Raw genomic sequence first — 55,920 nt, 5'->3', positions numbered from 1 at the left:
CATGGACGGCGACGTCGACGGCCAGCCAGTTCCCTCATTTCTTTGGGAAAAGCGCGGCGTCGTGCCTCTCCTGAAGGTCGACAAGGGATTGCTTGCTGAAGAAAATGGCGTCCAGTTGATGAAGCCGATGCCGGAGTTGGACGCCCTCCTGAAGCGCGGCCGCGAAAAGGGAATTTTCGGCACCAAGATGCGCTCGGTGATCGGCAATGCCGACAAGGCCGGGATTGCCGCCGTCGTCAAGCAGCAGTTCGAGGTTGCCCGCCAGATCATCAGTCACGGCCTGATGCCGATCATCGAGCCTGAAGTCTCCATCAAAAGCGCAACGAAGACAGAGGCCGAAGCCATTCTTCGCGACGAAATCGCAAAGCAGCTCGATCTGCTGCCTGCATCCGAAACCGTGATGCTGAAGCTGACGATCCCCACGGTCGCCGATTTCTACGCTCCGCTCATCTCTCACAAGTCGGTCGTCCGGGTCGTAGCCCTTTCCGGTGGCTACAGCCGCACGGACGCCTGCGAGAAGCTCAGCCATAACCATGGCATGATCGCCAGTTTCTCGCGCGCGCTGACGGAAAACCTGCGCGTCACGATGAGCGACGCTGAATTCGACGCCAACCTGGCCGAAACGATCGATGAGATCTACTCAGCCAGCGTCAACAAGGCCTGATACTGTCCAGACGCGGCAAGCACTTGAAGGTTGTCTGACCGAATGCTCGTAGCCTCCATGGCCCGGCTAGCCACAGCCGGGCCATTTCTATTGCTACATCAGCATCAGAGCGCTTCGCGAAACACCAGCGCGAACGTCCAGATAGCGAAGGCTAAAATCGCGATTTTCCAGAAGTCCGCGCGCCGCCGCAGCCCGGGCAAGCCGAGCGGCCGGATCAGATGCACCACCATCGCCAGAAGCAGCAGCAAGCCTATGAGTTTGGACATAAAATTCTCTGTTGTCTGGTCACGGCCACAGACAGGACATTTTTCTCCTCGAAAAACTGCCCTGAACTGGCCGACCGATGCCTGTCCCCGCCGTCTTATCTGATTTTTAAGCCTGATCAGCGGACAATAGGATATGAAAAGAAATATTCTGCCCGTCCTCGCGCTCCTGTTCGGAACCCTGTTCCTGTTCATGGGCAACGGCCTTCACAGCCTGCTGTTACCCGTTCGCGGCACCGCCGAGGGCTATGCAACGACGACGCTCGGCCTGCTCGGAACGACATGGGCAACAGGCTTCGTGCTGGGTTGCCTGACGGCGCCCAAGCTCGTCCGCCGGGTCGGCCATGTCCGCGCCTTTTCCGGCTTTATCGCCGTCATCGCCATCATCGCCCTGCTGACCGGCCTGATCGTCGATTCCGCCTGGTGGGTGGCGCTGCGGGCCGTCACCGGCTTCTGCACCGCCGGCACTTCGATGATCATCGAGAGCTGGCTGAACGAGCGCGCCACCAACGAAAGCCGGGGGGCGATCTTTTCGCTGTACATCGGCATCACCCTGATAGGCGCCGTCGGCGGCCAGATGATGATCCCCTTTGGCGACATCCATACGCCGATGCTCTTCATGGTCTGCGGCATCTGCTACTGCGTTGCCATGCTTCCCACGACGCTGTCCAACGCCGCCTCGCCGCAGCCCCTGAAGGCCATCAAGCTCGACCTCCCGGCCATCTACAGAAACTCACCCGTCTCGTGCATCGGCATCCTGCTCGTCGGCATCGCCAACGGTGCCTATGGGACGCTTGGTGCTGTCTTCGGCGCCCGTGCCGGCCTTGACGAAGGCAACATTGCCATCATGATGAGTTCGACCATTTTTGCCGGCGCGATGATGCAACTGCCGGCGGGCCGGCTCTCCGACCGCATCGACCGCCGCTACGTGCTGGCCATCATGGCCGCGATTGCTGCCGTCGATGGGCTGCTGTTGTTTATCTTCCAGCCCAGCACGCCCTATCTGCTGATCAGCCTTGTCATCGTCTACGGCGCTGCGGCCAACACGCTCTATCCGATCACCGTCGCCCATGCGAACGACTTCGCCTCGCCGGAGGAATATGTGAAGGTATCGGGCGGCCTGCTGCTGCTCTATGGGATAGGCACCATCATCGGACCGACCATGAGCGGCCCGATCATGTCTGCCATTGGCCCCTACTCACTGTTCCTCATCACCGCGATAGCCCATCTGGCGATCAGCGGTTATTCCATCTTCCGCAGCCGCCAGCGCGCCGCCATTCCAGCCGGGGAGCGCGATGCCTATACGAACATGCCGTCTGCGAATACGCAGATGATCACACCGGAAAGCATGTCGATGGCCAACCCCATGGACACGCCGACCGAAACGGACGATCCTGCCGTCAAATACGGATGAAGGAGAAACCGCGATGAGCCTGTTTGACGACGACCGGCCGAAAAAGCCGGGTATCCACGAGATCGGTAGCGATATCACTCTGCTGTCGGTCGATGAACTGAAGAAACGTATCTCTCTTCTTCAGGAGGAAATCGCCCGTCTCGAACTTGCCTGCAACGAAAAGGCCTCCGGTCGGAAGGCAGCCGAGAGCCTTTTCCGTTCCTGAAATTTACCCGCCGCCTCGGCAATCTGCATAGCAGCAAGTACAATTTCGGGGCGTCTTTAACTAAAAATTAAGCTTTATCATTCATTACTGTGAACATCCGGATTTTGTCTGGACTCAGACAGTTTTTCACCATTTGGCGAATTGGTCTGATTTTTCTCCCTGTTTCACCTTCAGAGCCGCTTTTTGCGGCTCTTTTTTTGTCTTTGCCTGCCGGCGCAGGCCAAGGAAACTGTGGAGATTAACCTTCTATTAAGAATCGACTTGCAGATCTGGGGTAAAACTACCATCTTGAAGTCAATCAGCGCCGCCTAATCGAAACCTTTTGCGACCTGCCGGCGTTACATAAGCAAAACTGACTGTCTGCAACAGGGACTACTCTGATGTCTGAACTTGGATTAAACACCGTTAGCTTTGCAGGTCGTGCCGCCTCGTCGTCGCAATTCAAGGCGCTGTATGCTGAGGGTATGTCCCTCGTGGAAGAAACAGCGGCTTACCTCGATGGTAACGGTCGTGCTGCCTCCAAGGTCCTGCCGCGCATGGCATCGGTGCTTTACGCAGCGGAATCCATGCGCCTTACCACACGTCTCATGCAGATGGCTTCTTGGCTCCTGCTGCAGCGTGCCGTCAACAACGGCGAGATGTCGCGCGACCAGGTCCTCACCGAAAAGAATAAGGTCCGCCTGGACGGTTTCAACGTCGACAAGACGGCGCCTGGCTGGGGTGATCTTCCGGAATCTTTCCGCGACCTCGTCGAGCGCTCTCTTCGTTTGCAGAACCGCGTAGCAATTCTCGATCGCGAGATCTATCGCCCTTCAGAGACTATCGTTCCGGACAACCAGAATAGCGTCAAGGCGCAGCTGAGCCTGCTCCAGACCGCTTTCGGCATGAACTGATCTGATCAGACCTCTCTTTCTTGGAAAGCCGGCCCGCTCATCGCGCGGCCGGTTTTTTGTTGTCAACCGCCTGGCGGCAGGACAAAGAAAAGCCCGGCAAAACCGGGCTCCTCAGAAACATAACGATAAAGCGGCGTATTAAACGCCGAGACCGCCGAAACGCTTGTTGAACTTCGAGATACGGCCACCGCGGTCCATCATCTGCTGATTGCCGCCGGTCCATGCCGGGTGCGACTTCGAGTCGATTTCGAGGTTCATCGTGGCGCCTTCAGAACCCCAGGTGGAGCGGGTTTCATATTCGGTGCCATCGGTCATGACGACCTTGATGGTGTGGTATTCGGGATGGATGTTTGCCTTCATAACAATATTCCTGCCATGCCAGGGTCCATTTGTCGCAAGCCATTGCAGCGACCGACCCGATTGAATAAATGAAGCCGCAGCAGATGGCGGCCACGGCTTCCAATTACGATGCGGTGCCTATACAGCAAGGCCACGCAGATAACAAGGGCCGATCAAGGCCCAAAGCCTGGCTTTACAGGGATAGGAGACGACGTGTCAGAAACGGGAGAGGCAGGCGCCAAGCCACGCAAATCCATTCGACCGCTCGGACGCCTGCTGCCCTATCTGCAGCGCTACCGTCGCATGGTTACGGGCGCCGTCATCGCTCTCGCGCTCGCAGCCATCACCTCGCTGGCCCTGCCGCTTGCAGTCCGCCGGCTGATCGACCACGGGTTTGCACAGAGCGACGGAACCTTCATCAACAGCTACTTCGTCATGCTGATGGTGATGGCCGTCGTTCTCGCCATGTCGAGTGCGCTGCGCTACTATTTCGTCATCACGCTGGGCGAACGCATCGTCTCCGACCTGCGCCGCGAGGTCTTCGACCATGTGACGCGCCTGTCCCCATCCTTCTTCGATATCAACCAGTCCGGCGAGATCATGTCGCGGCTGACCGCCGACACCACGCAGATCAAGTCGGCCGTCGGCGCTACCGCGTCTGTCGCCCTGCGCAACGTCATCCTCTGTTTCGGCGCCATGGGCATGATGATCTTCACCAGCCCGAAACTGTCAAGCATCGTGCTGATCGCCATTCCGCTGGTGGTGTTCCCACTGGTCGCGTTCGGCCGCAACGTCCGCAAGCGCTCGCGCGCCGCCCAGGACATGCTGGCGGACGCCTCTGCCTATGCCAACGAGACGATCGGCGCTACCCGCACCATCCAGGCCTTTAATGGCGAGAGCGCCGCTGCTGCCCGCTATGGCGGCGCCGTCGAGAACGCCTACGAGGCCGCTCGCTCGGCCGTCAAATCCCGCGCCCTGCTGACGGGCTTTGCCATCACCATGATTTTCGGCAGCGTGGTTGCCGTCCTCTGGGTCGGTGCCCAGAATGTTCTGTCAGGAACCATGTCGCCGGGAACGCTGAGCCAGTTCCTGCTTTACTCCGTCATATCGGCCGGATCGCTAGGCGCACTTTCGGAAGTCTGGGGCGAGCTTTCCCAGGCCGCCGGCGCCGCAGACAGAATCGGCGAACTGCTGACAGAACGCTCGGCCATCGCAGAGCCGGAATATCCCCTCCCCCTGCCGACGCCCCGCGTTGGCCGTGTCGAGTTCTCGGATGTGCATTTCGCCTATCCGTCGCGCCCCGGCAAGGCAGCCCTTCATGGCCTGTCCCTCGGCGTCCGGCCCGGCGAGACAGTCGCCATCGTCGGACCGTCCGGTGCCGGCAAGAGCACCATATTCTCGCTGATTCTGCGTTTCTACGACCCGCAGAGCGGCACCGTCTCTGTCGACGGTATCGATACCCGCCAGTTATCTCTCGATGCCCTGCGCTCGCAGATCGCCATCGTGCCCCAGGATGTAACGATCTTTGCGGCCTCTATCCATGACAACATCGCCTTCAGCCGCCCTGGAGCGACGCGCGAGGAGGTCCGTGCGGCCGCCATTGCGGCACAGGCGGATGAATTCATCAGCCGCCTCGACGAAGGCTATGACACGCCCACCGGCGAACGCGGCATTACGCTCTCTGGCGGCCAGCGCCAGCGCATTGCGATTGCCCGCGCCGTGCTCAAAAACGCCCCGATCCTGCTGCTCGACGAAGCAACGTCGGCGCTCGATGCCGAGAGCGAGATGCTCGTGCAGAAAGCACTCGACGACCTCATGGAAACCCGCACTACCATCGTCATCGCCCACCGGCTGGCGACTGTGCTGAAAGCAGACCGCATCCTCGTGCTCGATCATGGCCGCATCGTCGAGGAAGGCACCCATCAGAGCCTCGTCCAACACGGCGGGATCTACGCCAAGCTGGCCCGGCTGCAATTCGACACCGGCATCGAGCAGCGCCTGACCATGGTGAACTGACACCCCGGGCGACTGCGCGGAGGCTGAACCCTCTTCGCAAGGCTGCTCTCGCTTCGTGGCTTGCATTTTGCCGCCCGCTCCATCTTGACAGACCTGCATCTTTCAGGCGGCATTGCTAGGCGCTGCAAGCAGCCGAAAGACGAACGTCCAGACAGGGAGACGAGCATCATGTACAAATTTGAAGTCTACAAGGACAAAGCCGGCGAATTTCGTTTCCGGTTCAAGGCATCGAACGGCGAAACGATGTTCTCGTCGGAAGGCTACAAGGCAAAGGCCTCGGCCATGCATGCTATCGAATCGATCAAGAAGAACACACCCGGCGCCGACATCGACGACCAGACGAGCGCCACTGTCTGAGGCTGACGGTAGCCTTCCCGGAACAGCAAAGCCGGCGCCCGCGCGCCGGCTTTGCTTGATCATGTGTGTCGGTCAGGGAACCAGATCGCGCCGATTACTTCTCGGTCAACTTGAGCTCGATGCGCCGGTTGGTGGCGCGAGCCTCCGGCGTATCCCCCGGCGCAATCGGCTGGAATTCGCCAAAACCTGCCGCTACCAGCCGGTCCGCAGGAACACCTTGCGAGATCAGATATTTGACGACCGCGATGGCGCGCGCTGACGACAGGGCCCAGTTGTCGGCATACTTGCCGGTCCCGGACAGCGGCACATTGTCGGTATGACCGTCGACACGCAGCACCCAGTTGATCTCCGGCGGGATTTCCTTGGCAACGTCGATCAGTGCCTTTGCGAGCTTGGTCATTTCGGTCAAGCCCTGCGGGTTGAGATCTGCCCCGCCTGACGGAAACAGGACTTCCGACTGGAAGACGAAGCGGTCGCCGACAATGCGGATATTGTCGCGGTCGGACAGGATTTCGCGCAGGCGCCCGAAAAAGTCCGAACGGTAGCGGTTGAGCTCCTGAACCTTCTGGGCGAGAGCGACATTCAGCCGCCGACCGAGATCGGCAATCTTCACCTGCGAGGAATCGTCCTTGGCTTCCGATGCCTGCAGGGCAGCCTCGACCGCCGCGATCTGGTTGCGCAGCGCGGCAATCTGCTGGTTCAGCAGGTCGACCTGGCTGAGCGCTCGGCTGCTCGCCTGCTTCTGGTCGTCGAGCTGCTGCGTCAGGCTGCCAATCCTCGCCTGCGAGGCCTCAGTGCTGCCGGATCCGGCAGCCAGCAACGTCTGCAGCCGGGACTTCTCGCTTTGCGCCGAGGCCAGCGACGCCTGCAGGTTCGCAACGGAATCCTCGAGATCCTGCTTGCCGCTCTTTTCCAGCGCCAGCAGTTGCGTCAGCTCGTTGATCTGGCCGTTCAGCCGGGCAAGTACCTCGTCGCGACCGCTGAGCTGGCGGCTGAGGATGAACTGGCCGATGACGAATACCGTCAGCAGGAACATGATCGCCATCAGCAGCGTCGACAGCGCGTCGACGAAGCCGGGCCAATAGTCGATGGTTCGCTGGGTCCGGCGGTTGCGCGAGAGCGCCATGGCTACTTGCTCCCGGTCTTCTCAATGCTACCGATACGATCCGACAGCCGGTCCAGCGTCCGGCGCATCGACTTCGCCTCTTCCTGCTGCGCTTCGATCCAGTCCCGCAGCATCTGCTGCTCGTTGCGCATGTTCTTGACCAATCCCTGGATGCCATCGGCAAGGTTAGCCATGGCCGCGACCGATCGCTGGCCGCTGCCGCCTTCTTCAGCGATCTGGCGCATCTGTTCAGACAAGGCGCGGACATCATCCGCAGAGGCTCCATTGGTAGCGTCGGTCACGGACGACATGTCGGAACCTACATCGGTGACCGATGACAGCCAGTTTTCCAGTTCCGTGTAGAAACGGCTCTGCGCCCGCCCGGCCTGCAGGTCGAGGAAACCGAGGATCAGCGACCCGGAAAGACCGAGCAGCGAAGACGAAAACGCCGTACCCATGCCGACCAGCGGCGCGGCGAGACTTTCCTTCAGCGTGCCCAGGATGTCGCCACCCTCGGCCACATCGAGCGACTGGATGACCTTATTGATCGATCCGATTGTGCCGATCAGGCCCCAGAAGGTACCGAGAAGGCCGAGGAACACCAGCAGGCCGATCAGATAGCGCGAAATATCCCGGGATTCATCGAGCCGCGAGGCAATCGAATCGAGGATGGAGCGCAACGTTGCAGTCGAAAGCGACATCGACTTGCGGCTGCCGAGAAGCGCCCGCATCGGTGCCAGCAGTTTCGGGTTGAGGTCGACCTTGTCGGCATCGCCGACGACGCGGAACGAATTGAACCAGCGGACTTCCGGTCTGAGGGAAAGCACATGGTTGAAAACAAGGATGATGCCGACGACGAGAACGCCGAGGATCAGGCCGTTCAGGCCCGGATTGTGCATGAAGGCTTCCTGCCCCTGGCGGAACAGGATGGCGGCAATGAAGCCGACGATGATGAGAAAAAGGATCATCGTCCAGAAGAAGGCCATCGGGCTCGATAGCCTGTACGCGCGGCTCTGCATCGGATCGTCAGTCGACCCAAGATCCGATAATTTCACATTTTTCATGAATACCTCAGCCACCGCAGATTTTCCGCCTGCGAAGACTAGAGCATCATTGCGCCGAATTGAAGAGTATCGCCCCACAAAACATGTGCGTTGCGGTAGGCTATCCGACCGTCCTAAGCTGCGTGTTTTCTTGGCTTAACGGGTCGGGATCGGCCGTTTGACGACTTCCGACAGCGCCTTCTGGATGTACTCGTTGCCGCAGATGATCGAGCCTTTGGCAAGCATCTCGGTGCCGCCGTCGAAATCGGAAAGGAAGCCGCCGGCTTCGCGGATCAGGAGCACGCCGGCAGCGATATCCCAGGCGTTCAGCCCGGTTTCCCACATGCCGTCGAAGCGACCGGCTGCCACATAGGCCAGATCGAGCGCCGCAGAGCCCAGACGGCGAACACCGGAGACTTCACCCATGACATGGCGCAACTCGACGAGGAACTTGCCGTGACTGCCGCGACCCAGATGCGGTACGCCGCAGGTGATGACGCAATCCGACAGCACACGGCGGCCGGCAACACGCAGGCGACGATCGTTGAGGAAGGCACCGCCGCCACGCTCGGAGGTGTAGAGTTCATCCGTCGCCGGATTGAAGATGACGCCGGCGACGATCTCGCCGTTGCGTTCCAGGCCGATCGAAACCGCAAACAGCGGAATGCCGTGCAGGAAGTTCGTCGTGCCATCGAGCGGATCGACGATCCAGCGATGGGCACCGTCGGTGCCGATGATTTCCTGGCTTTCCTCACCGAGGAAGCCGTAGGTAGGCCGCGCCTTCATCAGCTCTTCGCGGATGATTTTTTCAGCCTTGAAATCCGCCTGCGAGACGAAATCGCCGGGGCCCTTGACAGAGACCTGCAGGTTCTGCACCTCGCCGAAATCGCGGCTCAGGGACTTGCCAGCCTTGAGGGCGGCCTGGACCATGACATTGAGAAGAGCAGAGCGAGCCATATGGCAATTCCTTGAAACACGAAAGACGCCATCCGGACCCGGATCAGGGTCCCGGCGGAGCGGGATCGGCGGCGCGATAAAGATTGGCGGCCTCAAGACCACAAAATCGTGCGCATTTCAAGGGCACAGCCGCATAGCTGCGTTGCGCCGCTCAAGGATCGTTAATTTAACGAGCCCGGATCCCGCCGCTAGAGGCGATTGCCAAATGCGGATGTCGCCGACGCGGGAAGCAGCGCGAGGCGCCAACCACGGTCTCTGCCCCTAGAACTTCTGCTGCGCAATCAGGATTTCGCGGGCCAGCTGGTCAAGCGGCAGGATACGGTCAACGCCACCATGGGCGATGGCTTCCTTCGGCATGCCGAAAACCACGCAACTCGCCTCGTCCTGGGCAACCGTATAGGCGCCGGCCTGCTTCATCTCAAGCATGCCGCGCGCACCGTCGTCGCCCATGCCGGTCATGATGATCCCCATGGCATTCGAGCCGGCAGCCCGTGCGGCCGACCGAAACAGCACGTCGACCGAAGGCCGGTGGCGGGAGACAAGCGGCCCCGGCTTTACAGACACCGAGTATCGGGCACCATGGCGTTCCAGAAGCATGTGCCGGTCGCCGGGCGCAATCAGCACGTGGCCCCGCAGGACAGGATCGCCGTCGACAGCTTCCTTGACCTCGACCTCGCAGAGGCCATTCAGCCGCTTTGCGAAGGCTGCAGTGAATTTCTCCGGCATGTGCTGGACGATGACCATGCCCGGCGCGTTCGCAGGCAGTGCCTCGAGCAGCGCACGCAGCGCCTCCGTCCCGCCCGTCGAAGCTCCAACGCAAACCACCATTTCCGTGGTCTTTGCCATCGCCCTGCCGGTTGGCGGTGGCAGCATGACGTCGGCCGTCAGCTTTGCTGCGGGAGCGCCAGCCCGTGCAGCAATTCCCTCGGCCGCCCGCTTGCTGCCCGGAATTCGAGCATGCGACGCGGCCTTGACGACCTCGCGGATCCGCATCGCTTCGTCGGCCAGATAGTCTGCAGCGCCGATCCGGGGCTTGAGGATGATATCGACGGCGCCCGCTTCAAGCGCCTGCAGCAAGGTCTCCGAGCCCGCCTCCGTCAGCGACGAGCACATGACGACCGGGATCGGCCGCTGCAGCATCAGCTTGCGCAAAAAGGTAATGCCGTCCATCCGCGGCATCTCGACATCGAGGGTGATGACATCCGGGATTTCCTCCTGGATCTTGCGTGCCGCCGCAAACGGGTCGGCAGCCACTCCCATGACTTCGATTTCAGGATCGTCGGACAGGATCGCGGTCAAGGTCTGCCGGACACTGGCGGAGTCATCGATAATCAGAACTCGAATTTTCTTTGGCATACCTTTTCCATGCATTTAGAGGCGCTGAAAGACCGTGTTTGACACCTGCTTCAAGGGCAGGTCGATGCCGGCAAGCGATTCCGAGTGGCCGATAAACAGATAGCCGCCCGGAAGCAGGCAGTCGCAGAGGCGGCCGATGACATCTGCCTGGGTGGGTTTGTCGAAATAGATGAGAACGTTGCGGCAGAAGATAATGTGCATGGGACCACCGACACCGTAGGACTTGTCCATCAGGTTCATCCGGCCAAAACCGACATGCGACCGCAAACGCGGCGCGATGCGCACCTCCCGCCGTTGCTGCTGCTTCGAGCTCATCACATATTTCCGGCGAAGATCGGCCGGCACCGGCTCGACGAGGCTGTCGGCGTAAATCCCGATACGGGCCGCCTCCAGCACGTCGGTGCTCAAATCTGTCGCAAGCACCGAATAGTCGACCCCGGGGACGCGTTCGGCAAACTCTGACAGCACCATCGCCATCGTGTATGGCTCGGCGCCTGTCGAGCAGGCAGAACTCCACGCCCGCAGCCGCCGTTCCCCGCGTTTGACGAGATCGGGCAAGGCCACGGCTTCCATGTATTCGAAGTGCTTCGGCTCGCGAAAGAAGTCGGTCTTGTTGGTGGTGACGGCATCGATCAGGTGCACCGTCTCGGTTTCCAGCCCCTCGCCGTTGAACAGGAAATCGCAATAGTCGTCGAAGGAAGTGATCCCCGTTGCCCGAAGGCGCCGGCGCAGGCGGCCCTCGAGCATCGTCAGTTTCGTTGTCGGCATCTTGATGCCGCTATACTCGTAGATGAACTGGGCAAGCTTTTCGAAATTACGCTTGCTGATATGATCGCCGAAAGCCTGGCTTTCCTGTTGGGCCACTCTCATCCGCTGCCCGCTCACGCTGCTTGGCCGGTGCGCGGGGAAAGCATCGCGGTGTCCTCGCGCGACAGCAATTGCGCCAGGTCGACGATGACGACGAAACCGTTCTCGCGGCGGACGACGCCGGCGATGTAGTCGGAACGCCAGCGAATGCCGATATCCGGAGCCGCTTCGATCTGGTCACGCAAGAACGGCGTTACCTCGAAAACCCTGTCTGCAACGAGGCCAAGCGTCAGGGTTTTCGGACCGATTGGAATGTCGAGAACCAGCACGCGGGTATGCGGTGTCGGGATGGTCTTCGACAGACCGAGCTTCAGCCTGAGATCGATGGTGGGTACCCCCTGCCCGCGCACATCGCGCAGGCCGAGAAGGTAATCCGGACCGTTGGGGATCTTGAAAGCCTCGGCATAATCGAGAATTTCGCGAACCACTTCGACCGGCACGGCGAAGACTTCCTCGCCGAGGCTGAAGGTGACGAATTGCGATTCGAGAGGTGCTGTGGCCATGATTATGCGCTTTCCTTGAAGTCCATGTCGCCATCGTCCGGGCCGCCCATGGAGAGATCGAGTGCGTAGCCCTTCAGCCGTGCCTGCTGGCCTGCGACCGTATTGCTTGCCTTCGAGCCCGGAGACTTGCGGGCGGAAGTGACCGGTGTCCGGGCGGTGGTCCGCACGGCAGGGGCACGGGTAGTTTTCTTCGAACCCTGGTCGACCTTGAAGAAGGCGATCGACGTCTGCAGTTCTTCGGCCTGGGCCGCGAGTTCTTCCGACGTTGCCGACATCTGCTCGGAGGCACCGGCATTCTGCTGGGTCACCTTGTCGAGCTGCTGGATCGCTTCGTTGATCTGCGAGGCACCGATATCCTGCTCGCGGCAGGCGGCACTGATTTCCGAGATCAGCTCGGCGGTCTTGCGGATATCCGGAACCAGGCGGCTCAGCATGTCGCCGGCTTCAGCGGCTGCCTTCACCGTATCGCTGGACATCGAGCCGATTTCGGCGGCAGCCGACTGGCTGCGTTCGGCAAGCTTGCGGACTTCCGAGGCGACGACTGCAAAGCCCTTGCCATGTTCGCCGGCACGGGCCGCTTCGACGGCTGCGTTCAGGGCCAGCAAATCGGTCTGGCGAGCGATTTCCTGGACGATGCCGATCTTCTCGGCGATGGTCCGCATGGCGCTGACGGCGCGGGTGACGGCTTCGCCGGACGCTTCCGCATCCTTGGCCGACTGGCGGGCGATCTTTTCCGTCTGCGCGGCATTGTCGGCGTTCTGCTTGATGTTCGAGGCCATCTCTTCCATCGCAGCCGAGGCTTCTTCGGCAGAGGCTGCCTGTTCGGTTGCGCCCTGGGAAACCTGCTCGGAGCTGGCCGAGAGTTCCTGGCTACCGGAGGAAACGTTATCGGAAGCGGACAGGGCATCGGCAACGACCCCACGAAGGCGGTCGACCATCTGCTCCAGTGCCATGCCGAGCGTATCCTTGTCCGACAGCGGCTTCGGCGCAACCGTAAGGTCGCCGTCCGAGATCTGCGATGCGATCGTCGCTGTGTTGCGAAGGTTCGCCGTCATCCGGCTCATAGAGGTCACCAGATCGCGGATTTCGTCGTTGCTTTTGTGTTCGATCTCCTGATCGAGATCGCCAATGCTGACTGCATCGGCAAGGCTTACCGCGCGCTTCAGGCCGCGCGAGATATTGAGCAATATCCAGAGCGCGGAAATGGACGCCACGATGATCAGTCCAATGGTCATCGAGACCAGAAGATTGCGCGAGGTGGCATACTGGTCGTTGGTGGCCGAATCCGTTTCGGCGACGTTGCCGGTGACGGTGCTGCTCAGCTTCGACAGGACCTGCAGAAGCTGGACGGTGATCTGCTGGCCTTCGCCCATCGAGATGGTGCCAGCCTGGCTGTTGGATTCGGTGGTATTTTCCTTTGCGAGGACGATGACGCGATCCTGCAACGGTAGCCATTTGCCATAGAGATCAGCAAACTGGGTTATGCCGTTGCGGACATCAGGGTCAGGCGATGTGGAAAGACGTTGCACCAGAGTTTTGACCAGTTCGCGCTGCTGCGTGACCTCGTCGACATAACCATTGATCTTGGATGGATCGGTGTTGATGATGGCGTCCTTTTCCGAGCGGATAGAGCGCAGGACGGCATCCGAAAGCTCTCCGGAATCGCGCAGGTTGGCAACGGGGCCTGCAACCATTTCAGAAATGTCGTTGTTGAGCGAGGACAGGTTGTAGATCGACAACCCGGCCATGGCGCAGGTGAGGAGGACGATGAAACCGAACACTAGGCTCAGCTTTAATTTGATCGTGAAACGCATGAGAAGGCTCCAAGCGGGTGGTGTTGTTCGGGACAAGCCTATGACCGGCGGCCACCAAGGCACGCCGGAAGTTGTTGATTAAGTGAAGAGCTTGACATCTACTCCCGCGTCGAACGGCTCGAAGCCTTTCACGCATCCAACGGCCACATCCGTTGGCTCAGGCACTTTCGGGGCCGCGTGGACCCCGTATCGGGTTAGCCTCTCGGCTCAGGCGCTTTCGCGGAAGTCGTCGTCTTCTGCGTCAGGTCCGCCCATGGACATATCCAGTGCAAAACCCTTGGCACGAGCCTGCTGCGCGGCAATGCTCTGCGAGGACTTGCCGTAGGACGGTGCGATGGACTTTCGTGCCTGGGTGGGGGCGGAGACGACCTTCGTCGAAGCCCTCACCGGTGTCTTCTTCGAGGCCGAAGCCCTCGAGTTAGACGTCTCGACCTTGAAGAAGGCGATCGACGTCTGCAGCTCTTCGGCCTGGGCAGCCAGTTCTTCCGACGTTGCCGACATCTGCTCCGAGGCACCGGCGTTCTGCTGGGTCACCTTGTCGAGCTGCTGGATCGCTTCGTTGATCTGCGAGGCACCGATATCCTGCTCGCGGCAGGCGGCACTGATTTCCGAGATCAGCTCGGCGGTCTTGCGGATATCCGGCACCAGGCGACCGAGCATCTCACCGGCTTCGGCAGCTGCCTTCACCGTATCGCTCGACATCGAGCCGATTTCGGCGGCAGCCGACTGGCTGCGTTCGGCAAGCTTGCGGACTTCGGAGGCAACGACTGCAAAGCCCTTGCCATGTTCGCCGGCACGGGCGGCTTCGACGGCTGCATTCAGGGCCAGCAAATCGGTCTGGCGGGCGATTTCCTGGACGATGCCGATCTTCTCGGCAATGGTCCGCATGGCGCTGACAGCGCGTGTTACCGCTTCGCCGGAGGCTTCCGCATCCTTGGCCGACTGGCGGGCGATCTTTTCCGTTTGGGCGGCGTTGTCGGCGTTCTGCTTGATGTTGGAGGCCATCTCTTCCATTGCAGCCGAGGCTTCCTCGGCAGAGGCTGCCTGTTCGGTTGCGCCCTGGGAGACCTGCTCGGAGCTGGCGGACAGTTCCTGGCTACCGGCAGACACGTTGTCTGCTGCAGAGATCGCGTCGGCAACGACGCCGCGCAGGCGTTCCACCATCTGCTGCAGCGCGATACCGAGCGTATCTCTCTCCGACAGCGGCTTTGGCGAAACAGTCAGGTCGCCTTCCGCAATCTGGCCGGCGACATCAGACGTCGTCCGCAGGTTGGTGATCATGCTCTGCATGGCAAAGCCCAGCACGTCCTTGTCGGACAACGGCTGCGCCATGACCGACAGGTCACCCTCGGCGATCTTGCTGGCCATAGCCGCCGTGCCGCGCAGGTTGACAGCCATCCGGCTCATCGAATCGACGAGATCGCGGATTTCGTCATTGCTCTTGTGCTGGATCTCCTGGTTGAGATCGCCAAGGCTGACGGCATCGGCAAGGTTCACCGCGCGCTTCAGGCCACGGGAGATGTTGAGCAGTATCCAGAGCGCCGAAGCCAACGCGATGACGATCAATCCGGCGGTCATCGCCACGAGCAGATTGCGCGAGCTGGCATACTGTTCGTTCGTCGCTGTATCTGTTTCAGTCACGTTGCCCGTGACCGTGTCGCTGAGCTTCGCCAGCACCTGCAGAAGCTGCACCGTGATCTGCTGGCCCTCGCCCATGGAGATGGACCCGGCCTGGCTGTTGGATTCCGTAGTATTCTGCTTGGCAAGCCCGGTGACACGATCCTGCAACTGCACCCATTTGCCATAAAGATCGGTGAACTGGGTCATGCCGTTGCGGATATCCGGATCCGGCGAGGCGGAAAGACGTTGCACCAGCGACTTGATCTGATCGCGTTGCTGCGCGATTTCGTCGATGTAGCCGCCAATCTTCGTCGGATCTGTGTTGATGATGGCATCTTTTTCCGACCGGATAGAACGCATGACCGCATCCGAGAGTTCACCCGATTCCCGCAGGTTGACGACGGGGCCGGCCACCATTTCGGAGATATCGCCGTTGAGCGAAGACAGATTGTAAATCGATAGGCCGGCCATCGCGCAGGTGAGCAGGACGATGAAACCGAATACGAGGCTCAGCTTTAACTTGATCGTGAAACGCATGAGGAGACTCCAAGCGGGTGGCATTGATCGGGACAAGTCCTGTGACCAAAAGCCACTCAGGATCGCCAATTTTAGATCGGAGGTAAGAGCTTGACATCTACTCTCGCGTCGAACGGCTCTCGGCCCTTCGCGCATCCAACGGCCACATCCGTTGGCTAAGACATTTCAGGACAAGGTAATTTCCTGAATAAAAACGAGCGCATAAATACGTTGGGTCAGTGCGCCGGCGGCCTTAGTGGCCGCCGGTAACATTCGGTCCGATCAAGCGCTTTCGCGAAAATCGTCGTCGTGTGCATCCGGTCCGCCCATCGACAGGTCGAGTGCGAAACCCTTGGCACGGGCCTGCTGGGCGGCAACGCTGTTCGGCTTGTTGGCGACAGCAGGCCGGCGGGCATTTGCTGCAGCCATTGGCGCCTTGGCGAACGCCCGTACGGCGATCTTCTTGGCGGCAGGCTTGTGAGCGATGCTGTCGACCTTGAAGAAGGCGATGGATGCCTGCAGCTCTTCGGCCTGGGCCGCAAGTTCTTCTGACGTCGCAGACATCTGTTCCGAGGCGCCGGCATTCTGCTGGGTCACCTTGTCGAGCTGCTGGATCGCTTCGTTGATCTGCGAAGCGCCGATATCCTGCTCGCGGCAGGCCGCGCTGATTTCCGAGACCAGCTCGGCAGTCTTGCGGATATCCGGCACCAGGCGACCGAGCATTTCACCGGCTTCGGCCGCTGCCTTGACGGTATCGCTCGACATCGCGCCGATTTCAGCGGCAGCCGACTGGCTGCGTTCGGCAAGCTTGCGGACTTCCGAGGCGACGACTGCAAAGCCCTTGCCATGTTCACCGGCACGGGCCGCTTCGACGGCTGCATTCAGAGCCAGAAGGTCGGTCTGGCGGGCGATTTCCTGGACGATGCCAATCTTCTCGGCAATAGTCCGCATGGCGCTGACGGCGCGGGTAACGGCTTCGCCAGAGGCTTCCGCATCCTTGGCCGACTGACGGGCGATCTTTTCCGTCTGGGCGGCGTTGTCGGCGTTCTGCTTGATATTGGAAGCCATTTCTTCCATCGAAGCCGAAGCCTCTTCGGCGGAGGCAGCCTGTTCGGTGGCACCCTGCGATACCTGCTCGGAGCTGGCCGAGAGTTCCTGGCTACCGGACGAGACGTTGTCGGAAGCGGACAGCGCATCGCCGACCACGCCGCGCAGGCGTTCGATCATGACGTTGACGTTTCCGAGCATCTCGCCGATTTCGTCGCGGTTGGTGATTTCAGCGGTCTTTGTGAGGTCGCCTTCTGCAACATCGCGGACCACGGCGTTGGCACGGGCAAGACCCTTGCCGATCGTGCTGGCGATCCAGTAGGCGGTGATGGCAGCAATCAGCAGCGCCGCGCCGGCGACTGCCAGCATCATCATACGGATATGGGCATACTGAACGTCCGCATCGTCGTCCGCAAACTTCATCTTGACCTTTTCGTCCTCGAGCTTGTCGTTGAGGCTGGCTCCGATGGAGTTGGCGGTCTTGCGAGCTTCGCCGACAGAAACGGCATAGGCGCCTTCCTTGTCGCCGGCATTCAGCAGGTCGCGGATCTGGTCGTCGGCGCGGACGAACATTTGCGCCATCTTCTCGGTTTCGCCCCACGCTGCGCGGCTATCCGGCGACAGGATCTTGTTGAGCGACGCAAAATCGTCTGTCAGGGCCTTGCGGGCTACATCACCGGCAGCAATCGCCGCCTTGCTGTCTTCTGCTGTACGCGCTGCCAGCAGGTTCTTCTGCTGACGGATGATCTGCAGCTGATCGATATTGATCTGCTGTGTCAGCTCAAGCCGTGCGGCCGGTCCCTCGAGGACGTCGCTGATGGTGTCGTTGAAATTGCTTAGGCTCATGATGGCGTAACCGGAGGTGCCGATCAGCATGAGTATGATAAAGGCGAAGGCCCCCACCAGTTTGGCCTTGATCGTGAATCGCATAATATTGTCCCCTATATTTCGTCTCATGGCTGCCTTGGTCAGGCAGCCAGCGCGTGATCCCGTCGCGTCGCGAAAATGGCCTGCAGGTTTGGAAGGATGATGAATTCGCCGCCTCGCTTGACGAGGCAGCTGATGTAGTCCGGCCGCCAGCGCATGCCGACGCTCGGAGGCGCTTCGCTGGAGGCTTTCGCCAGCGTGGTGACTTCATTCACCTTGTCCGTTCGCAAACCGACCAGTGTCGGTTCGTCCTGGATCGTCAGGGAGATGACGACGATGCGGCTGTCGATGGTCGCTGCTGCCGCTTCCATGCCGAAGGCAAGGCGCAGATCGGCGAGCGGAATGACTTTGCCGCGAAAGTTGATGACGCTGGCAACGAAAGGCTGGCTTCCCGGCACCGCAGTTTCCGGCAAGAGATCGAGGATTTCCTGAACCATTGCCGCCTCGAGCGCAAATGTCTCGCCGTTCAGATCAAACGTCAGCACCTCGAGTTCGTCAGTGTCGTTCCAGTGATTATCGTTCTGAAGGGACTGGTTCATCCTGCTGCACGCAACTGCGCCTCCTGTTGCTGACCGGCGGCGACCAGGTGGACGACGTCGAGAATAAGCGCGACATTGCCGTCGCCGAGAATGGTGGCACCGGAGAATGTCGAGACATCCTGATGCAGCTTGGACATCGACTTGATGACCGTCTGGTGGTCGCCGATGATCTGGTCGACGACGAGACCAACCCGTTCCGTGCCGGTCGAGATGACCACCACCTTCTGATGCACATCCGGCTTGGTGCCGGTGCGGAACAGCTCGCGCAACCTGAGGAAAGGCACGAGGCTGTCTCGCAGCGAGATGAAGCTGCGACCGCGCGAGCGCAGATCCTCCTCCAGCGACAGTTCGAGGCATTCCTCGACCGCCGAAAGCGGAATGACATAGCGACCGGTGCCGACCCGCACGAGCAGGCCGTCGATGATCGCCAGCGTCAGCGGGATGCGCAAGGACACTTCCGAGCCCTGCCCGTCATGGCTGGTAACGTCGATGGCGCCGCGCAATGCCTCGACTGTCTTCTTGACTACATCCATCCCGACGCCACGGCCGGAAAGATTGGTGATCTGCGCCGCAGTGGAAAATCCCGGCGCGAAAATAAGCTGCAGCAGGTCGCTGTCGGACAGCACCTGGCCCGGCTGGATAAGCCCCGAGCTTTCAGCCTTGGCACGGACTCGCTGGCGATTGATGCCACGGCCGTCATCCTTGATCGAGATGATAACCTCGCCACCCGATTGCCGCGCCGACAGCGTGACTGTGCCGCCCTCGGATTTGCCGGCGGACAGGCGCTCGGCCGGCGGCTCGAGGCCGTGGTCGATCGAATTGCGCACCAGATGCACCAGCGGATCGGCGAGGCGTTCGATGACCGTCTTGTCGACTTCCGTGGTTTCGCCTTCCGTGATCAGCTCGATGACCTTGCCGGTCTCGCGGGCGAGATCATGCGTCAGGCGGCGGAAGCGGCTGAACAACGTTGCGACCGGCACCATGCGCAGTACCATCATCGTGTCGCGCAACTCGCCGGACAACCGTTCGATTTCTTCCGATACGGAGCGCAGTGCGAGATCGGAACTGGAATTGGCCAGTTGGCGCAGGCGTGACTGGGCGATGACGAGTTCGCCGACCCGATCCATCAGCTCGTCGAGCCGTTCGGCCGGAACGCGCACACTTTCGGATGCCTTGGCCTGCCGGGCATCGGTCGGAGCCGGCGATAGCGTCTCAGGCTTGGCGGGAACGAGCTCGGCAGCGGCCGGTGCTGGTGTAGCGACAGGCAACGACACCACCACGGCAGGCTGTTCGACAACCGCGACGACCGGAGCCGGGGCCGGCGCTGGCGTCTCGCTCAGCGTCTCGACCTCGAGCTGCATGTCGTCCATGACGAAAATGAACACGTCGTCGATGGCGGAGCGCGGCTGGTCGGAGGTCAGAAGCACCTCCCAGGAGAGGTGCAGTTCCGTCGGCACCAGCACGTCGAGCGGCGGAATTCCGGCGGTATCGGCAACGATCCGGCATTCGCCGAGATCGCGCAATTCATCGAGCAGACCGAGCGGGTTGGTGCCGTTGATCATCGCATTGTGCGGCAGGCTGAAGCGGATTCGCCAACGGTTCAATGGTTCCTTTGCAGCAGCCGCGACCGGCTCTGCGGATTTGCCATCGACGGCAGCGCGCAGCAGTTCCAGCAGGCGATCGCCGGCGGCCTGGTGATCGCCGTTCGGCGTCTCGACCAGGGCCCGCATGTGATCCTGCGCCGCCAGCACGGCGGCAACCAGTTCGGCAGTTGCCGGCACTTCGCCCTTGCGGACACGGTCGAAGGCGGTTTCGCAATGATGGGTAAACGCGGCCAGCGCGTCGAAGCCGAACATCGACCCGGAGCCCTTCAGCGTATGCAGTCCGCGGAACACCGCGTCGATCTGCGCCTTGTCGTCGAGCCTGTGGGTAAGGTCGAGGAGGCCGCTTTCGATCTGTTCGAAAACCTCGGCAGCTTCAATGCGGAAGACGGCAACCGGATCGAGCGTGTTCATCGGCCGAGTACCTTACGGGTTATCTTGATCAGGTTTTCAGGATCGAAAGGCTTCGTCAGCCAGCCGGTGGCACCGGCAGCCTTGGCGCGGGCCTTCAGGTCGGCATCCGATTCCGTCGTCAGGAAGATGATCGGCACGCCCATGTGCTCGGGCAGCTTGCGCAACTCCTCGATCATCGTCAGGCCGTCCATGACAGGCATGTTGAGATCGGTAATGATGAGATCGAATGCGCCGCCCTTGGCCTTGGCCAGTCCGTCCGAACCATCCACCGCCTCGGTCACGGTATAGCCGGCATTGGAAAGGGAGATCTTTGTCGTCATTCGAATGCTGGCGGAATCGTCGACCGTTAAAATGTTCGCAGTCATACTCGTACCTCTTGATGTAACCAGAATTGCGCGTCTTCCGCCGACTGGGCGCCGGTGAAACCACCGCGCTTCAATACCTTCAGCACCGACCCTGTCGCAGGAGCCGCCAGCCGCATCGTCTTGCCAGCGGCGCGGGCATCCATGCGGGCGGATTCAACCAGTTGGACAAAGCTAAGATCAGCCTCGGCATCCCCAGGGATCTCAAGCGTAATTTCCGGACTTTCCGTCAGGCGCATATGAATAATTCCATGCACTTCCGCGATATTCTTTATAACCAAAGAATTCGGAAGCTGCACAACGTCCTTATACTTACGATCCGCTGTCAAAATTGCCTCCTGAGTGGACAGATGCATAACCTCTGATAGAGGAATCTCATGACAGCCTTAACAGGCAGTAAACCCGGGTTGCACCGAAGCACAATTACAGCGAGTCCCCATGGTGCGATTTATTACCTGAAATAAATTGGGATTTAGTTTAAGCATTTCAGTAAAATTGAACAATTTCCGTTACTTATGGGATATTGCAATAAAGCTTAGTATAACTGATGAGTGATTGTTAACGATGCTTCGAGATCGATGCCGATACAACGTCTGCGAGTCACCGCAATTTACCGGAACTTTCCATCCTTGAGTCTAGTATTGAGCCACAGAAGACGAGATTCAAGTAAAGGAAGAACAATGACAAGTGGAACAGCTCTGGCGCATCGCCCTTTACAGATGCCGGTCGCCGACGTCCGCGACACATTGGAGTCGGCCCGCAATCAGGTCGAGAAGCGCTTCCTGGACGGCGGCGCAGTGCTGGTTTCGGTGATGGAGGTCATCAACGAGCTGCTTGCATCCCTCGATCGTCTGACGAAATCACTGGACAGCGATGGCACGAGCGACACGGCGGCGGATCTGCTGCAGACCGTGACGACGCTGGTCGACCTGCCCGACCTCGAAGCCAGGCGCCAGGAGAATTTTGCGGTCCTGTCAGCGGCCGGCGCCGTGCTGAGCACCCATGTCATGGATATGCAGGAAACCATGCGCTACCTGCGCACTTTTGCGATTACCGTGAAGATTACCGGCGCCGGCATTGCCGAATTCGGCGGCTTCGCGCAGGAGATACTCGAGCGGATCCAGTCCGGCACCAACGAGGTCAACAGTTTCGCCGACCAGCTGACCACGCTGGAGCGAGACCTCAAGGTTGCGATGAATGTTGGGGCAACAACGACCAAGGACTATGGCCACACCATTCCGAAAGTCGTCGATGCTCTTGAGAAGGACGTAAAAACCATCGCCAGCCACCGCAAGGATCTTGCAGCGATTGCCGGCCAGGTCGGCGCTATCGCCCGCGGGGTCCAGGGCAAGGTCGCCTCCACCCTGTCTGCGCTACAGATCGGCGACATCACCCGCCAGCGTATCGAACACGTACAGAGCGCCTTCACCTTTCTCGAGGAATTCCTTGAAACCGAGGAAGGCCGCGCACTCGACAACGATGCACGCTACCGCCTCGAAAACCTCATTCACCACCTGACGGCGGCGCAAATGCGCGACATGGTCGAAGACTTCCAGCGAGAATCCCGCAATGTCGTCCAGACGATCACCAGCTTCAGCCACGATACCCAGGAAATCCTGAAACTGCGCGATGACATGAAGGGCAGCGGCGAGGAAACCGGCGGCAATTTCATGCGCACGCTGGAAGACAGCGTCTCCACCGCCCTTGGCATCGTCAAGCAGGTGGAAACGGCGCGCACGCAGACAAACCGGATCAGCCAGTCCACCCTCGACACCACATCCAACCTTTTGAAAAGCATCGCCAACATCCGCGCGGTCAAGACCGACATCCACTATATGGCGCTGAATACCAACCTGCGCTGCAGCCGCATGGGCGAAGAAGGCCGTTCGATCAACGTCATCACCGCCGAACTGCGCATCTTCGCAGCCAAGCTCGACGATTCAGCAGACTCCCTCGTGACAGGCCTTTGCGATCTGGAGACTGCCGGCAATGGCGTCGCCTCGACCCATGAGGCCAACGCCCGCCGCCTCGACGAACGGCTTGGCGGCGCTGTCGGCAATATCCGCGCCGGCGCCGACGTCATGGAGAAGGAACTGGCTATCCTGTCCGAGCACGGGCGCGAAGTCGCTACCAAGATCAGCCTGTCGCTCAGCAAGCTCGACTTCCAGAACGACCTCGGAGAGATCCTCGCCACCTGCGCCGATACACTGAGCGATCTGGCAGGCCCGCAGCAGCCCGACGTCAGCGACCTTGCCGACAGCCTGGGGCCGGTCGCAGCCCGGATCCTGAAGGTCTACACCATGGCGCAGGAACGCAATGTCCACCACGACATCGTCCCGGCCCAGAGCGGCGCCATCCTGCATGTCGTTGAAACAGCGTCCGCCACGAACGACGAGGACCTGTTCGAAGACGCGCTTTTCTAGGGCAAGGCCGGCTATAAAATGACGACGTGGGGTATCGAACGCGCGTCTCACCCAGTGTGAACGCTTTGGGCGAACTCAGCGCGCGCTGCGGAATTTGTTGGCCGCGTTGATCGCGGCCTTCTGCTGGTCGTCCTCGATCCCGAGATAGAAATCCTCGAGTTCGGGATCCTTCAGTCCGGCGCGGCGCGAAATGACGTACCATTTGGCAGCCTCGACCGCATCCTGGGGCGTTCCGAGCCCGTTGATATAGAGGTGAGCCAGCTTGTTCTGCGCCACCACGTTGCCGCGATAGGCCGCGACCTTCATCCACTTGAAACCTTCTTCGAGCTCGGTCTTGCCACCGACGCCGTTGATCAGCCAGACCCCCATGTCCAGCTGCGCCGTGTCGAAGCCGGCATTCGCCGCCCGCGCCAGCCACATGCGCGCCTGTGCCTTCTTCTCCGGCGGTACGCTTTCAAGCGACATATAGAGTTGCGAAACGGCGTATTGTGCATCCGCGATGCCCTGGGCGGCAGACTTTTCGTAATAGGGCAATGCCAGCTCGAGGCCCTTGATACCAGCGTTGTCGGCAGTCAGACTCTGTGCCCAGTTAAACTGCGCCGTCGGCTCGCCGGCATCGGCTGCTTTTTTCATCCACTGATCGGCCGACTTGCGGTCACGCGGGACATCGCGGCCTTCCATCTGCGCCAGGGCAAATTTGAACATCGCCGTAGGATTTCCGCCTTCCGCTGCCTTGCCATACCAGAAGGCGGCGTTCTTGCTGTCGCGCCGGACGCCCAGTCCCTGCGACAGCAATTCGGCGATCAGCGTCTGTGCCGCCGGATCGCCGAGTTGGGCGCGCGGCAGGGCTTTCTGGAATGCCGTGAGATAGTAGCCACGCTGAAAGGCACCATAGGCCTCGTCGACCACGCCCGTATAAGGCTTTTCCGGCGGAAGCGCCGGCAGGCCTACGCCCATGCGATCGAGGACGCCGATGCCACCCGAAGGCTTGGTTGCCTTGGGATCGGCAGGCACAGGTGCTGCCTCGCCGCCTTTCTTGAAAGGCTGTGGCTTCGGCTCGTTCGAGGGTAAAATGTGCTCGGTCGGAAAAGCCCCGACATTAGGGGAATTCGAGACCCCGTCCGCAGCAGACTGCGCTCTTGCCATAGGGGGAAGAACAGCAAACCCGGTGAGGAGCGCCAGAAACAGCAAGGGCGGATGATAGCGGTGCGAGATCGACATGAACTGCTATCAATCTTCAAACCGTGGCGCTTTTTCGTCCAGCAAGGCATTCACGGCAGAAACAACAGACGATGCCTGTGCTGCATCGGCAAACACAGCGGATCTCAACGCCACGAACTCCACGCCGGCGAGCGCCACATCGAGCGCGGAGTTCGGGTCGGTGCCGCCCATGACGATGCAGGGGATCTCGATCATCGATGCCCACCATTCGCCGAGATCGACGTTTTTCGGATGTGCCTCGGGCTTGAAGTCGCCGTCGAACTTGCCGAAGAAGATATAGTCCGGCCTCAGTTCACCGATTTCCAGCGCGGTATGCCGATCCTTGGCCGTTCCGCCGCCGACCATGAAGCTTGCCGTCTGCTTTTCCATCGCCTCGGTGAACTCGGCAATATCGGCAGCGATATGCAGCCCATCCGCCTTGGCGCGCGCCGCGACGCGGCTGTCGCCGGCAATGAGGGCTGCGGCACCGGCGGCCTGAACGATCGGAACCAGCTTTTCCGCCGATTTCTGGAAATCGAATTCGTTAAGCCCGTATTGCGGAATGATGACAGAGGCGACGTCGCCGCCCTCCAGCGCCTTTGCCACGAGTGCATGCTGTTCTGCGATGTCGGTCATCTCGGGCACGATGAGAACCAGACGGCAGCGGCTTGGGGGCAAGATCATGCAGGCTTCCTATTCGGCGCATCCGGCCGGAACACGAAGTCCGGCATTCCGGTCTGTGAGTAAATCCGTTGGGACCTGCTGACAAGGGGAGCGTCGCGGAAAACCGCAAGGCCCCTATTGCCCGGGAACGCGAGCGGAGCTGCAATAAGCGCCGTGCCCGCCGCTCTGTCCGTACCGCTGGCCGCAAGGCACGGAAGCTTTCAGCTACCTCACACAAACAGTTGCGCCAACCCCTGCGTTAAAGGAAGTTGGCGCAAAATTTCGTCAATTCAGTGCAAAGTCCGCATTTCAGACGCGACGGAGCAGACTGCCCGATCCGGCCGCAACGCGGCTACGGCATCAGTGTACCGATGTGGCAATACGCTGGATCTGGTCCTTGATTTTCAGCTTCATTCGCTTGATGTCCGCGATTTCACGGTCATCCACTGAGGGGGAGGTCATCGCGGAGTGCAATTTCTCTTCGAGGGCGACATGCTTTTTCTGGAGCGATTCAAGATGAGCCTGAACTGTCATTTGACCTTCCTTCTGCTTGCCTTCCCCAGCCATCCATCGCTGGAGTTCTAGGCTTTAACGACAATAGTGTGACATACTAATTCTTCAATGTCGAAGGCCAAAAAGTGACTTGAACAGGGCAAATTCATGATCACGGATAACTTCCCGTTACCGTTATTTGGTGATAGGAGCTTGCGAAATTAAACCGCTGGATCCAAAGGGTTCCGCGTGACGACGACTGGGGACGAACACCATGCCCGATCAGGATCAAGCCGACGTGAGACTCATCATGGCGCGCCTGCGCCAGGAACATGAGGATTTCGACGTCGCTATCAATGCGATGATCGAAACCGGCTGCGATCAACTCCGTGTTCAGCGCATGAAAAAGAAGAAGCTGGTCATCAAGGACAAGCTGACCAAGCTCGAAGACCAGATCATTCCGGACATTACCGCTTGAGGGGACGCGTCGCCATGACCGAAAGACCGCCTGTCGCCATTATCATGGGCAGTCAGTCCGACTGGGAAACCATGAAGAATGCGGCCGATACCTTGGAAGCCCTTGATATCACATATGACGCCCGCATTATCTCGGCACACCGCACGCCCGATCGGCTGGTACGCTTTGCAAAGGGCGCGCGCGACGAAGGCTTCAAGATTATCATCGCCGGCGCCGGCGGCGCAGCCCACCTCCCCGGCATGGCTGCATCGATGACATCGCTGCCGGTGTTCGGCGTGCCAGTCCAGTCGAAAGCCATGTCAGGCCAGGACAGCCTTCTCTCCATCGTCCAGATGCCGGCCGGCATTCCAGTCGGCACGCTTGCCATCGGCCGGGCCGGCGCCATAAATGCAGCTCTGCTCGCCGCCGCCGTGCTGGCGCTCAATGACGAGGATATCGCCGACCGGCTGGATGCATGGCGGGCGGCCCAGAGTGCTGCAGTCGCTGAATACCCGATGGATGACCTATGACGACACAGACGATCGGCATCATCGGCGGCGGCCAGCTTGGCCGCATGCTCGCCATGGCCGCAGCCCGACTGAACTTCCGCACCATCATCCTCGAGCCGCAGGCCGATTGTCCGGCAGCCCAGGTCGCCAGCCGCCAGATCGTCGCCGCCTATGACGATCCCGCAGCGCTGGCGGAACTTGCAGCAGCATCGGATGTCGTGACCTACGAATTTGAAAACGTGCCCGTCTTTGCCGCACAATCTCTATCCCTGAGCGTGCCCGTCTATCCGCCGCCGAAGGCACTGGCCATGGCGCAGGACCGCCTGACGGAAAAGCAGTTCCTCAACGGGTGCGGCGTCGCCACAGCGCGCTTCCATGCCGTCGACAGCCAGGCCGACCTCGAGGCGGCACTTGCCGATTTCGGCGGACAGGGCGTGCTGAAGACGCGCCGGCTCGGCTACGACGGCAAGGGGCAGCGTGTCTATCGCTCGCTCAATGACAGTCCGGAAGGCGGCTATGCCGCGCTCGGAAACGTCCCCCTGATTCTCGAAAGCTTCGTAGCGTTCGAGCGAGAGATCTCCGTGATCGCGGCCCGCAACCCGGAAGGCACGATCGAAAGCTACGATCCGGCCGAAAATGTTCACCGCGACGGCATTCTGCACACCTCGACGCTGCCAGCCCGGCTCTCGCCGGAAACCGCGTCGACCGCCGCTGCTGCTGCCAAAACGATTCTCACGGCGCTCGATTACGTCGGCGTCATCGGCATCGAGTTCTTCGTGTTGGCCGATGGGCAATTGATTGCCAATGAAATGGCGCCACGCGTGCACAATTCCGGTCACTGGACGGAAGCTGCCTGTGTCGTCTCGCAGTTCGAGCAGCACATCCGCGCTGTTGCCGGCCTGCCGCTCGGCAATCCGGTCCGCCACGCCGATTGCGTCATGCAGAACCTGATCGGCGACGACATCCTCGCTGTTCCGGACTGGCTGGCGCGCGACAACACGCTCGTGCATCTCTACGGCAAGACCGAAGCCCGGCCCGGCCGCAAGATGGGGCATGTCACGACACTTCTTTAGTCTGTGCATGACCTGCAGCATCGGGAAAAAGCCCGGATAGTCGGTTGACAGGGCGAAAGCGACACGGTATCTGCTCCCCACCCTAAAAGAGCGCGCCAAGAGCGCGCTTTTGATTGTTTAAAGATACGGGCGAATGTGACATTCCCCCTAAAACCTCGCGGATCGAAAAAATGAAGATCAAGAATTCGCTCAAGTCGCTCAAGGCTCGTCACCGCGACAACCGCCTCGTTCGTCGCAAGGGCCGCGTTTACATCATCAACAAGCTGAACCCGCGCTTCAAGGCTCGTCAGGGCTGATTTGCGGATGCCGTTTGGTTGTCGGTCGTCCCGCGCCGCGTGTGCGGGCACATCGACGACCAGGTTTCTGACGGCATGACGTTCAATCGAATTTGTTTTGATCTTCTGCGGTGGCGGGCTAACATGCCCGCCATGTTTGTTCGTGCCCTGTTGCTCCCCACCCTGCTGCTGCCGGTCTTGCTTGCTGCTTCTGCCCCGCAGATGGCAGTCGCCGATGACGCGCGGATCGTAGAGCAGCAAACCGAGAGCGTCTCTCCGAAACAGCGCCTCGACGATCTCTTCACGGCACTTAGACGCCAGCACGATCCGGATCAGGCCGCAGGCATTGCCAACCAGATCAAAGTGGAATGGTTGCAATCCGGCAGTGCCACCGTCGATTTGCTGATGCAGTGGGCGGCCAAGGCCATTGCCGAAAAGCGCAACGCCGCCGCTTTCGATTTTCTCGATCAGGTCATCGCCCTGAAGCCACGCTATGTCGAAGGCTGGAACCAGCGCGCGACGCTGAACTACGCGCTTGGCGACTACAACAAATCCATGGCTGATATCGAACAGGTCCTGCGGCTGGAGCCACGCCATTTCGGCGCGCTCGCCGGCATGGCAGCGATTCTCACCGAAAATGGCAAGGACCAGCAGACGCTGGAAATCTGGCAGCGGTTCCTTGCTATCTATCCCGCAAACCGCGCGGCCCAGCAACAGGCCGACCAACTCAGCGAAAAACTTGCGGGCAGCCGTACCTGACTGTGCAACCGGATGCCGCGCTCGACCGTATAGAATCACGAGGCTCGGCGACCGCGTTCCGGGCATTTTTGCGAGTTGCCTGTCGATGCTGAGTTTTCTGGTTCTGGTTGCCCTGCTGCTCGCAGCGGCGTTTGCCTACACCACCTTCAAGAGCCGGGCCATCACCGAGGCCAATCCGAACATCAGCAACCTCATTGACATCGGCGGCTACAGTATCAATGCTCTCCACCTGAAGCGCCCTGACGGCGCGGACCTGCCGCCTCTCGTCTTCATTCATGGCGCCAGCGGCAATCTGCGCGACCAGATGCAGGCCTTCGCCAGCCCTCTCGAAGGCCGCGCCGAAATGCTCTTCGTTGACCGCCCGGGCCACGGCTATTCCGAACGCGGCGGGCCAGACAATGCCTTTCCGTCCGGACAGGCCGATGCCATCGCAAAGTTGATGGATAAACTGCAAATCGGCCCCGCCATAATAGTAGGCCACTCCTTCGGCGGCGCAATTGCCGCAGCCTTTGCGGTTCGCCATCCCCAAATGACCGCTGGCCTGCTGTTTCTGGCACCGGCCACCCATCCCTGGCCCGGCGGTGTCGACTGGTACTACCGGCTGGCGTCTGCGCCCGTCCTCGGCTGGATCTTCGCGCACACGCTGGTCATTCCCGCCGGCCTCCGCAAGCTCGACCAGGGCACCATCGGCGTCTTCAGCCCCAACCCGCGGCCGCACGACTATATCGAAAAGACGGCGCCAGCTCTGGTCTTGCGGCCAGATGTCTTCCGCAACAACGCCCGGGACGTCGTCAACCTGCTTGGCTATGTGACGCGCGAATCGCAGAGATACCGGGAGATCAAGGCGCCCACCGTCATCATCACCGGCGATTCGGACGACGTGGTGCTGGCCGAACTCCATTCCATCGGCCTCGAGCGCGACATCGTCGGCTCCGAACTGATCACCATCCGCAACCTCGGCCACAAGCCCGATTACATCGCCAACGACGTCGCCATTGCCGCCATCGAATATCTCGCCGGTGCGCCACGTGACCTGCAGCAGGTGGCCCGCCTCGCGGAAATACGAATTGCCGCCGAGATCAGTTCGGACCCATCTCCAGCGACCCGTGCCTGAATGCTGCAAGTGACGGACGCAACGCTTCCAGAATAATGGCAGCGAGGCGCTGGGTGGCGGGACTTTGCTCCGCCGAAGCACGGTGCAGCACGAGGTCTAGCTTCGGCAACGACGGCAGCCCAAGCTCTCCGTCAAACAGCGGCCGCAGCATGCCGGGCAAACCGAGCGGCGTGCGCACCGTTATCCCGAGACCGGCCGCTGTCGCTGCCCACAGGCCGCCGAGACTGGGGCTGACGAAAGCGACCCGCCAGCCGAGGCCAACACTATCCATCGCCTTTGTCGCGGCGGTCCTGAGCAGGCAAGGCGCATCGAGCGTGGCGAGCGGCATCGGTTCGCCGCTATCGGCCATCCAGTCGATCCGGCCGTCCATCGGCCCCACCCAGCACATCGGCACCTCGCCGACAAGCTCGCAATGCGCGGTCCGCTCGCCATTGCTCCACGCCAGTGCCAGATCGAGCCGGCCGGACCGGACCCGCTCCATCAGCTCGACGTTGCGTACCACCCGAGCCTCGATGCGCACTTTCGGATGAGCGCGGGCAAAGCGACCGAGAACTTCGGGAAGCAGCGCCTCGCCAAAATCCTCCTGCAGGCCGAGCCGGACCCAGCCTTCGAGTTCCATCCCCTGCACCGCCGTAACCGCTTCATCGTTGAGGTCGAGCAGCCGGTGCGCATAGCCGAGCAGCGTTTCGCCGGCTTCGGTCAGCGCCAGCCCACGGCCGGCCTTGCGAAAGATCGGCCTCCCCGCCTGCTCCTCGAGCTTCTTGATCTGCGCACTGACGGCTGATGTTGAGCGCCCGACGCGCTCCGCCGCCTTCGCAAAGGTACCGAGCTCGATGCCCGCGACGAAGCTTCTTAGAATATCGAGATCGAAGATAGGCTTGCTCACATCATTGTCCAGTTTATCGGGATCATAAATCCATATATATCTGATTATCCGGACGGATAAAGGGTGCAATAGAAGTTGCGTCAACTTGTTTCAGCCGAGAGAACCCTCATGCCAATTACCCGAATTTCCCTGATGCGCGGCAAATCGCCAGAATATCTCGCGATGCTGTCCGACACGTTTCACCGCGCAATGGTCGAGACTTTCGATGTCCCTTCCGCCGACCGGTTTCATGTCATCCACCAGTGCTCGCCCGGCGAACTGGTCTTCGACCGCGACTACCTCGCCGGACCGCGCTCGGACGACTACCTGTTTTTCGACGTCACCATCGGCAAGCCCCGGACCGCCGAGGTTAAGCAGGCATTCTATCGCCGAGTAACGGAACTGCTCGGCGATACAATGGGTATCCGTGCGGCGGACGTGATGATCGTCATCACCACCACCGGGCGCGAGGACTGGTCGTTCGGCAACGGCCGCGCCCAGATGATAGAGGCGGCATAACGTCATGCCCCAAAACAAATTGGACCGCGTCCATAGAGCCGGCGAGGCTCGGCAGCAGGCACCCGAGGGGATATCCAGCCAGCCATTTTTGCTGGAGACGCTCATCCCGGCGTCTGAGAATGGGCTCGGCGCCATGATCGCCATGCTCAAGCCTGGAACGCTGACCCACTGGCACAGCCATCCGCACGGCCAGATCCTCTACGTGCTCTCCGGCATCGCCTTGGTCCAGTGTGACGGCGGACCGGTCGAGGAACTGCATGCCGGAGACTCCATCCGTTTCGAGCCAGGCGAGCGCCACTGGCACGGATCCGGCGCGACGACGAGTTTGGCTTATCTGAGCGTCCAGGCCGCACACGAAGGCAGCGCCGTCGCCTGGTTCGAGCCCGTTACCGAAGGAGACCGACAGTGATCGCCATGCAATACAGTTTCGCGCTCCCCGCCGACTACGACATGGACATCGTCGACCGGAGAATTCGCGATAAAGGCCCCCTGCTGGACAACTTTCCGAACCTCGTCTTCAAGGCCTATCTCACTGCCCGCAAGGGCGACGCGACCACGGGGTCAAGAGACAATCTCTATGCGCCGCTCTATGTCTGGAACGGTGTCGAGGGACTGAACGATTTTCTCTGCGGCCCGGGCTTTGCGGGCGTCAGCGCGGCGTTTGGCCGGCCGCAGGTGAACACCTGGATACTTTGGAAAACCGCGATTGCAGCAGACGTCCGAAAGGCCCGCTTCGCCACCCGCGAGATTTCCGACATCGGCCTGGATGCCGATCTCGGCAAGATGCGTGCAGCAGGCAGCGCGGATGCGCTAGCCGACATCGAAACGGGTGCAGCACTCGCCTCGGTTTCGGCCTTCGATCCCGATGGCTGGAAACGCCTTCGCTTCCGGCTTTGGCGGGAGATGCCACAGGCGCCGTTGCCGACCGACACTCTTGCCTATCGCCTCGGCCATCTCTCGTTGCCCGAGCGCGCCTGCCCCCTCGACGCCGACCAAAATGCTGTCACCGGGACAATGTCCCTGTTCCATCGGGGCTGACGAGATCCTATGCAAGGGACGCCGCTACCTTTTCGAGATGGAGCTTTTTCTTGGTCGATATTGCAATGATCGAAGCAGCCCGGGTGCGCCTTTCCGGCAAGGTACGGCGCACGCCGCTGCTGTCTTCGCCCTTTCTCGACGAAATCGCCGGGCGGCGCCTGTTCGTCAAGGCTGAGTGCCTGCAGCATACCGGCTCCTTTAAATTCCGTGGCGGTTGGTCGGCTATCTCGGCGCTGTCGCCCGACATTCGCGCGCGCGGCGTCATCGCCTTTTCCTCCGGCAACCATGCTCAGGGCGTGGCCCTGGCGGCCCGCATGCATGGTATTCCCTCGGTCATCATCATGCCGTCGAATGCACCGAAGATGAAGATCGACAATACCCGCGCCTTCGGCGCAGAAGTGGTGCTCTACGACCGGGCCACGGAAGATCGCGACGAGATCGGCGCCCGGCCGTCGAGGGAACGCGGCCTGACGCTGATCCGGCCCTATGACGAACCGATGGTCATCGCCGGACAGGCAACGACGGGGCTCGAGATCGCCGAGCAGGCGCTTGAAAACGATATCGGCGCGGCCGAAGTGCTGGTGCCATGCGGCGGCGGCGGTCTGACGTCGGGGATCGCACTGGCGCTGGAAGCCCGAGCGCCGAAAATGAAGGTGCGTCCCTGCGAGCCAGAGGGCTTCGACGACGCAACACGGTCGCTGGCGTCTGGCCGGATCGAACGCAACTCCTCGCTTTCGGGCTCGATCTGCGACGCCATCATCACGCCGCAGCCGGGCGAGATTACCTTCCCAATCATGCGGCGGCTCTGTGGCACCGGCCTCGTCGTGACGGACGCCGAAGCCCTTGCCGCCATGGCGCTGGCATTTACCCGACTGAAACTGGTGGTCGAACCCGGCGGCGCCGTCGCCTTGGCCGCCGCCCTCTTCCACGGCAACGAACTCGCCGGCGACACGGTGATTGCCGTCACTTCAGGCGGCAACGTCGACAACGACGTCTTCCTGAAATCCCTCGGCCACTAACGGGGAGACTACCTCTCTGGAACAGATGAGCCTTCAGACGAAAAAGCCCGGCGCTGAGACATCAGCGCCGGGCTTTGTTTTACAAGTAGTGCGGCCGCGCCTACTTGGCGGAGACGCGCCAGACTGTGTTGCCGGCGTCGTCGGCAATCAGCAGGCCACCGGTTTTATCAACGGCAAGGCCGACTGGCCGGCCACGGGTCTTGTTGTCCGCACCCATGAAGCCGGTAACGATATCCTGCGGCTTGCCATTCGGGCGACCATCGGCAAACGGGACGAAGACGACCTTATAACCGTTGAAGGTCTTGCGGTTCCAGCTACCGTGCTCGCCGACAAACGCACCGCCCTGATAGGCCGCCGGCAGGTTTGTGCCCGTATAGAACGCCATGCCGAGCGGCGCGACGTGCGAGCTGAGCGCATAGTCCGGAACGACAGCCTTCTCGACCAGATCAGGCCGCTGCGGCATGACACGCGGATCGACGTGCTGGCCGTAATAGCTGTAAGGCCAGCCGTAGAACGCGCCATCCTTCACCGACGTCATGTAATCCGGCACCAGATTGGGGCCGAGTTCATCGCGCTCGTTGATGACAGCCCAGAGCGCATGGCTCTTTGGCTCGAAGCTCAGCCCATTCGGGTTGCGCAGGCCGGTTGCAAACAGCCGCGAGCGACCCGTTTCCCTGTCGACTTCCCAGATCGCAGCACGGTCCTTCTCGGCACCGATACCATTTTCGGTGATGTTGCTGTTCGACCCGACGCCGACATACAACAGCTTGCCGTCATCGCTGGCGACCAGGCTCTTCGTCCAGTGATGGTCGATAGGGCCGCCCGGCAGGTCGACAAGCTTGACACCCGGCTCGGTTATCTTGGTAGCGCCCGGTGTATAGGGAAACCGCATGATCGCATCGGTGTTGGCAACATAGAGATCGTTGCCAACAAGGGTTACTCCGAACGGGGAATTCAGGTGATCGAGAAAGACGTCGTGAACTTCGGCAACCCCGTCCCCATCGGCATCGCGCAGCAGCGTGATGCGATTGCTTGCCTGCTGTGGCGGGCTTCCGGTCGCAAAAGATTGAACCCAGCCCATGATCAGGTCCTTGGGACGTGTGATAGCGGCTGCAGGCGGCGCGACGGATTCGACCACCAGAACGTCGCCGTTCGGCAACGCGTAAAGCGAGCGAGGGTGAACAAGCCCGGAGGCCAGCGCCTTGATCTGCATGCCCTCGGGCACGGTCGGCGTCTCGTCCTTCTGCCAGCCGACCACGGGGGCGACATGCATTGGCGGTACCAGATATTGCGATTGTTCCGGTAGCGTCGGATTTGCACCGATTTCGCTCGTCGGATCCGGATCGCTGCCACCGCAGCCGGCAAGAGCGAACATCGAGGTGCAAGCGAGCGCGACAGCGAGCGAGCGGCGGATGGTTCTCGGGGAAATCACTGTGCGCATCACTCGACTACTCCTAGGTCTTGGCGATAGACCGGCGTGCGGCCGAGCAAACCACCGAGAATCAATACGATCAGCGTGGCTGCGGAGAGGACCAGGCCCATCGGGACAACCGAGGTCCAGGCATCGCGGCTATGGATCAGGGCATTGAAAATGGCGAGCACCAGGGCGATACCGTTACCGAGCACATAGATGGCCGAGAGACGGTTGACGCCGACAAGGCGGCCAACGAAGAAATCAACGAGGCAGACCAGTGCTGCTACCGCGCCGACCATCAGGCCGGCCGTCAGCAACCACGCCGAAAAATTGGCCCACATCATTTCGGCAGTTCGCCAATAGGTGATGTCGGTAATCATCGTGCCGATGAAACAGGCAACGGCGAAATGCCACAGAATGGGAAATAGTGGAGGTTTAACGATCCTTACGGGATAGATAATGGGGTTTGTCATGGGGTTTTCTTCCAATGCCGCCAAATTGCGTCGTTGGCAAACCAGTTAGCCAGCCTTTCGTTCCGACATTTTATAGCCGCTATCTATAGCCGCTGCGTGGGGCACTTGCCGGGCCCTGAAACGAAAAAAGCTCCCGCGAAGGGAGCTTTTGAATGTCTGCCAGAAAACCTCAGCCGCGACGCGCGAGCGAGAACTGGGCGCCGCTGTCGGACGTGCAGTTCAGCTGGTTCGAGTTGACCAGCGCGCAATTGACCTTCGAAGTCGTCTTGCGAAGCATTGACGTCATGTTGATCTCGACAAGGCCGGGCGCAGTGTTGACATAGGTGCCGGAGGCGAGCAGCTGGTTGCTGTCGGTGGTGCGGGTGGAGAAGCCGCCGCCCTGGAATGTCGAGATGATGCCGTTCGGATCGGCCCAGGTGCCGTCTACCGTTTGCGGTGCCTGGCGGGTCGCGACCTGCATCGGCATCTGCCGCGGACCCTGATCCATACAGGAGGCGAGCGACAAGGCCGAGACAAGGAGGGCAAGGCTTGCTTTGATCTTCATGGTTCTTCCCCGAAATTCAGAATCGGCATCTGCCGCACACTTTGCGAAAAGATGGAGCGGCACCCCCCTGAAAGCAAGGCTCGGACCGCCGATCCGCATATTTATCCTTGAGGCGTAACAAAAATGCCCGCACCAACGATGCGGGCATTCCAAGTGCTAATCAGCCAGTCTTATCAACGAACGAGAACGTTCTTGAACTGCCAAGGGTCCTTGGTGTCGATATCTTCCGGGAACAGGCCGGGACGACCGGTCAGCGGCGTCCAGTCCGTATAATGGCCTTCGACCGGACCGAGATAAGGCATCTGCACTTCGAGGCAGCGCTTGTAATCGATCTCGTCGGCCTCGACGATACCGGCTTTTGGGTTCTCGAGAGCCCAGACCATGCCGGCGAGAACGGCCGAGGTGACCTGCAGGCCGGTGGCGTTCTGGTACGGCGCAATGCGGCGCGTTTCTTCGAGCGAAAGGCGCGAACCAAACCAGTAGGCGTTCTTGTCGTGGCCATAAAGCAGCACGCCGAGTTCGTCGACACCCTCGACCAGTTCGTTCTCGTCGAGAACATGCATGACCGGCTGGGCGTTGCCACCATTTCCGAACATTTCATGCAGCGACAGGACGGCATCGTTGGCAGGATGGTAGGCGTAGTGGCAGGTGGGACGGTAGGAGACGTCGCCGTCCTTGTCAGTCACCGTGAAATAATCGGAGATCGAGATCGACTCGTTGTGGGTGACGAGAAAGCCGTATTGCGCACCGGGTGTCGGGCACCAGGTACGAACGCGTGTGTTGGCGCCGGGCTGCTCTAGATAGATCGCCGCCTGGCAACCCTTCTTGTGCTTCTTGGCATTCTTCGGCATCCACTCTTCGTGGGTACCCCAGCCGAGTTCGGCAGGCTGCAGGCCTTCCGAAATGAAGCCTTCGACCGACCATGTGTTCCAGAACACGTTGAGCGGCTTCGGGTTCTTGGTCAGCTGCGTGTCGCGTTCGGCAATATGGATACCCTTGACGCCGACCTTCTTCATCAGCTTGGCCCAGCCTTCGCGATCATGCTGGTCCGGCTCGTCGAATTTGATGTCGAGATCGCGGGCAAGATTGACGAGGCCCTGCTTGACGAACCACGAGACCATGCCCGGGTTTGCGCCGCAGGTGGAAACGGCCGTCGTGCCGCCCGGGTTCTTCTTCTTCTCATGGCGCACGGTTTCGCGCAGCGCATAGTTGGTGCGGTCGGCGTTCTTCATGGTCTTGTCGAAATAGAAACCGAGCCATGGCTCGATGACGGTATCGATGTAGAGAACGTCGAGCTTGCGGCAAAGCTTCATCAGATCGAGCGAGCCGGTGTCGACAGAAAGGTTGACGCAGAAGCCCTGGCCTTCGCCTTCGGTCAGAAGCGGCTTCAGCAGCTCCTTATAGTTATCCTTGGTGACATATTCCTTGATATGGCGGATGCCATGCTCGGCAAGAATAGCCATGTCGCCTTCGTTTTCACGCGGGTCGATGACAACCATCCGGCTCTTGTCGAATTTGAAATGGCGCTCGATCAGGGGCAGCGTGCCGCGGCCGATGGAGCCAAAGCCGATCATCACGATCGGGCCGGTTATTTCGGCATATACCGGGTAGTTTTCCTGCTTCATTCTTTTCTCCTTCAAAGAGCGGAGGCTCTTTGGTGTCTATCGATTCATCAGCAAACGCTTGACGATGGGTGAAGGGCTCTAATCACAAAATCCTGTCACAATAAAGGGTGGATGACCACCTCGCCGAGCGTAACTATAGCCTATCCGTCAAAGTCCCCTGGTGGAAAACCATAAGCCAGCGCCCGTCTTCTTCCTGCCGCCAGATCGAACTGCGCAGGGAATGGACCGCATGGCCCTCCATGGTCTTCCGGATCGATCCGTAAGTCACCAGCGCAACATGCTCCGACAGCATGACTAGCCGCGGATTGTGCAAGGCACGTGACATCACCGGCTCTTCCGTCAGCAAGGCCGAAATGATGTCGTCGAAGCCGAACATACGCCCGGAACTGCCAATCTCCCGGAATTCCGGCGACAGAAGCTCCTCAAGCGTCGCTCTCGACGAACGCACAGCCGGATCGAACAGCCTTTCCTCAAGCTGGCGAAGATATTCGAGCAATCCATCCATGGCTTTATCCCCTCAACAAATCCAGCCCATCCACCTTTGTACGACAAATGCATAAGCGAGCCATGGACGACTATATGCAGGGCAATTCCGCCGACATTTTCGACCGTAGCGTTTCGCACTGAAAGCGGGAGACCAGAAAAGCCCCGACTTGTTGCCGGATGATCCACGCTTTGTTAGACTTAGGACATCGAAGGTGTGGAAAGCGTTTCATGGCTGACAATAAGCTATTCGTGGATCTTTCGGATGACACGAAACAGCGACTGGATCGCCTTTCCAAGGCAACAGATCGCTCCGCGACATCCATTACCGCTGAGGCCCTGGAGCTTTATCTGGCTCAACAGGAATGGCAGATCTCTGCCGTAGACGAAGCCGTTCGCCGTGCAGATCGTGGAGGCTTCGTGTCCCACGAGGCAATAACGTCCTGGCTTGGCTCTTGGGGAACCTCGGGAGAGCTTCCTGCACCGAAGCCGCTCGGCCGTAAGACGGCGCAGTGAACATCATTTGGGCTGAGGCCGCGGTTGCCGATCTGGTGGCCATTCGCGCATTCATAGCCGACCACAATCCTCAGGCGGCAAATAAAATAGCGGCAAAATCCTGCACGCGGCCAACCTCCTCAAAGATAAGCCACGCCTCGGACTTGGCACACATGTCGCAGATGTTCGGAGGTTGATTGTGCACCAGTCGCCGTATTCCATCATCTATCGGATAGTTGGAACGGACCTGCAGATCCTGGAGATCTTCGACGGACGGCGATCGGCACCTCGCACCGATGTGAGAGGCTGATCTTTATCCCCTCAACAACTCCAGCCCCTCCACCGTCCTCGTCAACGCTATCTCGGTGATCTCGTAGCTTGCGATGCCATGCAGCGTAAACGGGTCGGCGGCGACATAGGCTTCCAGATCGGCGCGCTCACCCTTTGCAAAAATCACGCCGCCGGTGCGCGGTACCTTGCGGCCGGACGCGAGAAACCACCCCCGACTGTAGCCTTCCGCTACCCACTCTATATGTGGCTCCATGAACAGATCGGCATCTTCGTTGCTTTTCAGATAGGTAAGCGAGAGAATGAACATGGGCGACCCCTGGGATTGCGATGCCGCGATGTGACACAGATCGAATAGGTTAAGAACCCCGGCCGTTCACATTCTTTTTAGACGTCAACATGATATCAGCATCCTATTGGAAACAGGAAGACCGGAATGGACCTCATGTCTGAACGGTTTGCTGCGCTTCTGTCGACGAGCGCGGCACTGATTGCCGTCTATGACGAAGACGATCGGCTACGCTTTGCCAACGATGCCTTTCGGTCGGCATTCGCGCTGACTGCGGAGGAAACGCCGCTCTGGTCGGAGTTGATGCGCCGCAATACGCTGGCCGGCCTCGGTACCGTCATCCGCTCTCCCGATTTCGAATCATGGCTGGTCTCGGCACAGTCGCGCCGCGGCAAGATCCCGTTCCGCAGCTTCGAAACGGATCTCGTCGACGGTCGCTGGCTGTGGATGAACGAGACTGTCGAGGAAAATGGCTGGATGCTCTGCGTCGCCTCCGATATCACCCATATCAGAACCAGCGAGCGCAACCTCCGCCAGGACCGTGATTTCGCCTTGCGTGCGTCGCAAACGGACGAACTGACGAGCATTTCCAACCGGCGCTTCATGATGGCGGCACTCGACGAACTTGTCCGCCGCCAGGCTGGCGCCCGGCCGATGATGAGTTGCGCCTGCATCATCGATCTCGATTTCTTCAAATGCATCAACGACCGTTTCGGCCACCAGACCGGCGACGACGTCCTCATCGATTTCGCACGCCGCGTCCACATGCTGGTGCGACGGCACGACAGTTTTGGCCGCATCGGCGGCGAGGAATTCATGCTGTTGATGCCCGATACCGATCTTGCCGAAGGCGAGGCGATTATCGGTCGTGTCTTGCAAACCGCGCGTCAGGCCCGACCGATCGTCTCCGATCCGTCCTTTTCCTACACCTGCTCGGCGGGCCTTGTGCAACTTCGCGCCGGTGAAACGACGCGCGAAATCTATTCACGGGCAGATGCGGCACTTTACGTCGCCAAGCGGGCCGGCCGCGACCAGCTGAAAAGCGTGGCCTAGCTAGTCCGACACCAGCACCGCAGGGATAAGCCCGCGCAAAGAATTGCCAACGAAGAGTTTGCCTCTGTCGACATCGGCGAGGGTGAGCCGAGAGGTCCGGGCTTTGCGCGTGCAGATCAGTTCGCTGCGCAACACGCCGGCCAGTAGGCCGCAGGCAATCGGCGGCGTCAGCAGCATGCCGGAGCCGTCTTCGATGAAAACCGAGGTAATGGTGCCTTCGCAAACGTCGCCCTTCTCGTTGAGCAACAGAACTTCATCGGCCTCGTCTGGGCTGAATTCGGCACGGGCGCGGTCATAGACCCCGCGTCGCGTGGTTTTCGCCCTAAGCAGCTTGTTGCTGGAATCGAGACGTGTGGCGGCGATGCGGACCCGCCATGTCACATCGGCAGCCAAAGGCACAAAACCGGCCGTGGTGACCGTAACACTGCCGGTACGGTTCATCGTCAGGCGGACACGCTGCGGGCTGGGGGCGTCGCAAACGGCCGCGTCAAGCGCCGCTTCCACCTGCTCCGGTGCCGCAAAACCAAGGCGTCGGGCAGAACGCTGCAGCCGCGCCAGGTGCAGCTTCAACCTGAGGAAGCCGAGGCCCGGCTCGTAGCGCAGGGTTTCGATCAGCGAGAACTCATCTACCGGGCGATCCACGCGTCCCCCACGGCAAACCGCGCCTTCAGCAGGCATTCCGCGTACTCCGCCTCGGCAGTCGAATCGAAGACGATACCGCCGCCGACATTGAAGACGGCCCTGAAATCGTCGAACAGCGTGATCGTCCGGATGGCTACGGAAAAGCGCATGGCACCATCGGGCGCAATCATCCCGATAGCACCGCAATAGGCGTCGCGCGGACCGACCTCCAGCCCATGGAGGATCTCCATCGCCCACATTTTTGGCGCGCCGGTGACCGAACCGCACGGAAAAAGCGCGGCCAAGATATCCCGGATCGACAGGTCAGGAAGGAGCTTTGCCTGGACGGAACTGACCATCTGATGGACGGTCGGATAGCTCTCGATATCGAAAAGTCTCGGCACCTCGACGCTGCCTGTCTCTGAGATCAGCGAAATATCGTTGCGCAGGAGATCGACGATCATCCGGTTTTCGGCCTGGGTCTTGCCGTCCTGGCGCATCGCCTCGACGATGGCTGCGTCTTCGTCTGGCGTTGGTCCGCGCGGCGCCGTCCCCTTCATCGGACGCGTTTCGATCCAGCCCTCGGCGTCGACCCGGAAAAACAGTTCCGGCGAGCGCGACAGGATGACCGGGCCGGCGAGATCGACAAGCGCTCCATACTTGACCGGCTGTCGTTCGATCAGCGACCAGAAGGCGGCGCGCGGATCGCCATTCCAGCGCGCCTCGATCGGCATCGTCAGATTGCCCTGATAGCAGTCACCGTTCCGGATGTGGCGGTGAAGCTGGTCGAAGCTCTTCTGATAGGCGGCAAAATCCCATGCGGCCTTCGGATCCGTCAGAAAGGCTTCGTTTTCAAGACGACGCTGCGGCTGCGAGAGCGGATGGTCCGCAGCTGCCGGTCCGTCGAACACCCCGAAAACCATCAGCGGCGTCTGGCGTCCCTCCGCGATCAGCGGCGCAAGCTTGTCCTCGACGACGAAGCCCGCCTCATAGGCCATGTAGCCGGCCAGCCAACGACCGGCCGCCTTCTCCCGCTGCATCCGCGCCAGACCGGCCAGCACCTCGGCACCTGTATGGGCAACGATCACATCCAGGGGTTCGGCAAACAGCATCACCTGGCCGGTAGTATCGTCTCGGAAAAGGACTGATGCGGTGCTGGCCATGTGTGCGGCGTGTCTGTCCTGCGTTTACGCTTCGTTGTTTTATGACTCGTCCAGTGCCTCGAGTTCGTCGATAAGCCCCTCGATCATCGAAAGCCCCCTCGCCCAGAACGACGGATCGGTGGCATCGAGGCCGAACGGCTTCAGAAGTTCGGAATGATGTTTTGTGCCGCCGGCCTTCAGAAGCTCGAAATACTTGTCCTGGAACCCTGGCTCTGCCTTCTGGTAGACGGCATAGAGCGAATTGACCAGGCAATCGCCGAAGGCATAGGCATAGACGTAGAAGGGCGAATGGATGAAGTGCGGAATATACGTCCAGTAGGTCTCGTAGCCGTCGGAGATGCGGATCGCCGGCCCGAGGCTTTCCTCCTGCACGGATAGCCAGAGCGCCCCGATATCCTCCGACGTCAGCTCGCCGGCCTTGCGCGCCGTGTGCAGCTTGCGCTCGAATTCGTAGAAGGCGATCTGGCGCACGACCGTGTTGATCATGTCCTCGACCTTCTGGGCGAGCATCGCCTTGCGCTCGCGCTTGTCAGTGGTCTTTTCCAGAAGAGCCCGGAAGGTCAGCATCTCGCCGAAGACCGAAGCGGTTTCGGCCAGCGTCAGCGGCGTCTGGCACATCAATGCGCCCTGCCCGCCGGCCAGTACCTGATGCACGCCGTGGCCGAGCTCATGGGCAAGGGTCATCACGTCGCGCGGCTTGCCGAGGTAGTTGACCAGCACATACGGATGGGCGGAAGGCACTGTCGGATGGGCAAATGCGCCCGGCGCCTTGCCGGGCCGCACCGGCGCATCGATCCACTGCTCGTCGAAGAAGCGGCGGGCGATTGCGGCCATCTCAGGTGCAAAGTCATTGTAGGCCGACAGCACCGTCTCCTTGGCGTCGCCCCAGGGAATCAGCACATTCGAGGTTTCCGGCAACGGCGCGTTGCGGTCCCAGAAGTCCATCTGCTCCATGCCGAGCCATTTGGCCTTCATCTTGTAATAGCGGTGCGACAGGCGCGGATAGGCATCGCGCACCGCAGCGGCCAGCGCATCGACGACCTCGCGCTCGACCCGGTTGGCAAGATGCCGGCTGTCGGCGATGTCCTTGAAACCACGCCAGCGGTCGGAAATGTCCTTGTCCTTGGCGAGCGTGTTTGTAATCAGCGTGAAGACCCGCAGATTGGCCTTGAAGGTGGCGGCCAGCGCCATGGCGGCTTTCTTGCGGACTGCCGTGTCGGGATCCTGCAGCAGGTTGAGCGTCATCTCCAGCGGCAACATCTCGCCGTCGATCTCGAAGCGCAGCTCGGCCATGGTCTCGTCGAACAGACGATTGAAGGCGGCTGCCGACGTCATCGACTTTTCGAGGAACAGTTGCTCGATCTTGTCCTCGAGCTGGTACGGCTTGTCCTGGCGCAGGTCGACCAGCCAAGGACGATAGTGGCCGGCTTCAGGATCGTTCTGCATGCAGGCATCGATCAGCACGTCATCGAGCCTGTTAAGCTCCAGCGCGAAGAACAGCAGGTGCGAACTGGCTTCGGTAATCTTCGCCTGTACATCACCGTAGAGCTTACCGTTGGCCGGATTACTGGTGTCAGAGAAATAAGTCAGGCCGGCGAAGGAGGCGATCCGGCCCATGAGGTCGTCAAGCGCCTCGTATTCGCGCAGCGCCGCACCGATACCGGCATCGCCCGTGCTCATCGCCGCAGTGCCGAGCTTGCCCTTCCACTTTTCCGCGAACGCAACCGACGCTGAAGCAGCCTTTTCCATGTCGGCGAGAAACGCCGGAGACGTTGCCGAGGGATAGAGATCCGCGAGCTTCCAGACGGGCAGATCGCCCAGCGCTGCATCTGCAGGTGCTTTGACGGCAATGTCGCCCGAAAGGTTAAGAAAGGCGTGGAGCGAATGGCGGCTCATGGGCAGTTATCCTCTGCTTTCCTGGTCTGGCACGGTCACCTGTCGTGTCTAATTGGCCCTAACGATGGCGGCAAGCCGATTTTCGCGGCGAAATCACTGCCTCGGGCCAAAGTTGTGCTGATCGTGCATTGATTAAAATGCCGTTATTTCTCAGAACTGGATGTTCAATCCTGTCTGCCAAAATCACCTCAAGTTTCGCATGAGGTGAGGCACCAATGACCATACATAATGACGCCAAGGTCGGCGCGCAAATTCTCATCGTTGAGGATGATCCGGTCCAGCGCCGGCTTCTGAAGAATGCTGTCGAGCGGCATGGCTATGCGACGCTGCTAGCCGAGAACGGGCGGCTCGGGCTGCAGGTCCTCAAAGAGAACAGTGGCCGCGTCAATGTCATCGTGCTCGATCTGATGATGCCGGAAATGGGCGGGCTGGAATTTCTGGCCGCCCTTCACGAGATGGGCACCGACATACCGGTCATAGTCCAGACGGGCCAGGGCGGCATTGAAACGGTGGTGCAGGCAATGCGCGCCGGGGCTTTCGATTTCGTCGTCAAGCCGGTTTCGCCCGAACGCATCGCAAGCGCCATTCACGGCGCCCTGAGGCTCGACCAGCGCGAAGCCAAAGCGCGGGCCGGCCGCAAGACGCGCTCCGGCAGTATCAGCTTCGACGACATCATCTCCGCCAGTCCGGCGATGATCCGCATCACCGACCTCGCCCAGCGGGCAGCGCTTTCGAACATCCCCGTGGTGCTCGAGGGCGAATCCGGCGTCGGCAAGGAACTGGTGGCACGTGCCATCCAATCGGCCAGCGACCGTGCCAACAAGCCTTTCATCACCGTCAACTGTGGCGCCATACCCCACAACCTCGTCGAGAGCATTCTCTTCGGCCACGAAAAGGGTGCGTTCACCGGCGCCACAGAGCGCCATGTCGGCAAGTTCATGGAAGCCGATGGCGGCACGCTGTTCCTCGACGAAGTCGGCGACCTGCCGGTCGAGGTGCAGGTGAAGCTGCTGCGCGCCGTACAGCAGGGCGAAATCGAGACGATCGGCGCCCGCACGACGCAGAAGGTCAATGTCAGGCTGATCTCGGCCACCAACAAGGACCTGATCGAGGAAGTGAAGGCAGGGCGTTTCCGCGAGGATCTCTATTACCGCCTCAACGTCTTTCCGATCACAATGCCGGCGCTGCGCCGGCGCAAGGAAGATATCCCGCATCTGGTGCGCGTCTTCGTCGAGCGCTTTTCCGCCGAGCAGAAGATCGGCCACACGCTCGGTATCAGCGCCGGCGCCATGGCGCTGCTGACTGCCTACGACTGGCCCGGCAATATCCGCCAGCTCGAAAACGCCATCTTCCGCGCCGTCGTCCTGGCGCAGGGCTCCGATCTGGTCGAAGCGGATTTTCCGCAGATCGCCGCTCAACTGCCGGGCTACCTCACCTCGGAACAGATGGCTGCCGGCGGCATCTCCAGGCGTGCCATGGGCGAAGGCGGTCTTTCGCTCGTGGGCGGGCGCGAATCGGACCACGTCGAGAGCGTCACCAACGAATCACCGGCTCCCCAACCGGCTGAAACAGCCGATGTTTCAGTTCCCGACAATCAGATCGCCAGCACCGGCCCGTCCGGCGAAGTGCGGAAACTGGCCGACGTAGAGGAGGAATTGATTCGTTTTGCACTGAAATTTTACCGCGGCCAGATGAGCCAGGTAGCCCGAAAACTAGGCATTGGCCGCTCTACCCTCTACCGCAAATTGAAGGATTACGGTATAGATCCGGACGACCCGCAGAAAAACGCTGCCTGATCGCTTTCTTAACGTTCGGGCAAGCATATTCCGTTACTGGTCGTAAAGCTCTTGTTAGTGGATCGTTCACTATGTAAGAAGTGGTTGAACATGTGTGGCATTTTTGCCATCGTGTGACCGCAATTGACAGACATTTGGAACGTTATGCGGCATTTGCTGTCGGACGGGGATCGACTTGCAGAAACTGAATGGGAATTCCAAGCGTAATGGCTTGAACTGGCGCACCGTATGTTCGGATATTTGCGTGAAGACGGCCAAGGCGCTTGCCATTGGTGCGGTCGCCATCGCAGTTTCGACGCCGGTATTCGTGGGTTCACCTTCACAGGCGGAAGGCGAGACGCGCAGCCTTAAGATCTATTATGTCCATACGGGTGAAAAGGCAGTCATCACCTACAAGCGCAATGGCAAGTTCGACCCGCGTGGTCTTGAACAGCTCAACCGCATCCTGCGCGACTGGCGCAAGAACCAGCCGACAAAGATGAACCCCCGGCTTTTCGACCTGATCTGGGAAGTTTATCGCGAGAGCGGTTCCCATGAATTCATCAACGTTGTCTGCGGCTTCCGCTCGCCCGATACCAACGAGATGCTGCGCACCCGCAATGCCCACACCGGCGTCGCGAAGAAGAGCCAGCACATGCTCGGCAACGCGATGGATTTCTACATTCCCGACGTCAAGCTCGCCAAGCTGCGCGAACTCGGCATGAAATTGCAGACCGGCGGCGTCGGCTACTATCCGACATCGGGCTCGCCTTTCGTTCACATGGACGTCGGCGGCGTTCGCGCCTGGCCGCGCATGGATCGCCAGGACCTTGTCCGCCTGTTCCCGAACGGCAAGACGATGCACATCCCGGCCGACGGCAAGCCGCTTCCGGGCTACGACCAGGCAGTCGCCGACTACAAGCGCCGCATGTCTTCAGACGATATACAGGTTGCCAGCGTTTCGCCCACCAAGCATCGCGGTTTCTTCGCGACGCTGTTTGGCGGCGGTGGGGCTGACGAGGCCGAAGACAATTCCGATGCCGAATCCACGCCGACCAAGGCAGTGGCGACGACAACGTCCACGCCGCGCCAGCAGGCACCGGCAGTCGTCCAGCCAACGGATGACGAAGAAGCACCTCGGACCGCCGTGGCGAGCCTCAATGCACCGATCCCGGCCGTCCGGCCTTCGTTCGGTAACCTTGCCGGCGGCAGCGACGTCGCTTCTGCGCTGGTCTCGCCAAACCATAGTGCCGCCCAGGATGCGCTCTCCGCAGCCCTGCCGGCAAACGGCTCCTCCTCCCTGCCACAGTATACGGACCTGAGCTCGTTCAGCGTGCCCGTGCCATCGCTGCTTGGCCAGAGACGCGCACCGGGCGATGCCGAAACGCAGACGGCGTCTGCCGATCCGCTTAATTCGCAGGCCGACTCGCAGCTGTCGTCCGTCCCGGTTCCGGTGGAGCGTCCTGCCGTGGCTGAAAACCTTCTGGCTTCGGCGCAATCGGATACCGATGCCGAGGAAGACAATGCGGATGAAAATGCGCTTTCGCCTTCGGTCGTTGCCGCGCTCGAGCAGCATCGCAAGGACGAGGAAGTGTTGAATGCGCTCGCAGCAACGCCGATGCCGCCGGCAGCCCAGGCAATCGCCTCGGTGACACCGCAGGTGGTTCCGACACAGCGGCCGGCCCAGCAGCGCCCGACGACGTCGGTACCGATGCAGATGGCGGCACTGGCTCCACAGACGAAGATCGCCCCGTCGGCCAATAATGTCCGCTTCTACGATGCCTTCGATGCGCCGACCGCCGATGACAGCAATATCGCCGCAGGTATCCCGACAAAAGGCGGACGCCCCAGCAAGAAGGACGCCGTTGTCGCAACGGCAGGCCGCGCCACCCTTCGCACCGAACCGAAGCTCACCGAGAAGATGGTCGAGCATTGGGCTCTGAGCAACGCACGGCTCGAAACCGCGAGCCGCCCGGTAAAAGCTCCGCGTTTCGTCAGCCAGCAGCTGCGCGCCCAGCCAACAACCGTCTACACCGAAGGTTTCAAGCAGCAGACCGCAGCCATCGACCCCGAACGCTTCAACGGCTCCGCTGTCAACTTCCTGCCGGTCAAGAAGTTCGACACGCTGCAATAGCCAATACCCAAGCTCATAAAGAAACCCGCCGGATCGCTCCGGCGGGTTTTCTGTTTGAGTGCTGAAGTGCTTTCTGGAGAAAAGCCCCGAGTGGGCTATTCCATGCCGAGTGCGGCCATGTAGGTCTGCAGGATGGTTTCTTCTTCCATGCGCTCGTTGGCGTCTTTCTTGCGCAGGCGGATGATGGTGCGGATGGCCTTGGTGTCGTAACCGCGGCCCTTGGCTTCGCCCATGACATCCTTGATATCGCCGCTGATCGCTGCTTTTTCTTCTTCCAGACGCTCGATGCGTTCGATGAACTGCTTCAGTTCGGCGGCCGCGACCGGCTCTGCGCCCATTACTTCACTCATGGATTTCTTTCCTCGCTAGACAGATGATGCGGGCCGTTAAACGCAAGCAGCTGGCCGACAGCCGTGTCGACGGCAGGCGCCGCGTGTGGGACGGACGGGTGGCTTGATCGCGGGATGACGTGCCGCGAACGGCGCTGGAGGTCAAGCCGATTTGCTAAAGGTTGACCTATTCTTTTGGCTTGCTGGTTTCAAAAGCGGCTTTTTGCACAGGCGTCGCTTCTATCTGGTGGAGGCTCTGCCACTCTCCGTAGGGCATGCCATATATGATTTCGCGCGACTCTTCCTTGCTGAGCGGCACGCCGCGCTCATTGGCCGCCTCGCCATACCAGCGCGACAGGCAGTTGCGGCAGAAACCGGCAAGGTTCATCAGGTCGATGTTCTGGACGTCGCTGCGCTCGGCGAGATGAGCGACCAGCCTGCGAAAGGCGGCAGCTTCGAACTCGGTCTGCTGTTCCTTGCTGAGTTCGGTCATTTTGTCTCCTTAAACCGTTGGATAGGGGCCTGTGCGTGACGGAAACACCTTGTACTCGTGCAAGGCAGGATCGGCATTCATGGCCGCAAAGATCGGTGCCAGCCGATCGGCCCAGGCTGCAACGCCTTCAGCATCGCCGATCAGGTCCTGGCGCACCTCCAGCAGAGTGTGCGGAATGCCGGTCACCATGCAGTGCCGATAGAGCGTATCGCCGCGCAGCGCACCGTCATAGGGTTCGTTGTCTCCGACAACCAGACCTCCGGCGCGGAGCATGGACAACAGCGGCAGGACGGCGCGATCGTCGGTGTCCCAGAGGACCGCCGCATGCCAAGGCCGCGGCACGCCCTTCCAGGCGGGCGTATAGGAATGAAGCGACAACACCAGCGGTGCCTTCCCGCTTTCAGCCGCCACACTGGCGATCACCTCTGCCACGGCATCGTGATAGGGACGGTGATAGGTGGCAATGCGGTTCATCCATTCGGCGTCCGAAATCGGGTGGTTGCCGGGGATGATCGCGCCATCTGAGATTTTCATGATCAGCGTCGGATCGTCTTCGCCGCGATTGGGATCGATCAGCAATCGCGAAAAACCGCTGAGCACGGCGGGCACGCCTAGCATGCGCGACAGCCTCCGGCACAAATCCTCTACGCCGATGTCATAGGCGATATGCCGCTCGAAAGCAGCGGCCGGCAATCCGAGCTGATTATAATGTGGCGGCAGCCTGTTCATGGCGTGATCGCCGAGGATCACCATGCCCCTGTCACGATTGCCGTCTAGGATTTCGAAAGCGTCGAAGTCATGCATGCGCGGGTGCTGCCAGCCTCATTTCGGTCCGCTGCTTGATCGCATGCACGACGCCGAGGTGCAAGGTTTGCATGATATAGTGGCGGGTTTGGGGTTGCCGATGACAATGGCGTGAACGAATATAATCGATTAGCATTGCGTTGACATTCCGGGGATGGCAGCGCAAGAAGACGGGAGAACGAATAATCATGGAGCCCATTGGAAGCAGTGTCCAGCCAAGTCGCGCCCAGTTTCGTTAAGCGGTCAAATCCGCTCGTCAAGCTCGCCCTTTTTGCCCTGGCCGCAGCCTCGCCGTTTATCCTGCCGAATGTTGCACTTGCGGATTTCCGCGTCTGCAACGGCACGCAAAACCTGGTCGGCGTAGCCATCGGCTACCGTGCAAAGCAGGGTTGGGTGACGGAAGGATGGTGGCAGGTCCCAGCCACCACATGCGCCACTCTGATCGAAGGTCCGTTGCAGTCACGTTATTATTATCTCTACGCCGAGGACGCTGCCCGTGGTGGCCGCTGGACTGGCGATGTGGAAATGTGCGTGGCTGAAAACGAGTTCAAGATCGAGGGCGTCAAGGACTGCTACGCACGCGGTCACCAGAAAATGGGATTCAAGGAATACGACACGGGGAGGCAGGCGAGCTGGATGGTTCAGTTGTCCGACACCCCGGGAAGCCAAGAAAGCCAGAATTGATGAAACGCAATAGAAACGTCAAAATCCTCGCCACACTCGGTCCCGCTTCTTCTGACGAAGCGATGATCCAGAAGCTCCATGAAGCAGGCGCCGATCTGTTCCGCATCAACATGAGCCATTCCAGCCATGAGATGATGCGCACGCTGGTGTCTCGCATCCGCGCCGTCGAAGCCCGCTGTGGCCGGCCGATCGGCATTCTCGCCGACTTGCAGGGACCAAAGCTGCGCGTCGGAAAATTCGCCGACACCAAGGTCACGCTCGTCCCAGGCCAGACCTTCACGCTCGACGGCAACGATACGCCCGGCGACAACAAGCGCGTCTTCCTGCCGCATCCGGAAATTCTGGAATCGGTGAAGGCCGGAGACCGCCTGCTGATCGACGATGGTAAGTTGCACCTGCGCGCTGAAACATGCGATGGCAAGACGATCGTCACCAAGGTCATTTCCGGCACCACCATTTCCGACCGCAAGGGCGTCAGCCTTCCCGATACCCTGCTGACGGCAGGCGTGCTTACCGACAAGGACCGCGCCGATCTCGACGCCGTTCTCGCAGTCAACGACGTCGACTGGGTTGCCCTGTCGTTCATCCAGCGCCCGGAAGACCTCACGGAAGTCCGCGAGATCGCCCAGGGCCGCGTTGGCCTGATGTCGAAGATCGAAAAGCCGCAGGCCATGGAGCGGATCGACGAGATCATCGAACTCTCCGACGCCCTGATGGTTGCCCGCGGCGACCTTGGCGTCGAAATGCCGCTCGAAGCCGTTCCCGGTATCCAGAAGCAGCTCATCCGCGCCTGCCGCAAGGCCGGCAAGCCGGTCGTCGTCGCCACGCAGATGCTGGAATCGATGATTTCGGCTCCTGTCCCGACCCGCGCCGAAGTGTCGGACGTTGCCACCGCCGTCTTTGAAGGCGCCGATGCCGTCATGCTGTCGGCCGAATCTGCCTCCGGCGATTATCCCATCGAAGCCGTCGCCACCATGGCGTCGATTGCCCGCACCATCGAGCGCGAGCCTCATTATCCTGGCATCATTTACGCCCAGCGCCCTCAGCCTGAGGCAACAGGCGCCGACGCCATATCACTGGCCGCCCGCCAGATTGCGGAAACGCTGAAGCTGACAGCCATCGTCTGCTACACATCGTCCGGCGGCACAGGTCTGCGCACCTCGCGCGAGCGCCCGAACGTGCCGATCCTGGCGCTCTCGCCGAGCGTCCAGACAGCCCGCCGCCTCTCCGTCGTCTGGGGCCTGCATTGCGTCGTCACCCACGATGCGACCGACCTCGACGACATGGTCAACCGCGCATGCCGCATCGTCGTTGCTGAAGATTTCGGCAAGCCCGGCGACCGCGTGATCATCTCGGCCGGCGTTCCGCTCGGAACACCGGGCGCCACCAACATGCTGCGTCTGGCCTATATCGGCTCGGACGGTCAGGGCGGCATCTGATCGATAGCCTCCGATAATGACGAGCCCGCTGCCTTGCAAAAAGGCGGCGGGCTTTTTTTATGGCTGCGCCCCGCCGACTTTCAAGGCTGCACCGGAGCCGTCACGGGTTGCACCGAAGCCAGAACACCATCATTGTACGACTGCCACGAAGAGGCTCTAGGAGAGACGGCGGGGGCTGCGCCGCAGCGCGACTTTGCCAAACAGGAGAGAGAGATGAGGAAAACCGCCAGGTTCGGTCTTTTGACCATTGCGGTAGTGGCGCTCAGCGCCGGCACGGCCTTTGCCGACTATCAGCTCAATATTCTGCACATCAACGACTTCCACTCCCGCGACGAGTCGATCAACAAATTCGACGCCACCTGCTCGGCAGATGAAGAGAGCAAGAACGAATGCTTCGGCGGCGCAGCCCGGCTGAAGACGGAAATCGACCTGCGCCGCAAGGCGCTCGAAGGCCAGAACGTCATCCTTCTCGATGCCGGCGACAATTTCCAGGGCTCGCTTTTCTACACGACCTACAAGGGCCAGGCAGAGGTGGAACTGCTGAATGCCATGAAGTTCGACGCGATGACCGTCGGCAACCATGAATTCGACGATGGCGAAAGCGCACTGGCGCCGTTCCTCGACAAGGTCCAGTTCCCGGTACTCGGCGCCAACGTGCTAACCGATTCGGAATCGAAACTCGGCGAGCGCATCAAGAAATCAATCGTGCTGGATGTCGGCGGACAGAAGATCGGCATCGTCGGCGTCGTCACCACGGATACGCCTGCCCTTGCCTCGCCCGGGCCGCACGTCAAGATCACCGATGACGCCCAGGCGATCAACGCCGAAGTCGACCTATTGAAGTCGCAGGGCGTCAACAAGATCGTCGCGCTCACCCATGTCGGCTACCACAGGGACCTGGACGCGATTGCCAAGATCCCCGGCGTCGACGTCGTCGTCGGTGGCCATTCGCACACGCTGCTGTCGAACATCGACCCGAAGGCGGAAGGCCCCTACCCGACCATGGTCGACAATCCCGGCGGCTACAAGGTCCCGGTCGTCACCGCCGCCTCCTACAGCCGATATCTCGGCGACATCGTCATCACCTTCGATGACAACGGCGTCGTCAAGGAAGCCAAGGGCGACCCCATCCTGCTCGATTCCTCGGTGACCCCTGATCCGGCCATGCTGGCCCGGGTCCAGGAGTTGGCAAAGCCGATCGCCGAGGTGCGCAAGAAGGTCATTGGCAAGTCCGAAGGCCCGATCGAGGGCGCTCGCGAAGTCTGCCGGGCGCAGGAATGCTCGATGGGCAATCTCGTCGCCGATGCGATGCTCGACCGCACCAAGGCGCAAGGAATGAGCATCGCCATCCAGAACGGCGGTGGCCTCCGGGCCTCCATGCCTTCGGGCAATCTGACCATGGGCGATGTCCTCACCGTGCTGCCCTTCCAGAACACTGTCGCCACATTCCAGCTGACAGGCGCGGACGTTGTCGCAGCACTGGAAAACGGCCTTAGCCAGATCGCCGACGGGGCCGGCCGCTTTCCGCAGGTGTCGGGCATCAAATACACCTTCGACAAGACCAAGCCCCCGGGCAGCCGCGTCGTGTCGGTCGAAGTCATGGAGGGCGATCGCTACGTGCTGCTCGATCCGAAGAAGACCTACGGCGTCGTCTCCAACAACTACATGCGCTCCGGCGGTGACGGCTACACGGTGTTCTCGACAAAGGGCCAGAATGCCTACGACTTCGGTCCCGATCTCGAGCAGGTCGTTGCCGACTACCTGGCGGCCCATAATCCCTACAAGCCTTACCTCGACGGCCGCGTTACGCAGGTGGCCGCCGCCTCGCCCAGCGCCCAGCCGGACGTGGTCAAGCCGACAGACACTCAGATCGCTCCCTCTGGCGAGAAGCCGGCTGAAAAGCCGACGGTGGCAACCACGCCGACACCCGCGCCGATCACTCCGCCGCCTGCAGTGTCGACCACCACAGCGGCTTCACCGACACCGCCAGCTCCGGCTCCGGCACCGGCACCGGCGCCGGCTGCGAACCCGCCGGTTGCTGCAGAGCCAAGCGCCAAACCGAAGCTTCCGACGACCCACGTGATTGCCGCCGGCGATACGCTCTGGGATCTGGCCCAGACGTTTTACGGCGATGGCGCCGACTGGAAAAAGCTCGCCGCCGCAAACCGCCATGCGAGCCCGCGTCGCCTCTTGGTCGGCCGCGAACTGCAGGTTCCGGCCAAATAATGCATCAGGCCATCGCCAACTACCGGTCCGGATTTTCCGGACCGGTTTGTTTCTACGACGTTTGAACCGATCCGCCGGCACTGCGTAGAACGGGTAACAATTTTTGAAATGAACGGACATTTGCCATGACGATAGACGTTTCCGCCCTCCCGCCAGGCCACCCGCCAGTATCGATCGGCAAGGTCGGCGTCCTGATTGTCAACCTCGGCACACCCGATGGCACCGATTACAAATCGATGCGCCGTTATCTGCGCGAGTTCTTGAGCGACAAGCGCGTCATCGAATGGTCGCGCTTCCTCTGGTATCCCATCCTCTACGGCATCGTTCTCAACACGCGCCCCGGCAAGGTCGGCAAGGCCTACGAGCAGATCTGGAACAAGGATCTGAACGAGAGCTACCTGCGCACCTACACACGCAACCAGGCAACCCGCCTCACCGAAGCGCTGAAGGACTTGCCCAACGTCACCGTCGACTGGGGAATGCGCTATGGCCAGCCATCGATCGCATCCCGCATCGACGCACTGAAAGCTGCCGGCTGCGACCGCATCCTGCTTTTTCCGCTCTATCCGCAATACGCCGCGGCAACGACGGCGACCGTCAATGACAAGGCTTTCGAGACGCTGCTGAAGATGCGCTGGCAGCCGGCACTGCGCACCGTGCCGCCCTACCACGATGACCCCGCCTATATCGAGGCTCTGGCCAATTCGGTGACCAACCATCTGGCGACGCTCGACTGGGAGCCGGAGATCATCATTACGTCGTTCCACGGCATCCCTATGTCTTATTTCAAAAAGGGCGATCCCTACCACTGCGCCTGCATGAAGACCGCCCGGTTGCTGCGCGAACGGCTCGGATTCTCCAAGGAAAAGCTGATGATCACCTTCCAGTCGCGCTTCGGTCCGGAGGAATGGCTGCAGCCCTATACCGACAAGACCGTCGAGCGGCTGGCTAAGGAAGGCGTCAAGCGCATTGCCGTCATGAACCCAGGCTTCGTCTCGGATTGTCTGGAGACACTGGAAGAAATCGCCGGAGAGGCAATGGAGATATTCCATCACGCCGGCGGCGAAAAATTCTCCCACATTCCATGCCTGAACGACAGCCCAGGCGGCGTCGCCGTGCTGGAAAAGGTCATCCGTCGTGAACTGCAGGGCTGGGCCTGAGGCTCGCAAGAGGCCAAGTCCATGCTCAGGAGACGCCCTGTCGGTCCATCTTATTGCTGTGGATCGGCAGGCGTTGGCTCGATGACTAGCTACACCGCCTGAAATCTTCGACCAACTCGTTGAGCAACCATCTCGCCGCATTGCCGAGTGGTCGGTTTCGATTGCGGACAGCATAGATCGGGATTGAAACAGGAAGAACGCTGGAATCCTTGACATCGAGCCGGACGAGAGAGCCGTCCTGCAAATGATGTTCGACCAGATGCAGCGGCATCGAGCACCACCCAAAGCCTGCCAAAAGAAACTCCAGTCGGCGAAGCATGTCCACGAACCGCCAGAAACGGGCGCTGACGACGCCATGGCTCGGCCCATCCGGCGCGTGCGGATCGGTCAGGATGAGTTGTACGTAGTCGGCCAGGGTCTCCCGGGTTATCTCCCTACTTTCCGTTGCAAGCGGGTGCGATGGAGCGACGACGGGAACGAGGGTGATCTTCGTCAGGACGTGCGCCTCGAGATCCTGTCCGGCTGTCGGAAAAAGCCCACACAGCGAAATCATCGCCGACCCATCCCGCACGCGTCGTTCTGCCGCCCAGATACTTTCGGTGAAGAGCGTCACGGGAAGATCGGGAAATGTCGACTGCAGCTTCGACAGGGTCCGCAGCACAGGGCCGGTAGGCGTCATGCTGTCGATGGCGATCGTCAGTTCCGGCTCAAGACCCCCGGCAATGGCGCCTGCCGTTCTTTCGAACAGCTCCGCCTGTCGCAGAACCTGCCGCGCCTGCGCAACCAGCACACGCCCCGCTTCCGTCAACCGGGGCGAACGGCCGGATCGGTCGAACAGGAGCACCTGCTGTGTGGTTTCCAGCGTCCGGACCGTATTGCTGATCGCAGACTGGACGCGTCGCAGCTTCCTTCCAGCCGAGGAGAAGCTCCCCGTATCCGCGATCGTCACAAGCACAGTCAACTGGTCGAGCGTCAGGGACCCAATCATCATCTATCTCCGTTAGAGATAGTTCGTATCATCAATCCATCGCTTCTCATACAGTCAGAAGCGTTTACGGTGGGCGCCAATCTCATCTGGAGCAGATAATATGAACACCACCACTCTAAACTCACCTCGAATCCTGACGATCTCGATCTGGGTCTTGCGCGTCCTCGTGGCGTTGATGTTCCTCGCGGCAGCAACGATGAAGCTGACATCGCAGCCGATGATGGTTGCGGAATTCGAACAGGTCGGCCTCGGCCAGTGGTTTCGCTTCCTGACAGGCGGCCTCGAACTGATCGGCGCCATCGCCGTGCTCGTTCCC

57 protein-coding genes and 2 pseudogenes (2 of these 59 only partly in view) are annotated in these 55,920 nt (G+C 60.6%); 26 read left to right on the top strand and 33 right to left on the bottom strand.

Annotated features, from left to right (window positions below; translation table 11 throughout):
• On the top strand, positions 1 to 664 hold the 3' portion of the coding sequence (locus J5278_RS05615; RefSeq protein WP_142830677.1) for a fructose bisphosphate aldolase. 233 nt of this gene lie to the left of the window's left edge; the window shows 664 of its 897 coding nt (coding positions 234–897); its start codon lies off the left edge, out of view; the stop codon is at positions 662 to 664.
• A gap of 104 nt (positions 665 to 768) precedes the next feature.
• Here J5278_RS05615 and J5278_RS05610 read toward each other — a convergent pair whose 3' ends face one another.
• Entirely contained in the window at positions 769 to 930 is a 162-nt protein-coding gene (locus J5278_RS05610; RefSeq protein ID WP_162854775.1) for a hypothetical protein, read from the bottom strand.
• A 133-nt stretch (positions 931 to 1,063) separates the two neighbouring features.
• On the opposite strand from J5278_RS05610, the gene J5278_RS05605 reads away from it, so the two are divergent.
• The 3 genes from J5278_RS05605 to J5278_RS05595 all read left to right on the top strand — a co-directional run bounded on the left by J5278_RS05605 (position 1,064) and on the right by J5278_RS05595 (position 3,439).
• Positions 1,064 to 2,341, top strand: a complete 1,278-nt coding sequence (locus J5278_RS05605) for an MFS transporter (RefSeq protein ID WP_209184836.1) — start codon at positions 1,064 to 1,066, stop codon at positions 2,339 to 2,341.
• 13 nt (positions 2,342 to 2,354) lie between these two features.
• Positions 2,355 to 2,546 (top strand): DUF1192 domain-containing protein, encoded by a 192-nt coding sequence (locus J5278_RS05600; protein ID WP_209184837.1) that lies wholly within the window; start codon positions 2,355 to 2,357, stop codon positions 2,544 to 2,546.
• 380 nt (positions 2,547 to 2,926) lie between these two features.
• The gene (locus tag J5278_RS05595) at positions 2,927 to 3,439 is read left to right on the top strand and encodes a DUF1465 family protein (RefSeq protein ID WP_111222385.1); all 513 of its coding nucleotides are present in this window, start codon (positions 2,927 to 2,929) and stop codon (positions 3,437 to 3,439) included.
• A gap of 138 nt (positions 3,440 to 3,577) precedes the next feature.
• Here the strand turns inward: J5278_RS05595 and rpmE are convergent, their stop codons facing one another.
• Positions 3,578 to 3,799, bottom strand: coding sequence for a 50S ribosomal protein L31 (gene rpmE, locus J5278_RS05590; protein ID WP_111222384.1), 222 nt, complete (start codon positions 3,797 to 3,799; stop codon positions 3,578 to 3,580).
• Positions 3,800 to 3,907: 108 nt separating this feature from the next.
• Between rpmE and J5278_RS05585 the strand changes: the two genes are divergently transcribed.
• Positions 3,908 to 5,794, top strand: a complete 1,887-nt coding sequence (locus tag J5278_RS05585; RefSeq protein ID WP_209184838.1) for an ABC transporter transmembrane domain-containing protein — start codon at positions 3,908 to 3,910, stop codon at positions 5,792 to 5,794.
• A gap of 168 nt (positions 5,795 to 5,962) precedes the next feature.
• On the top strand, positions 5,963 to 6,151 hold the full coding sequence (locus tag J5278_RS05580; RefSeq protein ID WP_142830673.1) for a YegP family protein: 189 nt from the start codon (positions 5,963 to 5,965) through the stop codon (positions 6,149 to 6,151).
• 94 nt (positions 6,152 to 6,245) lie between these two features.
• On the opposite strand, the gene J5278_RS05575 is transcribed toward J5278_RS05580, so the two are convergent.
• The 14 genes and pseudogenes from J5278_RS05575 to J5278_RS05515 all read right to left on the bottom strand — a co-directional run bounded on the left by J5278_RS05575 (position 6,246) and on the right by J5278_RS05515 (position 21,151).
• On the bottom strand, positions 6,246 to 7,277 hold the full coding sequence (locus J5278_RS05575) for a peptidoglycan -binding protein (protein ID WP_142830672.1): 1,032 nt from the start codon (positions 7,275 to 7,277) through the stop codon (positions 6,246 to 6,248).
• 2 nt (positions 7,278 to 7,279) lie between these two features.
• Positions 7,280 to 8,320, bottom strand: coding sequence for a MotA/TolQ/ExbB proton channel family protein (locus J5278_RS05570; RefSeq protein WP_209184839.1), 1,041 nt, complete (start codon positions 8,318 to 8,320; stop codon positions 7,280 to 7,282).
• A gap of 135 nt (positions 8,321 to 8,455) precedes the next feature.
• Positions 8,456 to 9,256 carry an inositol monophosphatase family protein gene (locus J5278_RS05565; RefSeq protein WP_111222379.1) on the bottom strand — a complete coding sequence of 267 codons (801 nt, stop codon included), beginning with the start codon at positions 9,254 to 9,256 and terminating at the stop codon, positions 8,456 to 8,458.
• Positions 9,257 to 9,517: 261 nt separating this feature from the next.
• The gene (locus tag J5278_RS05560; RefSeq protein ID WP_209184840.1) at positions 9,518 to 10,612 is read right to left on the bottom strand and encodes a chemotaxis response regulator protein-glutamate methylesterase; all 1,095 of its coding nucleotides are present in this window, start codon (positions 10,610 to 10,612) and stop codon (positions 9,518 to 9,520) included.
• A 15-nt stretch (positions 10,613 to 10,627) separates the two neighbouring features.
• Positions 10,628 to 11,482: a protein-glutamate O-methyltransferase CheR gene (locus tag J5278_RS05555; RefSeq protein WP_209184841.1), complete on the bottom strand. Its 855-nt coding sequence runs from the start codon at positions 11,480 to 11,482 to the stop codon at positions 10,628 to 10,630.
• A gap of 11 nt (positions 11,483 to 11,493) precedes the next feature.
• Positions 11,494 to 11,982 (bottom strand): chemotaxis protein CheW, encoded by a 489-nt coding sequence (locus J5278_RS05550; protein WP_142830663.1) that lies wholly within the window; start codon positions 11,980 to 11,982, stop codon positions 11,494 to 11,496.
• A 2-nt stretch (positions 11,983 to 11,984) separates the two neighbouring features.
• On the bottom strand, positions 11,985 to 13,796 hold the full coding sequence (locus J5278_RS05545) for a methyl-accepting chemotaxis protein (RefSeq protein WP_209184842.1): 1,812 nt from the start codon (positions 13,794 to 13,796) through the stop codon (positions 11,985 to 11,987).
• Positions 13,797 to 14,003: 207 nt separating this feature from the next.
• A pseudogene (locus tag J5278_RS31590) lies at positions 14,004 to 15,038 on the bottom strand (methyl-accepting chemotaxis protein); the annotation flags it as partial.
• 198 nt (positions 15,039 to 15,236) lie between these two features.
• Positions 15,237 to 15,887: pseudogene (locus J5278_RS31585) on the bottom strand (methyl-accepting chemotaxis protein); the annotation flags it as partial.
• Between the two features lie 327 nt (positions 15,888 to 16,214).
• Positions 16,215 to 17,909, bottom strand: coding sequence for a methyl-accepting chemotaxis protein (locus J5278_RS05535; protein WP_209184844.1), 1,695 nt, complete (start codon positions 17,907 to 17,909; stop codon positions 16,215 to 16,217).
• Between the two features lie 38 nt (positions 17,910 to 17,947).
• On the bottom strand, positions 17,948 to 18,445 hold the full coding sequence (locus tag J5278_RS05530) for a chemotaxis protein CheW (protein WP_142830656.1): 498 nt from the start codon (positions 18,443 to 18,445) through the stop codon (positions 17,948 to 17,950).
• On the bottom strand, positions 18,442 to 20,460 hold the full coding sequence (locus J5278_RS05525) for a chemotaxis protein CheA (RefSeq protein ID WP_209184845.1): 2,019 nt from the start codon (positions 20,458 to 20,460) through the stop codon (positions 18,442 to 18,444). Before J5278_RS05525 ends, J5278_RS05530 begins: the two co-directional genes overlap by 4 nt.
• Entirely contained in the window at positions 20,457 to 20,825 is a 369-nt protein-coding gene (locus J5278_RS05520) for a response regulator (RefSeq protein ID WP_111222370.1), read from the bottom strand. Before J5278_RS05520 ends, J5278_RS05525 begins: the two co-directional genes overlap by 4 nt.
• Positions 20,822 to 21,151 (bottom strand): hypothetical protein, encoded by a 330-nt coding sequence (locus J5278_RS05515; protein WP_257623389.1) that lies wholly within the window; start codon positions 21,149 to 21,151, stop codon positions 20,822 to 20,824. The genes J5278_RS05520 and J5278_RS05515 overlap by 4 nt, the downstream gene beginning before the upstream one ends.
• Positions 21,152 to 21,502: 351 nt before the next feature.
• On the opposite strand from J5278_RS05515, the gene J5278_RS05510 reads away from it, so the two are divergent.
• Complete coding sequence (locus J5278_RS05510) at positions 21,503 to 23,245, top strand: chemotaxis protein (protein WP_209184847.1); 1,743 nt, start codon at positions 21,503 to 21,505, stop codon at positions 23,243 to 23,245.
• Between the two features lie 75 nt (positions 23,246 to 23,320).
• Here the strand turns inward: J5278_RS05510 and J5278_RS05505 are convergent, their stop codons facing one another.
• The 3 genes from J5278_RS05505 to J5278_RS05495 form a co-directional block, all read right to left on the bottom strand.
• Positions 23,321 to 24,466, bottom strand: coding sequence for an SEL1-like repeat protein (locus J5278_RS05505; protein ID WP_247749174.1), 1,146 nt, complete (start codon positions 24,464 to 24,466; stop codon positions 23,321 to 23,323).
• A 9-nt stretch (positions 24,467 to 24,475) separates the two neighbouring features.
• Complete coding sequence (locus J5278_RS05500) at positions 24,476 to 25,129, bottom strand: thiamine phosphate synthase (RefSeq protein ID WP_209184848.1); 654 nt, start codon at positions 25,127 to 25,129, stop codon at positions 24,476 to 24,478.
• Between the two features lie 339 nt (positions 25,130 to 25,468).
• On the bottom strand, positions 25,469 to 25,642 hold the full coding sequence (locus J5278_RS05495) for a YdcH family protein (RefSeq protein ID WP_142830648.1): 174 nt from the start codon (positions 25,640 to 25,642) through the stop codon (positions 25,469 to 25,471).
• Positions 25,643 to 25,874: 232 nt separating this feature from the next.
• Here J5278_RS05495 and J5278_RS05490 point away from each other — a divergent pair, with 232 nt between their 5' ends.
• From J5278_RS05490 to J5278_RS05465, 6 genes are all read left to right on the top strand, one after another.
• Complete coding sequence (locus tag J5278_RS05490; protein WP_111222365.1) at positions 25,875 to 26,078, top strand: YdcH family protein; 204 nt, start codon at positions 25,875 to 25,877, stop codon at positions 26,076 to 26,078.
• A 14-nt stretch (positions 26,079 to 26,092) separates the two neighbouring features.
• A complete protein-coding gene (gene purE / locus J5278_RS05485; protein WP_142830644.1) occupies positions 26,093 to 26,587 on the top strand; it encodes a 5-(carboxyamino)imidazole ribonucleotide mutase in 495 nt (164 codons plus the stop codon).
• Entirely contained in the window at positions 26,584 to 27,639 is a 1,056-nt protein-coding gene (locus J5278_RS05480; protein ID WP_209184849.1) for a 5-(carboxyamino)imidazole ribonucleotide synthase, read from the top strand. Before purE ends, J5278_RS05480 begins: the two co-directional genes overlap by 4 nt.
• A gap of 170 nt (positions 27,640 to 27,809) precedes the next feature.
• Positions 27,810 to 27,935, top strand: a complete 126-nt coding sequence (gene ykgO, locus J5278_RS05475; RefSeq protein WP_037069952.1) for a type B 50S ribosomal protein L36 — start codon at positions 27,810 to 27,812, stop codon at positions 27,933 to 27,935.
• Positions 27,936 to 28,058: 123 nt separating this feature from the next.
• Positions 28,059 to 28,673: a hypothetical protein gene (locus J5278_RS05470; RefSeq protein ID WP_209184850.1), complete on the top strand. Its 615-nt coding sequence runs from the start codon at positions 28,059 to 28,061 to the stop codon at positions 28,671 to 28,673.
• An 85-nt stretch (positions 28,674 to 28,758) separates the two neighbouring features.
• Entirely contained in the window at positions 28,759 to 29,787 is a 1,029-nt protein-coding gene (locus tag J5278_RS05465) for an alpha/beta fold hydrolase (protein WP_209184851.1), read from the top strand.
• Here the strand turns inward: J5278_RS05465 and J5278_RS05460 are convergent.
• On the bottom strand, positions 29,753 to 30,673 hold the full coding sequence (locus J5278_RS05460; RefSeq protein ID WP_209184852.1) for a LysR substrate-binding domain-containing protein: 921 nt from the start codon (positions 30,671 to 30,673) through the stop codon (positions 29,753 to 29,755). The two genes, J5278_RS05465 and J5278_RS05460, sit on opposite strands and share 35 nt — an antisense overlap.
• Positions 30,674 to 30,781: 108 nt before the next feature.
• Between J5278_RS05460 and J5278_RS05455 the strand changes: the two genes are divergently transcribed.
• The 4 genes from J5278_RS05455 to J5278_RS05440 are packed head-to-tail and all read left to right on the top strand — an operon-like array spanning position 30,782 to position 33,228.
• Positions 30,782 to 31,171, top strand: a complete 390-nt coding sequence (locus J5278_RS05455) for a tautomerase family protein (protein ID WP_209184853.1) — start codon at positions 30,782 to 30,784, stop codon at positions 31,169 to 31,171.
• Between the two features lie 4 nt (positions 31,172 to 31,175).
• On the top strand, positions 31,176 to 31,580 hold the full coding sequence (locus tag J5278_RS05450; protein WP_209184854.1) for a cupin domain-containing protein: 405 nt from the start codon (positions 31,176 to 31,178) through the stop codon (positions 31,578 to 31,580).
• Positions 31,577 to 32,209, top strand: a complete 633-nt coding sequence (locus tag J5278_RS05445) for a DUF4865 family protein (RefSeq protein ID WP_209187566.1) — start codon at positions 31,577 to 31,579, stop codon at positions 32,207 to 32,209. Before J5278_RS05450 ends, J5278_RS05445 begins: the two co-directional genes overlap by 4 nt.
• Before the next feature lie 50 nt (positions 32,210 to 32,259).
• Positions 32,260 to 33,228, top strand: coding sequence for a threonine/serine dehydratase (locus J5278_RS05440; RefSeq protein ID WP_209184856.1), 969 nt, complete (start codon positions 32,260 to 32,262; stop codon positions 33,226 to 33,228).
• A gap of 100 nt (positions 33,229 to 33,328) precedes the next feature.
• On the opposite strand, the gene J5278_RS05435 is transcribed toward J5278_RS05440, so the two are convergent.
• The 5 genes from J5278_RS05435 to J5278_RS05415 all read right to left on the bottom strand — a co-directional run bounded on the left by J5278_RS05435 (position 33,329) and on the right by J5278_RS05415 (position 37,789).
• Positions 33,329 to 34,603: a sorbosone dehydrogenase family protein gene (locus J5278_RS05435; RefSeq protein WP_224127974.1), complete on the bottom strand. Its 1,275-nt coding sequence runs from the start codon at positions 34,601 to 34,603 to the stop codon at positions 33,329 to 33,331.
• 65 nt (positions 34,604 to 34,668) lie between these two features.
• Positions 34,669 to 35,115 (bottom strand): DUF2231 domain-containing protein, encoded by a 447-nt coding sequence (locus tag J5278_RS05430; protein WP_209184858.1) that lies wholly within the window; start codon positions 35,113 to 35,115, stop codon positions 34,669 to 34,671.
• 169 nt (positions 35,116 to 35,284) lie between these two features.
• Positions 35,285 to 35,659 carry an outer membrane lipoprotein Omp10 gene (gene omp10, locus J5278_RS05425; RefSeq protein WP_209184859.1) on the bottom strand — a complete coding sequence of 125 codons (375 nt, stop codon included), beginning with the start codon at positions 35,657 to 35,659 and terminating at the stop codon, positions 35,285 to 35,287.
• 173 nt (positions 35,660 to 35,832) lie between these two features.
• Positions 35,833 to 37,284 carry a homospermidine synthase gene (locus J5278_RS05420; RefSeq protein ID WP_209184860.1) on the bottom strand — a complete coding sequence of 484 codons (1,452 nt, stop codon included), beginning with the start codon at positions 37,282 to 37,284 and terminating at the stop codon, positions 35,833 to 35,835.
• Positions 37,285 to 37,417: 133 nt separating this feature from the next.
• A complete protein-coding gene (locus J5278_RS05415) occupies positions 37,418 to 37,789 on the bottom strand; it encodes a DUF4440 domain-containing protein (protein WP_209184861.1) in 372 nt (123 codons plus the stop codon).
• Positions 37,790 to 37,998: 209 nt separating this feature from the next.
• Between J5278_RS05415 and J5278_RS05410 the strand changes: the two genes are divergently transcribed.
• On the top strand, positions 37,999 to 38,283 hold the full coding sequence (locus tag J5278_RS05410) for a CopG family ribbon-helix-helix protein (RefSeq protein WP_209184862.1): 285 nt from the start codon (positions 37,999 to 38,001) through the stop codon (positions 38,281 to 38,283).
• A 292-nt stretch (positions 38,284 to 38,575) separates the two neighbouring features.
• On the opposite strand, the gene J5278_RS05405 is transcribed toward J5278_RS05410, so the two are convergent.
• Positions 38,576 to 38,860: a YciI family protein gene (locus tag J5278_RS05405; protein ID WP_209184863.1), complete on the bottom strand. Its 285-nt coding sequence runs from the start codon at positions 38,858 to 38,860 to the stop codon at positions 38,576 to 38,578.
• A gap of 126 nt (positions 38,861 to 38,986) precedes the next feature.
• Between J5278_RS05405 and J5278_RS05400 the strand changes: the two genes are divergently transcribed.
• Complete coding sequence (locus J5278_RS05400; RefSeq protein WP_209184864.1) at positions 38,987 to 39,892, top strand: sensor domain-containing diguanylate cyclase; 906 nt, start codon at positions 38,987 to 38,989, stop codon at positions 39,890 to 39,892.
• Here J5278_RS05400 and J5278_RS05395 read toward each other — a convergent pair whose 3' ends face one another.
• The 3 genes from J5278_RS05395 to J5278_RS05385 are packed head-to-tail and all read right to left on the bottom strand — an operon-like array spanning position 39,893 to position 43,572.
• Positions 39,893 to 40,570, bottom strand: coding sequence for an aminotransferase class IV family protein (locus tag J5278_RS05395; protein WP_209187568.1), 678 nt, complete (start codon positions 40,568 to 40,570; stop codon positions 39,893 to 39,895).
• Positions 40,519 to 41,676, bottom strand: a complete 1,158-nt coding sequence (locus tag J5278_RS05390) for an aminodeoxychorismate synthase component I (protein ID WP_209184866.1) — start codon at positions 41,674 to 41,676, stop codon at positions 40,519 to 40,521. The genes J5278_RS05395 and J5278_RS05390 overlap by 52 nt, the downstream gene beginning before the upstream one ends.
• A gap of 39 nt (positions 41,677 to 41,715) precedes the next feature.
• Complete coding sequence (locus J5278_RS05385; protein ID WP_209184867.1) at positions 41,716 to 43,572, bottom strand: M3 family oligoendopeptidase; 1,857 nt, start codon at positions 43,570 to 43,572, stop codon at positions 41,716 to 41,718.
• A gap of 215 nt (positions 43,573 to 43,787) precedes the next feature.
• On the opposite strand from J5278_RS05385, the gene J5278_RS05380 reads away from it, so the two are divergent.
• Complete coding sequence (locus tag J5278_RS05380) at positions 43,788 to 45,368, top strand: sigma-54 dependent transcriptional regulator (protein ID WP_209184868.1); 1,581 nt, start codon at positions 43,788 to 43,790, stop codon at positions 45,366 to 45,368.
• A gap of 175 nt (positions 45,369 to 45,543) precedes the next feature.
• On the top strand, positions 45,544 to 47,481 hold the full coding sequence (locus J5278_RS05375; protein ID WP_209184869.1) for a DUF882 domain-containing protein: 1,938 nt from the start codon (positions 45,544 to 45,546) through the stop codon (positions 47,479 to 47,481).
• A gap of 95 nt (positions 47,482 to 47,576) precedes the next feature.
• Here J5278_RS05375 and J5278_RS05370 read toward each other — a convergent pair whose 3' ends face one another.
• From J5278_RS05370 to J5278_RS05360, 3 genes are all read right to left on the bottom strand, one after another.
• Complete coding sequence (locus tag J5278_RS05370; RefSeq protein ID WP_111222345.1) at positions 47,577 to 47,831, bottom strand: DUF2312 domain-containing protein; 255 nt, start codon at positions 47,829 to 47,831, stop codon at positions 47,577 to 47,579.
• Between the two features lie 166 nt (positions 47,832 to 47,997).
• Positions 47,998 to 48,303: a DUF1244 domain-containing protein gene (locus J5278_RS05365; protein ID WP_209184870.1), complete on the bottom strand. Its 306-nt coding sequence runs from the start codon at positions 48,301 to 48,303 to the stop codon at positions 47,998 to 48,000.
• A 9-nt stretch (positions 48,304 to 48,312) separates the two neighbouring features.
• The gene (locus J5278_RS05360) at positions 48,313 to 49,107 is read right to left on the bottom strand and encodes an N-formylglutamate amidohydrolase (protein WP_209187570.1); all 795 of its coding nucleotides are present in this window, start codon (positions 49,105 to 49,107) and stop codon (positions 48,313 to 48,315) included.
• Between the two features lie 198 nt (positions 49,108 to 49,305).
• On the opposite strand from J5278_RS05360, the gene J5278_RS05355 reads away from it, so the two are divergent.
• The 4 genes from J5278_RS05355 to hemH all read left to right on the top strand — a co-directional run bounded on the left by J5278_RS05355 (position 49,306) and on the right by hemH (position 54,616).
• Positions 49,306 to 49,791 carry a DUF1036 domain-containing protein gene (locus tag J5278_RS05355; RefSeq protein WP_111222342.1) on the top strand — a complete coding sequence of 162 codons (486 nt, stop codon included), beginning with the start codon at positions 49,306 to 49,308 and terminating at the stop codon, positions 49,789 to 49,791.
• Positions 49,791 to 51,230: a pyruvate kinase gene (pyk, locus tag J5278_RS05350; RefSeq protein ID WP_111222341.1), complete on the top strand. Its 1,440-nt coding sequence runs from the start codon at positions 49,791 to 49,793 to the stop codon at positions 51,228 to 51,230. Before J5278_RS05355 ends, pyk begins: the two co-directional genes overlap by 1 nt.
• Before the next feature lie 213 nt (positions 51,231 to 51,443).
• Entirely contained in the window at positions 51,444 to 53,456 is a 2,013-nt protein-coding gene (locus J5278_RS05345; protein ID WP_209184872.1) for a 5'-nucleotidase C-terminal domain-containing protein, read from the top strand.
• Positions 53,457 to 53,581: 125 nt separating this feature from the next.
• Positions 53,582 to 54,616 carry a ferrochelatase gene (gene hemH / locus J5278_RS05340; protein ID WP_209184873.1) on the top strand — a complete coding sequence of 345 codons (1,035 nt, stop codon included), beginning with the start codon at positions 53,582 to 53,584 and terminating at the stop codon, positions 54,614 to 54,616.
• 85 nt (positions 54,617 to 54,701) lie between these two features.
• On the opposite strand, the gene J5278_RS05335 is transcribed toward hemH, so the two are convergent.
• A complete protein-coding gene (locus tag J5278_RS05335) occupies positions 54,702 to 55,604 on the bottom strand; it encodes a LysR family transcriptional regulator (protein ID WP_209184874.1) in 903 nt (300 codons plus the stop codon).
• A gap of 100 nt (positions 55,605 to 55,704) precedes the next feature.
• Here J5278_RS05335 and J5278_RS05330 point away from each other — a divergent pair, with 100 nt between their 5' ends.
• On the top strand, positions 55,705 to 55,920 hold the 5' portion of the coding sequence (locus tag J5278_RS05330) for a DoxX family protein (protein WP_209184875.1). The gene runs 156 nt beyond the window's last position; the window shows 216 of its 372 coding nt (coding positions 1–216); it begins with the start codon at positions 55,705 to 55,707; its stop codon lies beyond the right edge, outside the window.

This window comes from Rhizobium sp. B21/90 (assembly GCF_019355815.1).
Lineage (GTDB): Bacteria > Pseudomonadota > Alphaproteobacteria > Rhizobiales > Rhizobiaceae > Rhizobium > Rhizobium rhododendri.
This window is presented reverse-complemented; position numbering and strand designations above follow the sequence as displayed.

Coding starts and splice junctions, on each gene's coding strand:
- J5278_RS05610 (WP_162854775.1), bottom strand. CDS start 930: ATGTCCAAACTCATAGGCTTGCTGCTGCTTCTGGCGATGGTGGTGCAT.
- J5278_RS05605 (WP_209184836.1), top strand. CDS start 1,064: ATGAAAAGAAATATTCTGCCCGTCCTCGCGCTCCTGTTCGGAACCCTG.
- J5278_RS05600 (WP_209184837.1), top strand. CDS start 2,355: ATGAGCCTGTTTGACGACGACCGGCCGAAAAAGCCGGGTATCCACGAG.
- J5278_RS05595 (WP_111222385.1), top strand. CDS start 2,927: ATGTCTGAACTTGGATTAAACACCGTTAGCTTTGCAGGTCGTGCCGCC.
- rpmE (WP_111222384.1), bottom strand. CDS start 3,799: ATGAAGGCAAACATCCATCCCGAATACCACACCATCAAGGTCGTCATG.
- J5278_RS05585 (WP_209184838.1), top strand. CDS start 3,908: ATGCGGTGCCTATACAGCAAGGCCACGCAGATAACAAGGGCCGATCAA.
- J5278_RS05580 (WP_142830673.1), top strand. CDS start 5,963: ATGTACAAATTTGAAGTCTACAAGGACAAAGCCGGCGAATTTCGTTTC.
- J5278_RS05575 (WP_142830672.1), bottom strand. CDS start 7,277: ATGGCGCTCTCGCGCAACCGCCGGACCCAGCGAACCATCGACTATTGG.
- J5278_RS05570 (WP_209184839.1), bottom strand. CDS start 8,320: ATGAAAAATGTGAAATTATCGGATCTTGGGTCGACTGACGATCCGATG.
- J5278_RS05565 (WP_111222379.1), bottom strand. CDS start 9,256: ATGGCTCGCTCTGCTCTTCTCAATGTCATGGTCCAGGCCGCCCTCAAG.
- J5278_RS05560 (WP_209184840.1), bottom strand. CDS start 10,612: ATGCCAAAGAAAATTCGAGTTCTGATTATCGATGACTCCGCCAGTGTC.
- J5278_RS05555 (WP_209184841.1), bottom strand. CDS start 11,482: ATGAGAGTGGCCCAACAGGAAAGCCAGGCTTTCGGCGATCATATCAGC.
- J5278_RS05550 (WP_142830663.1), bottom strand. CDS start 11,982: ATGGCCACAGCACCTCTCGAATCGCAATTCGTCACCTTCAGCCTCGGC.
- J5278_RS05545 (WP_209184842.1), bottom strand. CDS start 13,796: ATGCGTTTCACGATCAAATTAAAGCTGAGCCTAGTGTTCGGTTTCATC.
- J5278_RS05535 (WP_209184844.1), bottom strand. CDS start 17,909: ATGCGATTCACGATCAAGGCCAAACTGGTGGGGGCCTTCGCCTTTATC.
- J5278_RS05530 (WP_142830656.1), bottom strand. CDS start 18,445: ATGAACCAGTCCCTTCAGAACGATAATCACTGGAACGACACTGACGAA.
- J5278_RS05525 (WP_209184845.1), bottom strand. CDS start 20,460: ATGAACACGCTCGATCCGGTTGCCGTCTTCCGCATTGAAGCTGCCGAG.
- J5278_RS05520 (WP_111222370.1), bottom strand. CDS start 20,825: ATGACTGCGAACATTTTAACGGTCGACGATTCCGCCAGCATTCGAATG.
- J5278_RS05510 (WP_209184847.1), top strand. CDS start 21,503: ATGACAAGTGGAACAGCTCTGGCGCATCGCCCTTTACAGATGCCGGTC.
- J5278_RS05505 (WP_247749174.1), bottom strand. CDS start 24,466: ATGTCGATCTCGCACCGCTATCATCCGCCCTTGCTGTTTCTGGCGCTC.
- J5278_RS05500 (WP_209184848.1), bottom strand. CDS start 25,129: ATGATCTTGCCCCCAAGCCGCTGCCGTCTGGTTCTCATCGTGCCCGAG.
- J5278_RS05495 (WP_142830648.1), bottom strand. CDS start 25,642: ATGACAGTTCAGGCTCATCTTGAATCGCTCCAGAAAAAGCATGTCGCC.
- J5278_RS05490 (WP_111222365.1), top strand. CDS start 25,875: ATGCCCGATCAGGATCAAGCCGACGTGAGACTCATCATGGCGCGCCTG.
- purE (WP_142830644.1), top strand. CDS start 26,093: ATGACCGAAAGACCGCCTGTCGCCATTATCATGGGCAGTCAGTCCGAC.
- J5278_RS05480 (WP_209184849.1), top strand. CDS start 26,584: ATGACGACACAGACGATCGGCATCATCGGCGGCGGCCAGCTTGGCCGC.
- ykgO (WP_037069952.1), top strand. CDS start 27,810: ATGAAGATCAAGAATTCGCTCAAGTCGCTCAAGGCTCGTCACCGCGAC.
- J5278_RS05470 (WP_209184850.1), top strand. CDS start 28,059: ATGCCCGCCATGTTTGTTCGTGCCCTGTTGCTCCCCACCCTGCTGCTG.
- J5278_RS05465 (WP_209184851.1), top strand. CDS start 28,759: ATGCTGAGTTTTCTGGTTCTGGTTGCCCTGCTGCTCGCAGCGGCGTTT.
- J5278_RS05455 (WP_209184853.1), top strand. CDS start 30,782: ATGCCAATTACCCGAATTTCCCTGATGCGCGGCAAATCGCCAGAATAT.
- J5278_RS05450 (WP_209184854.1), top strand. CDS start 31,176: ATGCCCCAAAACAAATTGGACCGCGTCCATAGAGCCGGCGAGGCTCGG.
- J5278_RS05435 (WP_224127974.1), bottom strand. CDS start 34,603: ATGTTCGCTCTTGCCGGCTGCGGTGGCAGCGATCCGGATCCGACGAGC.
- J5278_RS05430 (WP_209184858.1), bottom strand. CDS start 35,115: ATGACAAACCCCATTATCTATCCCGTAAGGATCGTTAAACCTCCACTA.
- omp10 (WP_209184859.1), bottom strand. CDS start 35,659: ATGAAGATCAAAGCAAGCCTTGCCCTCCTTGTCTCGGCCTTGTCGCTC.
- J5278_RS05420 (WP_209184860.1), bottom strand. CDS start 37,284: ATGAAGCAGGAAAACTACCCGGTATATGCCGAAATAACCGGCCCGATC.
- J5278_RS05415 (WP_209184861.1), bottom strand. CDS start 37,789: ATGGATGGATTGCTCGAATATCTTCGCCAGCTTGAGGAAAGGCTGTTC.
- J5278_RS05410 (WP_209184862.1), top strand. CDS start 37,999: ATGGCTGACAATAAGCTATTCGTGGATCTTTCGGATGACACGAAACAG.
- J5278_RS05405 (WP_209184863.1), bottom strand. CDS start 38,860: ATGTTCATTCTCTCGCTTACCTATCTGAAAAGCAACGAAGATGCCGAT.
- J5278_RS05400 (WP_209184864.1), top strand. CDS start 38,987: ATGGACCTCATGTCTGAACGGTTTGCTGCGCTTCTGTCGACGAGCGCG.
- J5278_RS05395 (WP_209187568.1), bottom strand. CDS start 40,570: ATGCCTGCTGAAGGCGCGGTTTGCCGTGGGGGACGCGTGGATCGCCCG.
- J5278_RS05390 (WP_209184866.1), bottom strand. CDS start 41,676: ATGGCCAGCACCGCATCAGTCCTTTTCCGAGACGATACTACCGGCCAG.
- J5278_RS05385 (WP_209184867.1), bottom strand. CDS start 43,572: ATGAGCCGCCATTCGCTCCACGCCTTTCTTAACCTTTCGGGCGACATT.
- J5278_RS05380 (WP_209184868.1), top strand. CDS start 43,788: ATGACCATACATAATGACGCCAAGGTCGGCGCGCAAATTCTCATCGTT.
- J5278_RS05370 (WP_111222345.1), bottom strand. CDS start 47,831: ATGAGTGAAGTAATGGGCGCAGAGCCGGTCGCGGCCGCCGAACTGAAG.
- J5278_RS05365 (WP_209184870.1), bottom strand. CDS start 48,303: ATGACCGAACTCAGCAAGGAACAGCAGACCGAGTTCGAAGCTGCCGCC.
- J5278_RS05360 (WP_209187570.1), bottom strand. CDS start 49,107: ATGCATGACTTCGACGCTTTCGAAATCCTAGACGGCAATCGTGACAGG.
- pyk (WP_111222341.1), top strand. CDS start 49,791: ATGAAACGCAATAGAAACGTCAAAATCCTCGCCACACTCGGTCCCGCT.
- J5278_RS05345 (WP_209184872.1), top strand. CDS start 51,444: ATGAGGAAAACCGCCAGGTTCGGTCTTTTGACCATTGCGGTAGTGGCG.
- hemH (WP_209184873.1), top strand. CDS start 53,582: ATGACGATAGACGTTTCCGCCCTCCCGCCAGGCCACCCGCCAGTATCG.
- J5278_RS05335 (WP_209184874.1), bottom strand. CDS start 55,604: ATGATTGGGTCCCTGACGCTCGACCAGTTGACTGTGCTTGTGACGATC.